Source organism: Rhodobacter sp. 4.3.4, assembly GCF_058724655.1.
Genome location: NZ_CM178967.1, coordinates 1412648 through 1468164 on the forward strand (window position 1 = coordinate 1412648; position 55517 = coordinate 1468164).

At 67.0% G+C, this 55517-nt stretch carries 56 protein-coding genes and 1 other RNA gene (1 of these 57 cut by a window edge); 53 read left to right on the forward strand and 4 right to left on the reverse strand.

The genetic code is table 11. From position 1 onward, the window contains the following. The 41 genes from AC4PTB_RS06790 to AC4PTB_RS06990 all read left to right on the forward strand — a co-directional run. Positions 1 to 222: the 3' portion of a hypothetical protein gene (locus AC4PTB_RS06790; protein WP_444460356.1), read on the forward strand. Its footprint begins 144 nt before the window's first position; the window shows 222 of its 366 coding nt (coding positions 145-366); its start codon lies off the left edge, out of view; its stop codon occupies positions 220 to 222. Further along, positions 209 to 751 carry a host-nuclease inhibitor Gam family protein gene (locus AC4PTB_RS06795; RefSeq protein ID WP_492192292.1) on the forward strand — a complete coding sequence of 181 codons (543 nt, stop codon included), beginning with the start codon at positions 209 to 211 and terminating at the stop codon, positions 749 to 751. The genes AC4PTB_RS06790 and AC4PTB_RS06795 overlap by 14 nt, the downstream gene beginning before the upstream one ends. Beyond that, positions 751 to 984: a hypothetical protein gene (locus AC4PTB_RS06800; protein WP_492192293.1), complete on the forward strand. Its 234-nt coding sequence runs from the start codon at positions 751 to 753 to the stop codon at positions 982 to 984. The genes AC4PTB_RS06795 and AC4PTB_RS06800 overlap by 1 nt, the downstream gene beginning before the upstream one ends. A gap of 90 nt (positions 985 to 1074) precedes the next feature. Then, a complete protein-coding gene (locus tag AC4PTB_RS06805; RefSeq protein WP_492192294.1) occupies positions 1075 to 1356 on the forward strand; it encodes an HU family DNA-binding protein in 282 nt (93 codons plus the stop codon). Continuing rightward, positions 1356 to 1425: hammerhead ribozyme type II (locus AC4PTB_RS06810), an RNA gene on the forward strand. The genes AC4PTB_RS06805 and AC4PTB_RS06810 overlap by 1 nt, the downstream gene beginning before the upstream one ends. A 6-nt stretch (positions 1426 to 1431) precedes the next feature. Beyond that, positions 1432 to 2376, forward strand: coding sequence for a hypothetical protein (locus AC4PTB_RS06815; protein WP_492192295.1), 945 nt, complete (start codon positions 1432 to 1434; stop codon positions 2374 to 2376). Continuing rightward, the gene (locus AC4PTB_RS06820; RefSeq protein ID WP_492192296.1) at positions 2373 to 2585 is read left to right on the forward strand and encodes a hypothetical protein; all 213 of its coding nucleotides are present in this window, start codon (positions 2373 to 2375) and stop codon (positions 2583 to 2585) included. The genes AC4PTB_RS06815 and AC4PTB_RS06820 overlap by 4 nt, the downstream gene beginning before the upstream one ends. Beyond that, positions 2582 to 3028, forward strand: coding sequence for a regulatory protein GemA (locus tag AC4PTB_RS06825; RefSeq protein WP_492192297.1), 447 nt, complete (start codon positions 2582 to 2584; stop codon positions 3026 to 3028). The genes AC4PTB_RS06820 and AC4PTB_RS06825 overlap by 4 nt, the downstream gene beginning before the upstream one ends. A gap of 100 nt (positions 3029 to 3128) precedes the next feature. Further along, positions 3129 to 3344: a hypothetical protein gene (locus AC4PTB_RS06830; protein ID WP_492190598.1), complete on the forward strand. Its 216-nt coding sequence runs from the start codon at positions 3129 to 3131 to the stop codon at positions 3342 to 3344. A 99-nt stretch (positions 3345 to 3443) separates the two neighbouring features. Continuing rightward, complete coding sequence (locus AC4PTB_RS06835) at positions 3444 to 3812, forward strand: hypothetical protein (protein ID WP_492190599.1); 369 nt, start codon at positions 3444 to 3446, stop codon at positions 3810 to 3812. Further along, positions 3809 to 4813 (forward strand): lysozyme, encoded by a 1005-nt coding sequence (locus tag AC4PTB_RS06840; RefSeq protein WP_492192298.1) that lies wholly within the window; start codon positions 3809 to 3811, stop codon positions 4811 to 4813. The genes AC4PTB_RS06835 and AC4PTB_RS06840 overlap by 4 nt, the downstream gene beginning before the upstream one ends. Further along, on the forward strand, positions 4813 to 5325 hold the full coding sequence (locus tag AC4PTB_RS06845) for a 3TM-type holin (protein ID WP_492192299.1): 513 nt from the start codon (positions 4813 to 4815) through the stop codon (positions 5323 to 5325). Before AC4PTB_RS06840 ends, AC4PTB_RS06845 begins: the two co-directional genes overlap by 1 nt. Next, positions 5322 to 5588, forward strand: a complete 267-nt coding sequence (locus tag AC4PTB_RS06850) for a hemolysin XhlA family protein (RefSeq protein ID WP_444460344.1) — start codon at positions 5322 to 5324, stop codon at positions 5586 to 5588. Before AC4PTB_RS06845 ends, AC4PTB_RS06850 begins: the two co-directional genes overlap by 4 nt. Continuing rightward, on the forward strand, positions 5575 to 6078 hold the full coding sequence (locus tag AC4PTB_RS06855) for a DUF1804 family protein (RefSeq protein ID WP_136907100.1): 504 nt from the start codon (positions 5575 to 5577) through the stop codon (positions 6076 to 6078). Before AC4PTB_RS06850 ends, AC4PTB_RS06855 begins: the two co-directional genes overlap by 14 nt. Further along, positions 6075 to 7733, forward strand: a complete 1659-nt coding sequence (gene terL, locus AC4PTB_RS06860) for a phage terminase large subunit (RefSeq protein WP_492190602.1) — start codon at positions 6075 to 6077, stop codon at positions 7731 to 7733. The genes AC4PTB_RS06855 and terL overlap by 4 nt, the downstream gene beginning before the upstream one ends. A gap of 235 nt (positions 7734 to 7968) precedes the next feature. Further along, positions 7969 to 8193, forward strand: coding sequence for a hypothetical protein (locus AC4PTB_RS06865; protein ID WP_492190603.1), 225 nt, complete (start codon positions 7969 to 7971; stop codon positions 8191 to 8193). After that, complete coding sequence (locus tag AC4PTB_RS06870) at positions 8190 to 9566, forward strand: DUF935 domain-containing protein (RefSeq protein ID WP_492190604.1); 1377 nt, start codon at positions 8190 to 8192, stop codon at positions 9564 to 9566. Before AC4PTB_RS06865 ends, AC4PTB_RS06870 begins: the two co-directional genes overlap by 4 nt. 95 nt (positions 9567 to 9661) lie before the next feature. Then, positions 9662 to 11143: a PBECR2 nuclease fold domain-containing protein gene (locus AC4PTB_RS06875; protein ID WP_492190605.1), complete on the forward strand. Its 1482-nt coding sequence runs from the start codon at positions 9662 to 9664 to the stop codon at positions 11141 to 11143. Positions 11144 to 11235: 92 nt separating this feature from the next. After that, on the forward strand, positions 11236 to 11790 hold the full coding sequence (locus tag AC4PTB_RS06880) for a phage virion morphogenesis protein (protein WP_492190606.1): 555 nt from the start codon (positions 11236 to 11238) through the stop codon (positions 11788 to 11790). 267 nt (positions 11791 to 12057) lie between these two features. Beyond that, the gene (locus tag AC4PTB_RS06885; protein WP_492190607.1) at positions 12058 to 13173 is read left to right on the forward strand and encodes a hypothetical protein; all 1116 of its coding nucleotides are present in this window, start codon (positions 12058 to 12060) and stop codon (positions 13171 to 13173) included. Positions 13174 to 13185: 12 nt separating this feature from the next. After that, complete coding sequence (locus tag AC4PTB_RS06890; protein WP_492190608.1) at positions 13186 to 13530, forward strand: hypothetical protein; 345 nt, start codon at positions 13186 to 13188, stop codon at positions 13528 to 13530. A gap of 10 nt (positions 13531 to 13540) precedes the next feature. Further along, positions 13541 to 14497 carry a major capsid protein gene (locus AC4PTB_RS06895; RefSeq protein ID WP_492190609.1) on the forward strand — a complete coding sequence of 319 codons (957 nt, stop codon included), beginning with the start codon at positions 13541 to 13543 and terminating at the stop codon, positions 14495 to 14497. 64 nt (positions 14498 to 14561) lie between these two features. After that, on the forward strand, positions 14562 to 15017 hold the full coding sequence (locus tag AC4PTB_RS06900; protein ID WP_492190610.1) for a hypothetical protein: 456 nt from the start codon (positions 14562 to 14564) through the stop codon (positions 15015 to 15017). A 69-nt stretch (positions 15018 to 15086) separates the two neighbouring features. After that, the gene (locus AC4PTB_RS06905; RefSeq protein WP_492190611.1) at positions 15087 to 15389 is read left to right on the forward strand and encodes a Gp49 family protein; all 303 of its coding nucleotides are present in this window, start codon (positions 15087 to 15089) and stop codon (positions 15387 to 15389) included. Then, positions 15389 to 15814: a gp436 family protein gene (locus tag AC4PTB_RS06910; protein ID WP_492190612.1), complete on the forward strand. Its 426-nt coding sequence runs from the start codon at positions 15389 to 15391 to the stop codon at positions 15812 to 15814. Before AC4PTB_RS06905 ends, AC4PTB_RS06910 begins: the two co-directional genes overlap by 1 nt. Beyond that, complete coding sequence (locus AC4PTB_RS06915) at positions 15814 to 16245, forward strand: phage tail terminator protein (protein ID WP_492190613.1); 432 nt, start codon at positions 15814 to 15816, stop codon at positions 16243 to 16245. The genes AC4PTB_RS06910 and AC4PTB_RS06915 overlap by 1 nt, the downstream gene beginning before the upstream one ends. A gap of 2 nt (positions 16246 to 16247) precedes the next feature. Then, the gene (locus tag AC4PTB_RS06920) at positions 16248 to 16448 is read left to right on the forward strand and encodes a hypothetical protein (protein WP_492190614.1); all 201 of its coding nucleotides are present in this window, start codon (positions 16248 to 16250) and stop codon (positions 16446 to 16448) included. Positions 16449 to 16450: 2 nt separating this feature from the next. After that, positions 16451 to 17377: a phage tail tube protein gene (locus AC4PTB_RS06925; protein WP_492190615.1), complete on the forward strand. Its 927-nt coding sequence runs from the start codon at positions 16451 to 16453 to the stop codon at positions 17375 to 17377. 10 nt (positions 17378 to 17387) lie between these two features. Beyond that, a complete protein-coding gene (locus AC4PTB_RS06930) occupies positions 17388 to 17765 on the forward strand; it encodes a hypothetical protein (RefSeq protein ID WP_492190616.1) in 378 nt (125 codons plus the stop codon). 62 nt (positions 17766 to 17827) lie between these two features. Beyond that, positions 17828 to 18115, forward strand: a complete 288-nt coding sequence (locus AC4PTB_RS06935) for a DUF1799 domain-containing protein (protein WP_492190617.1) — start codon at positions 17828 to 17830, stop codon at positions 18113 to 18115. A 73-nt stretch (positions 18116 to 18188) separates the two neighbouring features. Then, positions 18189 to 21206 carry a phage tail tip lysozyme gene (locus tag AC4PTB_RS06940; RefSeq protein ID WP_492192300.1) on the forward strand — a complete coding sequence of 1006 codons (3018 nt, stop codon included), beginning with the start codon at positions 18189 to 18191 and terminating at the stop codon, positions 21204 to 21206. Further along, positions 21203 to 21625, forward strand: a complete 423-nt coding sequence (locus tag AC4PTB_RS06945) for a hypothetical protein (protein ID WP_492190619.1) — start codon at positions 21203 to 21205, stop codon at positions 21623 to 21625. The genes AC4PTB_RS06940 and AC4PTB_RS06945 overlap by 4 nt, the downstream gene beginning before the upstream one ends. Then, positions 21622 to 22149: a hypothetical protein gene (locus tag AC4PTB_RS06950; RefSeq protein WP_492192301.1), complete on the forward strand. Its 528-nt coding sequence runs from the start codon at positions 21622 to 21624 to the stop codon at positions 22147 to 22149. The genes AC4PTB_RS06945 and AC4PTB_RS06950 overlap by 4 nt, the downstream gene beginning before the upstream one ends. A 2-nt stretch (positions 22150 to 22151) precedes the next feature. Then, complete coding sequence (locus AC4PTB_RS06955) at positions 22152 to 22592, forward strand: NlpC/P60 family protein (RefSeq protein WP_492192302.1); 441 nt, start codon at positions 22152 to 22154, stop codon at positions 22590 to 22592. Beyond that, positions 22589 to 25927 (forward strand): TipJ family phage tail tip protein, encoded by a 3339-nt coding sequence (gpJ, locus tag AC4PTB_RS06960; RefSeq protein ID WP_492192303.1) that lies wholly within the window; start codon positions 22589 to 22591, stop codon positions 25925 to 25927. Before AC4PTB_RS06955 ends, gpJ begins: the two co-directional genes overlap by 4 nt. Further along, a complete protein-coding gene (locus tag AC4PTB_RS06965) occupies positions 25927 to 26946 on the forward strand; it encodes a pyocin knob domain-containing protein (protein WP_492190623.1) in 1020 nt (339 codons plus the stop codon). The genes gpJ and AC4PTB_RS06965 overlap by 1 nt, the downstream gene beginning before the upstream one ends. Positions 26947 to 26948: 2 nt before the next feature. After that, complete coding sequence (locus AC4PTB_RS06970) at positions 26949 to 27362, forward strand: DUF4376 domain-containing protein (protein WP_492190624.1); 414 nt, start codon at positions 26949 to 26951, stop codon at positions 27360 to 27362. Positions 27363 to 27371: 9 nt separating this feature from the next. Beyond that, positions 27372 to 29438: a hypothetical protein gene (locus AC4PTB_RS06975; protein WP_492190625.1), complete on the forward strand. Its 2067-nt coding sequence runs from the start codon at positions 27372 to 27374 to the stop codon at positions 29436 to 29438. A 204-nt stretch (positions 29439 to 29642) separates the two neighbouring features. After that, complete coding sequence (locus tag AC4PTB_RS06980; protein ID WP_492192304.1) at positions 29643 to 31835, forward strand: methyl-accepting chemotaxis protein; 2193 nt, start codon at positions 29643 to 29645, stop codon at positions 31833 to 31835. 153 nt (positions 31836 to 31988) lie between these two features. Continuing rightward, positions 31989 to 32783, forward strand: coding sequence for a threonine/serine exporter family protein (locus AC4PTB_RS06985; protein ID WP_492192305.1), 795 nt, complete (start codon positions 31989 to 31991; stop codon positions 32781 to 32783). Positions 32784 to 32785: 2 nt separating this feature from the next. After that, on the forward strand, positions 32786 to 33253 hold the full coding sequence (locus AC4PTB_RS06990) for a threonine/serine exporter family protein (protein WP_492192306.1): 468 nt from the start codon (positions 32786 to 32788) through the stop codon (positions 33251 to 33253). A 12-nt stretch (positions 33254 to 33265) separates the two neighbouring features. Here AC4PTB_RS06990 and AC4PTB_RS06995 read toward each other — a convergent pair whose 3' ends face one another. The 4 genes from AC4PTB_RS06995 to AC4PTB_RS07010 form a co-directional block, all read right to left on the reverse strand. Next, positions 33266 to 34030: a hypothetical protein gene (locus AC4PTB_RS06995; RefSeq protein ID WP_492192307.1), complete on the reverse strand. Its 765-nt coding sequence runs from the start codon at positions 34028 to 34030 to the stop codon at positions 33266 to 33268. Between the two features lie 332 nt (positions 34031 to 34362). Continuing rightward, positions 34363 to 35259: a bifunctional 5,10-methylenetetrahydrofolate dehydrogenase/5,10-methenyltetrahydrofolate cyclohydrolase gene (locus tag AC4PTB_RS07000; protein ID WP_492192308.1), complete on the reverse strand. Its 897-nt coding sequence runs from the start codon at positions 35257 to 35259 to the stop codon at positions 34363 to 34365. A 93-nt stretch (positions 35260 to 35352) separates the two neighbouring features. Further along, entirely contained in the window at positions 35353 to 39069 is a 3717-nt protein-coding gene (locus AC4PTB_RS07005) for an AAA family ATPase (RefSeq protein ID WP_492192309.1), read from the reverse strand. Positions 39070 to 39073: 4 nt separating this feature from the next. Further along, complete coding sequence (locus AC4PTB_RS07010; RefSeq protein WP_492192310.1) at positions 39074 to 40291, reverse strand: exonuclease SbcCD subunit D C-terminal domain-containing protein; 1218 nt, start codon at positions 40289 to 40291, stop codon at positions 39074 to 39076. 295 nt (positions 40292 to 40586) lie between these two features. Here AC4PTB_RS07010 and AC4PTB_RS07015 point away from each other — a divergent pair, with 295 nt between their 5' ends. From AC4PTB_RS07015 to AC4PTB_RS07070, 12 genes are all read left to right on the forward strand, one after another. Next, a complete protein-coding gene (locus AC4PTB_RS07015; protein WP_492192311.1) occupies positions 40587 to 43475 on the forward strand; it encodes a monovalent cation/H+ antiporter subunit A in 2889 nt (962 codons plus the stop codon). Then, entirely contained in the window at positions 43475 to 43819 is a 345-nt protein-coding gene (locus tag AC4PTB_RS07020) for a Na+/H+ antiporter subunit C (RefSeq protein ID WP_492192312.1), read from the forward strand. The genes AC4PTB_RS07015 and AC4PTB_RS07020 overlap by 1 nt, the downstream gene beginning before the upstream one ends. After that, complete coding sequence (locus AC4PTB_RS07025; protein ID WP_492192313.1) at positions 43816 to 45426, forward strand: monovalent cation/H+ antiporter subunit D; 1611 nt, start codon at positions 43816 to 43818, stop codon at positions 45424 to 45426. The genes AC4PTB_RS07020 and AC4PTB_RS07025 overlap by 4 nt, the downstream gene beginning before the upstream one ends. After that, positions 45423 to 45911, forward strand: coding sequence for a Na+/H+ antiporter subunit E (locus tag AC4PTB_RS07030; RefSeq protein ID WP_492192314.1), 489 nt, complete (start codon positions 45423 to 45425; stop codon positions 45909 to 45911). The genes AC4PTB_RS07025 and AC4PTB_RS07030 overlap by 4 nt, the downstream gene beginning before the upstream one ends. Then, positions 45908 to 46186 carry a K+/H+ antiporter subunit F gene (locus AC4PTB_RS07035; protein ID WP_492192315.1) on the forward strand — a complete coding sequence of 93 codons (279 nt, stop codon included), beginning with the start codon at positions 45908 to 45910 and terminating at the stop codon, positions 46184 to 46186. Before AC4PTB_RS07030 ends, AC4PTB_RS07035 begins: the two co-directional genes overlap by 4 nt. Then, positions 46183 to 46533 (forward strand): monovalent cation/H(+) antiporter subunit G, encoded by a 351-nt coding sequence (gene mnhG, locus AC4PTB_RS07040; RefSeq protein ID WP_492192316.1) that lies wholly within the window; start codon positions 46183 to 46185, stop codon positions 46531 to 46533. The genes AC4PTB_RS07035 and mnhG overlap by 4 nt, the downstream gene beginning before the upstream one ends. 312 nt (positions 46534 to 46845) lie before the next feature. Continuing rightward, a complete protein-coding gene (gene acs, locus AC4PTB_RS07045) occupies positions 46846 to 48816 on the forward strand; it encodes an acetate--CoA ligase (RefSeq protein ID WP_492192317.1) in 1971 nt (656 codons plus the stop codon). A 233-nt stretch (positions 48817 to 49049) separates the two neighbouring features. Beyond that, positions 49050 to 49358, forward strand: coding sequence for a DUF485 domain-containing protein (locus AC4PTB_RS07050; protein ID WP_492192318.1), 309 nt, complete (start codon positions 49050 to 49052; stop codon positions 49356 to 49358). After that, positions 49355 to 51091 (forward strand): cation acetate symporter, encoded by a 1737-nt coding sequence (locus AC4PTB_RS07055; RefSeq protein ID WP_492192319.1) that lies wholly within the window; start codon positions 49355 to 49357, stop codon positions 51089 to 51091. Before AC4PTB_RS07050 ends, AC4PTB_RS07055 begins: the two co-directional genes overlap by 4 nt. A gap of 54 nt (positions 51092 to 51145) precedes the next feature. Next, positions 51146 to 52972 (forward strand): DUF294 nucleotidyltransferase-like domain-containing protein, encoded by a 1827-nt coding sequence (locus tag AC4PTB_RS07060; protein WP_492192320.1) that lies wholly within the window; start codon positions 51146 to 51148, stop codon positions 52970 to 52972. Between the two features lie 29 nt (positions 52973 to 53001). Continuing rightward, positions 53002 to 53397, forward strand: coding sequence for a response regulator transcription factor (locus AC4PTB_RS07065; RefSeq protein WP_492192321.1), 396 nt, complete (start codon positions 53002 to 53004; stop codon positions 53395 to 53397). Then, positions 53397 to 55499 (forward strand): exonuclease domain-containing protein, encoded by a 2103-nt coding sequence (locus tag AC4PTB_RS07070; RefSeq protein WP_492192322.1) that lies wholly within the window; start codon positions 53397 to 53399, stop codon positions 55497 to 55499. The genes AC4PTB_RS07065 and AC4PTB_RS07070 overlap by 1 nt, the downstream gene beginning before the upstream one ends. The last annotated feature ends 18 nt before the right edge of the window (positions 55500 to 55517 follow it).

Here is a 55517-nt window from a genome sequence, read left to right on the forward strand (position 1 = left end):
GCGAAGAGCCTCGATCTGGTGACGCGCAAGCATTGCCAGGCCGTGATGCAGCGCTACCGCGACCAGATGATGTGCCCGCACCTGCGCCGCGGCATCTCGGCCGAGGACTGCCGGGCCTTCGCCACCGCGCCGATGTCCACCTCGAACCCCGAAAAGCTGAAGCACTGGGGCGCCTGCCGGGCCTGCCCCATCAACCCGACGAAAGGAAATGACGGTGTCTAACAGGCCCAAGAAGACCAAGGCCAAGGCGAGCGCTTTGCCGATCCCGCAAGACGACAGCGAGGCGCGCAGCGCCATTCGCGAGATCGGCGATCTGAACCGGCAGATTGCCCGCGCCGAAGCAGATCTGAATGACGAAATCGCGGCCCTGCAGGAAAAATACGGGACGCTGGTCGAGCCGCTGCGTGCTGAGATCGAGGCGAAGACCGAAGGCCTGAAGATGTTCTGCGAGGTGAATCGCGACCGGCTCACGCGGGGCAACAAGGTCAAGTTCGCGCGCTTCACGACGGGCGAGATCAGCTGGAAGCTTCGCCCCGCGAAAGTGACGATCCGCAAGGTGGAAGAGGTGATCGCCACGATCAAGACGCTGGGTCTGGCCGCGCAGTTCATTCGCACCAAGGAAGAGCTGAACAAGGAAGCGATGCTGGCCAACCGCCCGCTCGCCAAGACGATCGCCGGGGTCACGATCGGCAGCGACGGCGAAGATTTCATCGTCGAGCCGTTCGAGACCGAACTGCCGGAGGGGGTGTGATGCGCGCGGACCAAGATAGCGGGAAGGTGCTGCAGGCGGTGATCGTCGGCTTGGACGGTGCGCCCGACGAGAGCTTGCTGAACGTGTTTCATGGCTATGGCGGCAGCGTCAAGTTTTCCAGCGGCACATACACGGCACGGCTGTGCCGGATCACCGCGAGCTGCACCGAAGGCGAACGCGCCGCCGTCAAGGCGTGGCTGCGCAAAGCAAAAGAGATCGATCGCCATCACTGACAACGCATTTACCGGCCGACCACCCGGCCGGGCCTACCCCGCCACTCGCGGACCCACCCAGAAGACCAACGAAATGAACAGGAGGCCCCCATGGGCAAGACACAGACTTTCTCGAAATCCGAGCTGGTCATCGAGATCGCCGCCAAGACCGGCTTCGCGCAGGTCAACGTCAAGGAGGTCATCGACGCCACCTTGGCAAAAATCATCGCAAAGACCGAAGCCGGGTCGAAGGTGACCATCATGGGCTTCGGCTCTTTTGAGCAGCGTCAGAAAAAGGCGCGCCTCGGCCGCAACCCCGCCACCGGTGAGACGGTCGAGATCCCGGCCAGCGCGCATCTCGCGTTCAAGCCCGCGAAGCCGAAGAAATCCTGACGCGAAACGACCCCGGGCAACCGGGGCGTCGTTCCGGCGTGGTGGCCGGGGCCTGATGAGCAGCCGGAGGATGGCATGTATACGCTGAATGACATGAAAGACGGGAGCGTCGAGCTCCTCGTGATGCAGCCGAAGCGGGTCGCTGTTTTCTACAGCCCCGAACTGGCGTCGATCGTCGCGGACCGGCTGAACGCCGATCTCCTTGGGGCCGGGCTTGCCAAATTTGAGAATGCGTGGGGGAGCCTTGATGTCCTGCTCTCCACTTTCCCCGCTGCTGAAGATGATGGCGAAAGCGATGTCGTCGAAGCGGACGAGGATGTTCGCGGCACGACCGGCCAGGTCGAAGAGCATCCGGCCGCCGCGGGCGATTTCGACACGGAATTCGAGCCGCGGTCCACGGCTGACGCCGACAAGCTGCTCGAAGCCATCGTGGCGTCGAAATCCGGTGATATCGCCCCCTTCATTCCCGAGGGTTCCGACCTTGCTTTCGAAGAGGTCGCGCGGACCGTCGAAGCCGCCGTCAACGAAGTGACCGCGCCGCGGGGCGAGCCGATCGATGCCGACTGGGCCGATGCCTTTCTGGCCGTCGAAGGCGGGTCGGATATGGCCGAGGTTGCCGCGACGCTGGGCGTGACCATGCCGAAGCTGCGTGGCCGCTATGTGGCCTGGAAGGGGGCGAAGAAAAAGGCCTCTGTTCCCGTTGCTGCGTTCAATGCCCCCACCGCCAAGCTGCCCGAAGTGCCCGCGCAGAAGGACGAGCCGAAGCAGCTCTGGTGGCGCGAGCTGACAGAGTTCCTGGGCAAGCTCGGCTATCGCGGCGGATGGTCGGCGCAGCTGGATCTGGCGCTGGTCGAAGGTCTGGCGAGCGGCAAGCAGATGGCCGTCGTGGCTGACGAGATCGGCAAGGAGGTCGGCGAGGCCAAGGCGCGCTTCATCGCGCTGACGCCGAACGGCGTGACGATCGAGCGGCAGACCCAGCTGCTGCAGGTGCTGCGCGCCCGGGCCGGTGTCCTGAAATGATCTCGACCGACTTCGGGGTGCATATCAACCCGCAGTTTGTTGCGGCGATGGAGTGGGTCTGCGGACCCACTCCCAAGCCCAGCGGCTTTCGGGCGCTGCGGGTGATGATGTGCACGGGGGCCGTGTTTCACATCGAGGCGGCTCCGATGAACTTCGGGGCCGAAGAGATCGAGCTGACGATCCTTAAAGCGCATGCGGGGCTGTCATGAATCTGAATGCCGTGATCAATATCGCCAAGGGCAAGCTGGACATGGCCGAGGACGATTACCGGGCCATGCTGGAGCGGGTGACCGGTCAGGCCTCGCTGAAGCTGATGACGGACCGTCAGAAAACCGCCGTTCTTGACGAGCTGAAGCGCATGGGTTTCCAGAAGACCGGCGGCAAGCGCGCCCCCGCCGCCCGCCGCGATGTCCGGTACTGCCATGTACTTTGGGGCCTGTTGCACAAGGCAGGCGTGGCCAAGGTGGCGGGCGCGAAGGGGCTGAACGCCTTCATCCGGTCGCGCTACGGCGCCGCCTGGGGCGCGGTGCCGATCGACATAGACCGGATGACCGACGCCAAGCAGATCAGCACCGTGATCGAGGCCCTGCAGGCCTGGTGCAAGCGCCACAACATCCCCACCGAATTGCCCAGAGAGGGAGATCAGAAATGAAGACCTTCGTGCTCGACTATCTGCGCGCCCATTACTGGCTGACCGTCGCCGCGCCGGGAGCGATGATCGTGGTCACCGCCGTTGCGTTCTGGGGGCTGAAATGACCGCGAAGATTGATGTTCCGCTGGTTGGAGACGCCGACATCGAAAATATGAGCTGCGCCGAGCATGCTGACGAAGCGATAAAGCTTCTCACTGTGGCGCTGATCTACGTCGAAGATGGTGCCCCGTCCACTGCGCTGGTGAGAACGGAAAAAGCCGTCGAGCACTTGAAAAAGATGGTTGCCATCCGCGCGGCTTCATTGGGGAAGCTCTGATGTGGCCGGGGAGAAAATTGCCTCTCACTCTCTGTCAGGGAACCGGACTAAAATAGTCCTGCCCCTGACGCTTCCCCCTCACGCGCCCCGGAGATTGCCATGACCATCGCCCCTGACGTGCCCGAATCGCTTGTCGATGTCGCCGAAACCTTTGGGCTTGGCGTTGCCCTCAGTCTCATGCAACATTTCGGGGGGCAGGAAGTTGAGTTTCCGCGCCGTAAGCCCTCGGCCGAGCTGGTGAAGGTCCTGGGCGAGGGTGTCGCGGCGAAGCTGTGCCATTTCCTGTCCGGGCAACGGCTCTATGTGCCTCACGGCCGCAGCCGCATGCGCCGTCTTGATGTGCAGCGGCTGGCGGATACCGGGCGCGGGCGACGCGAGATCGCCGCCACGCTGGGCATCTCGCAGCGCCATGTCAGGCGGCTGGCGAACAGGCCACCTGATCAGCTGCCCCTTTTCCCCGACGATTGACCGCCCCCGGACCTGTGTCCGGGGGTTTTGCTTTCGCGCGCGTGGCAAGGCTGGGAAAACGCGAGGCAGCCATGAAAACCAGCGAAAAAGGCATCGAGACGCTTGAGCTCGAGGAAGGTAATGTCCTGCGGGCCTATCGGTGCCCCGTGGGGAAATGGACCATCGGCATGGGCCTGACCGCCGCCTCGGGCGTCGTCAATCCGAAAGCTGGCATGGTGATCACCGCCCAGCAATCGCGCGATCTGACGAAAAAGGCGCTCGCCGCCAAGTATGAACCCCGTGTCGCCCTGGTGATGACCGGGGCCAGGCAGCACGAATTCGATGCTGCGGTGCTATTCCATTGGAACACCGGCGCAATCCAGAAGGCCTCGTGGGTGCCGCTCTGGGCGCGCAAGGCGGGAAAATCGGCGATCGCCGCGAAATTCAAGCTTTGGAACAAGGGCGGCGGCAAGGTTCTGCCGGGCCTCGTCGCGCGCCGCGACCGCGAACTGCGCATCCTGTTTGAGGGCGTCTACCCGGTGAGCGCAGAAACCAAGCGGCCCTCGGTCAGTGTCGCGCGCTGGGTGCTGCAGCTCGATTTCGCGGAGAAGCTGACCGCGATGACCGCCTTTGGCAAGCTCGGCTACAAGGTCGGTCTCGATTCCGCAGCCATTCCCGCGGCCGAGATCCGTCGCTTCCAGAACGACCACGGGTTGACCGCGGACGGCAAAATCGGTCGCGCCACCCTGTCCACGCTGCAGCGGCGCATCGATGCCGCCGAGAAGGCCAAACCTGTCGCCGTGGCGAGTGTCAGCGCCACGGCCACCGGCGTCAGCGCCACGGTCCCGACCGGCACCTCGGACATCACCGACTGGATCGCCGCCCAGCCCTGGGCGATTGGCGTCGCGGCCGGGGCGGTCGGGCTGTGGGGCCTGTGGCTCGCCTGGCAATACCGCGACGTGATCGCCGCGAAAATCCAAGGCCGCGCGCCGCGCCTGGCCGCTGCCCTGAGGAGCATCTGATGTCCGCCCTTGTTGCCCTGGCCGGATCGGCCGGTCTGAAAGTTGTCGAGAAGATCGTCGCCCGTAAATTCGGCGACGGCGCCGGTCAGCTTGCTGGCGAAATCCTCGGCGCGGTCGCCGATCAGGTCGGTGTGCCGGTCGATCAGCTTGATCAGGCGGCCGAGGATCAGCCCGCGGCCGTCACGCAGGCGCTGCGCACGGTCGAGGAGCGCAGCCCGGAGCTGATTGCGCTTTACGCCTCCGGGCTGGAGCTGCAGCGCGCGCAGCTGGCGGCCGAGGCCTCGGAACCGCTCTGGATGCGCGCCTGGCGCCCTGCGGGTATGTATCTGCTGGCCGCGCTCTGGCTCTGGTCGGTGATCGTGCTGCATATCGTCAATGCCGCTGCAGGCACGGCGATGCCGCAGATGCCGATCGACCAGCTGCTGACGCTCTCGGGGATCTACATGGGTCTTTACATGGGCGGGCACACGGCCAAGGACATGGTCGCGAAATGGGCGGGGGCGCAGAAATGACCGCGCTGCCCAGCCATCCCGCCGTGCCGACGCATCTGTCCGAGTCGGTCGAACGTGCCCACAAGCGCATCGACGCGCATGAGGAGCGGATCCGCAAGATCGAGATCGATGGTGCGACAATGACCGAATGGCGCCAAAGCACCACCGAAACGCTCAAGTCGATCAGGTCTGGCATCAGCTGGCTCATCACCCTGATCCTGGGCGGCCTTTTGGCCGCCGTCATCAAGTTCGTCATCTCGGGAGGCCTCAATGGCGCGCAATAACGAGGATGTGCGCCGCAAGGCCCGTTCCGACTATGTCTTTCGGCGCTTCACCGCCGCCACCATCGCCGCCGCCTATGGCATTTCGGAAGCGACCGTCGGGCGCTGGAAAAAGGCCGCCAAAGAACAGGGCGACGACTGGGAGAAGGCCCGCACCGCCCATGTGATCGCCGGCGAAGGCGTCGAGGCCGTGGTTTCGACCGTGGTCGAAGACTTCATGATGCAGGCGCAGGAGATCCTGGAAGAGATCAAGTCCGGCGAGCACTCGACCAAGGAAAAGGTCGCAATGCTCGTCTCGCTTTCGGACGCGATGACGAAGATGGCCGCCAGCGCCAAGAAGTTTGCGCCGAAGATCTCGGAGCTGGGCGTGGCGCAGCATGTCATGCGCGAGATGCTGGATTTCGTGCGCGAGAACTTCCCGCAGCACTCGGCCGCGATCCTTGAGATCATCGAGCCCTTCAGCGAGCGGCTGGCCGAGATCTATACGTCATGACCCGGCGGCCGAAGCTGAAGGCCGCCGTCAGCTCGAAGGACTTCCGCGAGAAGATCGCGGAAATGGCGAGCGAATTTGCCCGCCATATCGAACTGAGCGTCGAGGCCTTCGCGCCCGATCCGGCCGCCAGGAAAGAGCGTCTGCGTCGGGTGGCCGAGGCTGACGGCTTCCAGTTCTTCATGGAAACCTACTTGCCCCACTATGTGAAGGGCGAGCACAGCCTGTTTCACCAGCACATCTTCGCCCGGGTGCCGGAGATCCTCGCGTCGGAAAAGGGCGTGCGGGATCTCTTCGTCGCGCCGCGCGGGGCCTCGAAATCGACGCACCTGTCGCTGGGTTTTGCCCTCTACTGCATCATGCGCGGGCTCAAGCGCTACATCATCGAGGTCTGCGACGTCTATGAACAGGCGGCGCTGCTGATCGAGGCGATCAAGGCCGAACTTGAGAACAACGTGCGACTGCAGAACGACTTTCCTGACGCCTGCGGCCAAGGGCGGTTGTGGCGAGAGGGCGAGATCGTCACGCGCAACAACATCCGCGTCGAAGGTCTGGGCGCGGCGAAAAAGATCAGGGGCCGACGTCATGGCCCGTATCGGCCCGATCTGCTGTTTCTCGACGACATCGAAAACGACGAACAGGTGCGCAGCCCCGAGCAGCGCACCAAGCTTTGGAACTGGATCTATCGCGCCGCGCTGAAGGTCGGCCCGCCCGATGGCAGCATGGATGTGATCTGGGTCGGCACGGTGCTGCACTTCGACGCCGTGATCGTGCGCGCCGCGAAGGCGCCCGGCTGGCGCGTGACCGAGTTCCAGGCGGTGGTGAAGTTCCCAGATCGCATGGACCTCTGGGACCAGTTCGAAGAGGTCTATCACAACGACGGCGCGGACGCGGCCAAGGCGTTCTATGAGGCGCGCAAGGCCGATATGGATCAGGGCGCGGTGGTCAACTGGCCGTCGGTGCAGTCGCTGCTGTTCCTGATGCTGGAGCGCGCGGCCGACAAAGCCGCCTTCCAGACCGAATATCAGAACCAGCCGATCAGCGAGGGCAACCCGTTTGGCGATCTGACCTATTGGGTGCAGCCGCTGCGGGAGTGGATCTTCTTCGGGTCGATCGACCCGAGCCTGGGCAAGGCGGGCAAAGGCCGCGACCCGTCAGCAATTCTGATCGGCGGCTTCGATCGCCTGGCCGGGAAGCTCGACGTGGTCGAGGCCTCGATCCGCAAGCGCCTCCCCGATCTGATCATCGCCGACACGATCGCGTTGCAACGGGAATATCGCGCGCTGATGTGGTTCGTCGAAACGGTGCAGTTTCAGGAATTCCTGCGCACCGAGCTGATGACGCGGGCCGCCCGGGAGGGTGTTGGCATTTCGGCAGTGCCGATCACGCCATCGGCCGACAAGGATTTGCGCATCGAGCGCCTGCAGCCCCCGGTGGCCGCGGGCCTGATCCGGTTCAGCACGGCGCATCGCACGCTGATCGACCAGCTGCAGCAATGGCCGAACGGCGATCATGACGACGGTCCGGACGCGCTCGACATGCTTTGGCAGAACACCCTGTTCTACGCCGCCAAGGGCGGCGGCGGTGGGGAAATGCTGACGTCCGGGGCGTCCTCGAGCGGCGGGATGCTGGGCGGCTATCGGTTGAGGAGAGGGTGATGGGAAGTCACCTGGTCGAATGTTGCATCGATGGATGCTCGCGATCCAGCCGCCGCCCAGACCAGGGCGAGTGGATTTGTGGGCGGCACTGGCATCGCATCCCTTTGGAAACGCGACGTGCGATCCAAACGGCGAGCGCCAAAGACAAGCCTCAAGCCGCAATCGACCGTCTGTGGTCGCGGTGCAAGCGCCTAGCGAGCATCCCGGCAGAGCTCGATATCCTCTGGAGGCAGAGATGATCCGCATTGACCGGGACCGACATATCAACCCCGCCTTTGTCGCGTCGATGGAGTGGGATCACCGGCACTACATGAACGGGAGCGAGAGCGTCCCGATCATCACCATGTGGGATGGCACGGTTCACAGGGTGAAGCACCAGCCTTGGTATTTAGACTGCCCCGACGCCACGAAGATCGAGCGCGAGATCCTTGCCGCCATGAAAAAAGGGGAAGCCCCATGAGCCGCCGTCACCGCAAGATCCGCATGGCCGACTTCGCCGAACAGCCCCGCAAGAACCTGCCCGCCGCGGCCACGGCGCTGATCGCCAATGCCCGGAACGACATCACCATCCCGTTTTTCAGCGGGGTGCTGCAGAATTCCGACGACACGCTGCTGAGCCAGGGCGGCGGCAAGGGGCTGAAGATCTATGACGAGATCGAGCGCGACACCCATGCCGGGGCCATGCTCGAAAAGCGCAAGGGGGCGCTGATCTCGCGCGAGTGGAAGGTCGAGGCCGGGGGCGACCGCCCGATCGACAAGGCCGCGGCCGAGCTGGCCCGCGAAATGATCGGGGCGCTGCCCTTTGACCAGGTCTGCAAGGGCCTGCTCGACGCAACTCTGAAGGGCTATGCGGTCAGCGAAGTGGTCTGGGGCCGCGACGGCAACCGGATTAAACCGGTCAAGATCAAGTCGATTGACCAGCGCCGCTTTGTCTTCGACACCGAGTGGCGGCCGCGGCTGCTGACCTGGACGGCGATGTCGGAAGGGATCGAGCTGCCCGAGCGCAAGTTCATCGTGCACCGGGTCGGCGTGAAGGGCGAAAACCCCTATGGGTTGGGGCTGGGCAGCCGACTGTTCTGGCCGGTGCTGTTCAAGCGCGAGGGCATCACCTTCTGGCTGCACTTCCTGGAGAAGTTCGCCGGGCCGACGATCGTGGGCAAAAGCCCGATCGGATCGCTGCCCGAGGAGCAGCGCAAGCTGCTGACCACGCTGCAGGGCGCCGTCACCTCTTCGGCGATTGTCGTGCCGATGGGCACGGATGCAGAGTTCCTGGAGGCGAGCCGGTCGGGCAGCGTGACCTATGAGCAGTTCCTGAACTACTGGGACCGGCAGATCTCGATCGCCACCACCGGCGAGACGCTGACGACGCAGGTCGGCGAGTCCGGCGGCAACCGCGCGCTGGGCGAAGTGCATATGGAAATGCTGGATATGCTGGCCGACGGCGATGGCGATCTGCTTTCGGGCACGCTGACCGAGCAGCTCCTGCAGTGGATCGTCGATTACAACCTGCCCGGGGCGGCCGTGCCGAAGATCTGGCGCGAACGGCCGAAGAACGCCCAAGCCGCCGCCGCGACGAAGAAAAGCCAGGCGGACGCGGCCGAGGCCACAGCCAAGGCGATCCGCACCGTCGTTTCCGAGGCGGCGCGGTTCGAAGATGACGAGGTGGCCCGGGAATACATCCTGTCGTTCGACGTCACCCAAGGCCTGAGCGACAAGACGATCGATGCGCTGGTCGAGGCGCGGCGCGCCTTCGGAACCGCGCCCGCCGCGCCCGATCCGTTCGTCACAGACGATCCGACCTTCGCCGCAGCCTGGCTCAAAAAAAAAGCCTGACGCATCGGCACGTCTGCTTCGCTGAGCCGGGCGGGCCGGTCGAGCGGATCACCGATCAGGCCATCGCTGCTGCCGAGCGCCATTTCACCAAGCGCGTGACCGCCGTGCGCAAGGCGATCGAGACGGCCGAGGATTTCGACGCAGCCGCCAGGGCCGTGCTGGAGATCGGCGCGACCTGGACGCCCGATGCGCTGACCGCGCTCTTTTCCCAGGCGATGCAGCTGGCCGCGTTGGAGGGGCGCGAGGCGGTCTTCGCGGATTGGGAGGACGTCAGCTTTGCCGAGGTCGATCTGACCCGTCAGGAGTTCCGCGAACAGATCGATTTCCTGACGCAAAAGCGGGGCAAGCCGACCGCCGCCTGGACGGATGCGATGCACGGCGATCACGACCGCGCCTTTGTCGTGGCCGGGGTCACCGACATGGCGATGCTGGAAGAGTTCCAGCAGGCGATCATCGAGGGCGCGCGCACTTACGACATCAAGGCCTTCGCGGCCGAGTTCGACCGTCTCGTCGAGAAATACGGCTGGTCCTACAACGGCGGGCGCGAATGGCGTATCCGCACCATTTTCGAGACGAACATCCGCACGAGCTACATGGCCGGTCGGCTTCGGCAGATGCGAGATCCGGATGTGGTCAAGGTGCGGCCCTATTGGCAATACCGCCACGGCGAAACCCGGGTGCCGCTGAACCCGCGGCCGGAGCACACCTCCTGGCACGACCTGGTGCTGTTCTGGAACGATCCGTGGTGGGATACGCATTTCCCTCCGAACGATTGGGTCTGCAGCTGCGGGGTGCGGACGCTCTCGCGCGGCGATTTGCGGCGCATGGGCAAGGACGGCCCGGACAAGGCACCTGAGACTTCGATGGTCAAGCACATCGACAGGGCCACTGGTGCGGTGATCGAGCTTCCCGAGGGGATCGGCTACGGCTGGGATTACATGCCGGGCGATCTGTGGGAGCGCGGCCTTGTGCCGTCGGCGCTCCTCAATGACGGGGGTGCGATCTTGACCGGCGATTTGAAAGGGCATCATGTCGTGTCGATCGACAGAGCGGAGCCGATGGCGGATCTGATTGCGGCATCGGTACCATTCACGGCAGAGCGCATGCCTGAAGGTCTTCCCGAGCCGGATTATCTGAGGGCATTCCTTGAGCCATTTGGTGCCGACATCGGGAAAGCTGCGCTTTGGGAAGACCAATCAGGAGCGAAGATCGTCATTTCCGAGCAGGTCTTCCTTGAACACTCTGGAGCGTCGAAGCTGATGAAACGCGGCCGCGGTGAATATGCGGCGCTCTTGGCCGAAGCGATCATGAACCCGGATGAAATCTGGATGGGCGTGCGCGCGGTGCCAGTTGACGCGGTCTCCGGGTACTTCCCAGCTTATGAGGAGCTGATGGTCACGCGGCGCTACATCAAAGTCGATCAGAAGACTTCGCTGCAAGTGCTGTTTGAGGTCGGGCGCAAGGCGTGGGGAGCAGTCACCGGTTACGCATCCTTCAACCGTGCCAAGCCGGACTACAGCCACATCGACAAGCAAAGGGTCGGAAAGCTGCTCTGGAAACGAAAACGGCCCGGGTGATCGGGCCGCAGCACCGAAGCGGCTAGAAGGGCAGTCACCGCCGCACCGCTTCGACCCCTGAAGTATAGCCGAAACCAAGGGAGATTTCAACGATGACGGGCATCAGCATCTCGGTTGAGCTGCAGGAGGCCACCGCGCGCCAGGCGCTGCGGGATCTGCTGGCGCGGATGGAAAACCCCCGCGGGTTCTACAAGGGCGTGGGCGAACTCCTGCTGGCCTCGACCAGCCGACGGTTTGAGGCCGAAACAGGTCCTGATGGCAAGCCGTGGGCGCCCCTCAAGCCCTCTACAATTCGGGCTCGGACCAAGAACAAGCAGCTGCCGCTCAAGATCCTGCGCTCCAATTCGAAGGGTAAGGCGGGATCATCTCTCGCCGGGTCGATCAACTACATCGCGACGGATGATGAGGCGCGCGTCGGATCCCCGGTGATCTACGCCGCAATCCACCAGCTGGGCGGCACGATCAAGAAGCAGGCGGGCAGCCGCTACATGTTCGGGCGGCGCTTTGCCAAGCGCGACAAGGAGGGTGGCGCGGACGTGGCGATCAAGGCGCACACGATCACCATTCCGGCCCGGCCTTATATCGGGATCTCGGCGGCGGATCAGGAGGGGATCCTGGAGCAGGCGCAGGACTGGCTTGAGGGCTGAGGTGGCCGCGACGCGGATTGCGCCGCTGATGGCTCAGGTCGTTGCGCGGCCCCGGATGCCCGTCAGAAGCCATCCCCCCCCGTTAGCCCCCCGTTAGGATTGCTCTGCGCGCCAATCCGAAGCGACCCGGGCGAAGACCATTGCGTGAGCGGCACCGCCGCGCCTATGATCGGATCGAAACGCCGCCAAGCGCCACCCCCGGACTTGTGTCCGGGGGTTTTGCATTTGGGCCTGTGCGAAGGGTTGTCCGTCACCAAGGACGGACCCATGACCGAGACCAGCACCGCCCCCCTCACCGCGCGCATCGAGGTTTTTCGCCCCGGCACCTTCACGCCGATGCAGGGCGAGCCGATCACCTATTCCGCGGGCGATCTGCGGGCGATCGCCGACGCCTATGACCCCGAAACCGCCCCCGCGCCGATTGTCGTCGGGCATCCGGACACCGACGCCCCGGCCTATGGCTGGATCAAGTCGTTCCATTACGACGCCGGGACCGAGCGCCTGATGGCGGATCTGGACCAGATCGAGCCGCAGTTTGCGGATCTCGTGAAGGGCGGGCGGTTCCGCAAAGTTTCGATGGCGTTCTTTTCGCCCGGTCAGCCGCACAACCCGGTGCCCGGCACCTGGTACCCCAAGCATGTCGGTTTCCTCGGCGCCGCGGCCCCGGCGGTTCCCGGGCTGCGCAATGCGAGCTTTGCCGGTGCCGCCGATACGGTCTTCACCGCAGCCTTCGGCGAGCGGGGCTTCGAAGAAACCGCCTCGATCCTGCGCACCGTTCGCGACTTCCTCATCGAGAAGTTCGGTCTCGAAGACGCTGACAAGGCGCTGCCCGCCTATCGGATCGAATGGCTGAGCGAGATGGAAATCCACCCCAAGCCCGAACCGATGTTCTCGGGCGATCAACCCAACCCCAAGAAGGAGCCCGCTGTGACCCAGCCCGACCCGGCCTTCGCCGCGCGCGAAGCCGACATCGCCGCGCGCGAGGCGGCGCTTGCCGCCCGCGAAGCCGCCGCCCGTCACGATGAAAACGTCGCCTTTGCCGAGGGGCTGATCACCGATGGCCGGCTCTTGCCCGCGGTCAAGGATCAGACCGTCGCCGTCCTCGATGCGCTGCCCCTGGGCGCGACCGTCGCCTTTGCCGAGGGCGGCGCGAAGGTCGATCTGGCCAAGGCGCTGCGCGACATCCTGTCGGCCCAGCCGAAGGTGGTTACCTTCGGCGAGACCGATCTGGGCAAAGACCCCGCCACCACCGTGCCCGTCCAGTTCGCGGCCGATGGCAAGGCCGTCGATGCCGAAGGGCTCGCCCGCCATGAAAAAGCGCTGGCCTATATGCGCGCCCACCCCGGCACGGAATACCTGGCCGCTGTTTCCGCCGTGTCCTGACAGGAGGTCAACATGATCCGCTCCTACCACAGCATCCTGACGCTCACCGCCTCGGTGACGGCCCTCTGTTCCGCCGGTGATCTGATCGGTTACGACGATGCGCCGATCACCGTTGCCAACACGCCGGTCAAAGGCGTTGCGCAATATCCGGCCACCGAAATTGGCATGCCGATTGGCGTGACGTCCCTCGGCGTTGAAACCGTCTTGGCGAAAGCGACCATCGCGAAGGGCGATCCGCTCTGTTCCGCGGCCGGTGGTGGTGTCCGCAAGGCTGTCGTCGGCACCGACACCGCCATCTTCGCCAACGCTCTGACGGCTGCGGCCGCGGGCGAGCTTGTCCAAATCATGATCCGCTGAGGAGATTACCATGGCCCCGCCCGTCAACGTTCGTACTGCCGCAGTCGTCGATCCGATCCTTTCGACCTATGCGCGCGGCTATCGCAATTCCGAGTTCATCTCGCACCTGCTGTTTCCCAGGGTGACGATCCCCAACCGTTCGATGCGCGTCCTGAAGTTCGGCAAGGAAGCCTTCCGGATGCTGAACACCCGCCGGGCCCCGGGCGCCGACAAGAAGCGCGTGCAATACGGCTATGCCTCGGATCCGGTCGCGCTGGTGCAGGACGCGCTCGAAGGCGTGGTGCCGGTCGAACATCAGCAGGAAGCCGAAGCCATCCCGGGTGTCGATCTGGGCTCTGGCGCCGTCAACATGGTGCTCAACGTCATCGATCTGGGTCACGAATACGCCGCCGCTCAGCTGGCGCGCACCGCGGCCAATTACGACGCGAACCACAAGCTGGCACTGACCGGCACCGCGCGCTGGACGTCGGATCTGTCGAATCCGAAAGCGGATATCGATGCCGCGAAGGAAGCGATTCGGCGCTCGATCGGGCGCTATCCGAACACGATCACCCTGGGCCCGACGGCGGCAAACGCGGCGAAGAAGCATCCCAAGGTCAAGGAACAGTTCAAGTACACCTCCAAGGACAGCGTCACCCTGGACATGCTGGCGAGCTATTTCGAAGTGAAGCGCGTCCTGCTCGGCGCGGCGGTCTGGCTGCCCGAGAATGCGACCGACGACACGATGGCCAGCGATGTCTGGGGCGATGACGCGATCCTCGCCTATGTCCCGGAGACCGGCGACAACTTCCAGGTGCCCGCCTACGGCTACACCTACGAGCTGATGGGCTACCCGCAGGTCAAGCGGCCCTACTACGAAGAGAGTTGCGAGAGCTGGATCTATCCGACCACGGTCGAACGGCGGCCCTATCTGGTCGGTGCCGAAGGCGGTTTCCTGCTGCAGAACGCTGGCGCGCCCGCGGCCTGATCGGCGGTCGGTTTCAGGAGCGGGCGGTGCGCCGCCCGCTTTCTCGAACCGACAGGAGCCGTTGATGAAAGACGAAGTCGAAGTGGTGCTGGCCGGCCCCGCGAAGATCCGCGATGCGGTGAAGCGTCCCGGTGACAAGGTCCGCGTGACCGATGCCGAGCGCGAGCAACTGCGCGCGGCCGGTGTGCTGGCAGAGGATAAAGCCGCGCTGATCGAAAATGCTGACGTTGCGGCAGACCTGAATGCCTTGGTCGTCGATTGGCAGGCGCGTGCGCTCTCGGCCGAGGCGCAGCTGAAGGTGCTCGAAGCGCGGGTGATCGAGCTTCAGGGCGGGCCGCTGCCGGTGGCTGAAGACCAGAATGACCCCCCGCTGAGCGGCACCGAAGACAGCCTCGATCCCGTCCAAGCGGGCGACCAGGCCGAGGTGCAACACGCCGATGATGGCGCGGTGCCGGTCGAAGAAGATCCCGAAGCCGCCAAGAGCACGCCGAAAGCGGGCCGCAGCAAGGCGAAGGGCTGAGGGGCCCTCGCCCGCGCCGGGGGCGGTCACGCATCGCCCCCGGCAACTCAAGTGCGTCAGGAGTAAGTCATGGACGAAGACGTTCTCGAAAAAAAGCTGCAGCAAAAAGGCTGCGACGCCCCGCGGCTGTCGCCGTCCGACATCGATGCTGCCATCGACCAGGTGGACTACCATCAGTTCCCGGGAACCACTCTCACCGTTGCCTGCATTCAGCTGCGCAATGGGTATTGCGTGACCGGAGAAAGCGCTGCGGCGGCGCCCGAGAACTTCGACGCTGAGATCGGCCGCCAGATTGCCTTTCACAATGCCCGCGAGAAAATCTGGGCTCTGGAAGGCTATCGGCTCAAGCAGCAGATGTTTGAGGCGCGCTGATGTCCTACGCCACGCTCGATGACCTGATCGACCGCGCGGGCGAGGCCGAGCTGCGCCAGATCGCCGATCGCGACCGCGACGGTGTGATCGACGCCGATATCGTCGCGTCCGCGCTGGCCACCGCCGATGCCGCGATCGACGGCTATGTCGGTGCGAAATACGCCCTGCCGCTGCCCTCGGTGCCGTCGATCGTGCGCGGCTGGGCCGTCAGCATCGCCCGCTACACGCTGCATCGCAATGGTGCCCCCGATCATGTTGGCCAAGACTACAAGGATGCGATCCTCGCCCTGAAGGATGTCTCGCGCGGGCTGATCACCCTGCCGGTCGCTACGGGCGAGACCCCGGCCACCGTGTCGGGCGGCACCGTCATGGCGGCGCATCCCGAAAAGGTCTTCACGCCCTCCCGTCTGGCAGGGTGGCGCTGATGCTTTCCGACATCCTGAGCCATCTAACCGCCCAACTCAGCGATCCCCGCTGGGCCGGTGTCGATGTCGCCGAGGATATCGATGCGCTGGCCGACCGTGCCGGTCAGGTCGAAAGCGGCACTGCGATCATCATGCCGTGGACTGAGACCGCGCGCCCGCAGGCCCTGATGGGGGGCGGCTTCCGGCAAAAGGTCGATGTGCAATTCGTCGTCGGCACGGTGGTCCGCCTTTACGACGACATGATGGGCGCCGAGCGCGCGATGGCCTTCGACGCCTATCGCTCCGACATCGAAGCCGCACTGGCGGGCGTCGTGATCCCCGGCTTCTTCGAGCCTTGCGAGCTGGTCGGCGGCGAGACGAGCCCGATCAGCACGGGCGTCAGCATTTACGCACAGACCTGGGCCACCGCCCGTTTCCTGACAGGAGCATGACCATGATGCAGCCCACCGCAGGCGGCAGCTATCTGCGCGACCCCGAGACCGGCGCGCTGAGCCGCAATACGGATACCGAGGCCCTTGAGGCCGACGCGACGCCCCCGTCGGCGGCGGAAGAGGTGCCGGGCGACCTCTCGACTGAAACCGTCGCCGACACGAACACCGCCGCCACCGCGGCCCCGACCCGGAAAGGACGCTGATCATGGCATCCCGCCGTTGGCCGACGCTGGCCATGCTTCACAAGATCGAAACGAACCAGGGCGTCGATGCGACCCCCGCGGCCGCGAATGCGCTGATCGCGACGAACATCACCTTCACGCCGCTGGAGGCGACCGAGGTTTCGCGCGATCTGATGCTGCCTTACATGGGCAATCAGGGTGCGATCCTGACGGCGATGTATGGCAAGCTCGACTTCGAGATCGAGATCGCCGGGGCCGGTGCTGCGGGCACCGTGCCGAAATACGGCTCGATCCTGCGGGTCTGCGGGCTGGCCGAGGCAATCACCGCCGCCACCAAGGTCGAGTACACCATCGTTGAAGCCGCCCAGGAGAGCGGGACGCTCTATTTCAACAGCGATGGTGTCCAGCACATTTTCGTCGGCGGCCGCGCCAACGTCTCGATGAACTTCGTCCCGAAACAAATCCCGAAGTTCAAGTTCAGCTTTATGGGCATGCTTGGGGCCGTCGCCGATGTCGCCCTTCCTGCCGTGACCATGACCGGCTGGACGACGCCGGTGCCGGTCTCGAAGGCGAACGACACCTTCTCGCTGCATGGCTACACCGGCGGTGCCGAGAGCCTGTCGCTTGACCTGGGCAACACCGTCACGCCCAGGTTCCTGATCGGCGAGGAGGAGATGAAGATCACTGATCGCAAGGCGACCGGTACCGCAGTTGTTGTGGCCGATACGATCGCGACCAAGGACTGGTTCAGCATCGCGAAGACCTCGACCCGCGCCGCGATGTCGATCGTCCACGGCAAGACCGCTGGCAACATCGTCGAGATCACCGCGCCCGGCGTCGAAATCGGCAAGCCCTCGCAGGGCCAGACCGACAATGTCGCGAACTACAGCCTGCCGCTGCGTCTGTGCCCGGTCTTGGGCCGCGACGAAATGAAGATCATCGTGCGCTGAGGAGGCCGCCATGCCGAAATTCGTGATGACCGACAAGCACCTCTACTGGTGGCCGGTGACCGTGCGCGTGCCTGATCCGGACAATGCGGGCACGTTCGTCGAGCAGAGCTTCGAGATGCAGTTCGAGGCGCAACCGCGCGAAGTCCTGCTGGCGTGTCAGGAACGGCATGCCGCCGCGACGACGGATCGCGAGCGCATCGAGGCCGACAAGGACCAGATGCGGATGTGCTGCCGCTCCTGGCGGGGCATCGTCGATGAGCGCGGCGCCGATGTGCCGTTCTCGACCGAGCGTCTCGACGCGCTGGTCGGGCTGTCGTGGGGGCGTGCGGCGATCATGACCGCGCTGGCCGAGGCGAACTTCGGCCAGGAGGCGAAACGGGGAAACTGACGGCCGTCGCGCGCGCCTGGATCTGCGCGCGGCTGGGCCGGGTCGATCCGAGTCGTCCTGTCGTGGCGACCCCCGACCTTGCGGCGCAGTTTGCTGCGATGGGGGCCAAGATCGAGGCCCCCGTCACCGAGGATGTGATCGAGATCTGGCAGTGCCACGCGCGGACGGTCGCGGCCTTTTTCGACATCCAGACCCAGTGGCAGGTGACCGAGGTGCATGGCGCGCTGTGGTTGGGCCTCGACTACGCCGGTGTCGATGTCGCGCTGCGGCGGGGTGGATACGACGACGTGGATTTTGCGGATCTGCAGCTGATGGAGCGGGCTGCGATCGACGCTTTCGTGGGAAGATGAGATGAGCGGGCCTTTCGTCTATGAGCTGATCTTTCGCGGCAACGCGACGAGCGCGACGGCGGCCGCCAAGGAAGTGCTGGCCGCGACCGATGCGCTGGCCGCCGAGACGCAAGGTGCGGCCGCCGTGACGGGGCAGGATACGGCCGCGACAGCGCAAAACGCGACTGCCAAGCGTGAGGCCGCGCGGGCGTCGCGCGAGGCCGCCGCCGCGGCCGAGGCGGAGGCCCGGGCGCGCGAAGCCCTGCGCAAGGCGACCACGTCGATCGGCGGCTTCTCCGCCACGTTGCCCACGCCGGTTCCGACCCCGGCCCCGGTGCCTGCGCCCCCGATCATGCCGCCGGTCGTTCCGCCCGTTCCGAGCCAGGTTCCGGCGGCTGGATCAGGTGCAGCCGCGGCTTATTCGGCGAACCTGATGGCCCAGTGGAACGACATCGCGATGATGGCGATGGCCGGCCAGAACCCGATGATGCTGATGATGCAGCAGGGCACGCAGGTCACGCAAACCTTCACCGGGTTGCGCGCCTCCGGCCTGAGCGTCGGGACAGCGCTGCGGGCCTCCTTCATGGGGATGCTGAACCCGATGAACCTGGCCACTTTGGCCGTTATCGGCTTCGGCACGGCAGCCGTGCAATGGTTCATGCAGTCTGGCGAGCAAGCCAAATCGCTCGATGAGGCGCTCGGCGATCTGGAGAAATCGACTTCTGCCGTCGATCGCGCGCTGAAAGAGGCGCGAAAGGGAACCTCCGAGCTCAGCGGTGATTTCGGAAGCGAGGCGAAGGCGGCCCGGGAGCTGAACCTGGCATTGCTGGGGCTTGCGCAGATGCAAGCCGCCCAGGACGTCAAGAAGTCGATCATGGCGGTTTCCGAAGCGCTAGCGGGGATGCAATCGTGGCTTAACTTCGGGGTCATCGACAGCCGCACGCTGGAAAAGCAGTTCAACCTGACTGCGATGAGCGCTGCGGAGGTTGGCGCAGCAATCCAGAAATACCAGTTCGCAGAGACGAACGAGGACCGTATCGCCGCGGCGCAAGGTATCGCGGAAGCGCTGGAGCGTGCCCAATATGGCTCTGAAGGGGCGACCGATGCCGCTATCCTGTTCGGGCAGGAGGTCGGCAAGACCGCATTGCTCGCGCAAATCCTCAAAGGCCAGACGGAAGAGCGGGCGGCTCTGGAAAAAGAGCTGGCGAAGACTGACATTGGGGCGCCGTACAAGAGCGGTGTTGAAAGGGGCAAAGAACTCCTGGGCATCCTGACCGATCTTCGGAACGTGATGAAGGAGACGCGCGGTCCCTACGATCTGGCCGAAGATCTCGAAATGACGCAGAGGATCGCCAAGGCCACTGCGGAATATGGTGCCGACAGCCTAGAGGTGAAGCGCCTGCAGATCGAGGCGGAGCGTCAGGATTTCGAACGGCAACTTCGGGATATGACGCAGTTGACCGAGGCCCACAAGCAAGAGCTGCGCGATCTGTGGGAAACGAGCAAGGGATTGTCCAGCGCCGATCCCTTCGGCCTCGTGGCGGCGGGTCGTGATCTCTATCGCTCCCAAGCGCAGACGGTGGGTCAGCTGCAGCTTGAGCTGAGTCTTGTCGGGCAAAGCGAGGCCGTGCGGCGCCGGGTCCTTGCGATTTATCAGGCCGAGATGGACATCCGCACCGCGGGGATCGATCGCGAGAGCGACCGCGCACGGCAGATCATGCAGCAAGCCGAACTGTCGGCCGATCTGCAGGCGCAGCTCGATCGCGTCAGCGATGCCTGGGACACGGTGCAGAAGGCTGGCGAAAACGCGATCGACGGGATCTTCGATGCGCTGAAGGAAGGTGACCTCGGCGGGGCTTTCGAGAACCTGGCGTCCGAAATCGGCGCGATGTTCGAAGAACTGGCGATCACTAACCCGATCAAGAATGCCATCTTTGGCAGCGACTATGCCACCATGCTCGATGTCGGCGGTCTGTCAGGCATCTGGGACCGGATGACCGGCAAGGCGGGGCCTATCGACGGTTCGAAGCTGGCCGCTACGGCTGCGGCGCAGACCGTCGCCAGCATGAACGTGACCGCAGCCACGGTGATCCTCGGCGGGGCTGGCGCTGCGCACCTGGCGGCGATGTCCAGCTCCAATTTTGCTGGCGCGGGCGGGCTGCAGGGCTCGGACGATGTGCAAAAGCAGGTCTGGAGCTTCTTCGCCGGTAAGGGTCTCCAGCCGCATCAGGTGGCGGCGATCATGGGCAATATCGCGGGCGAAAGTGGTTTTGACCCGCGTGCCCCCGGAGACGTCAAGAATGGCGTGGCGACCAGCTACGGGCTGTTCCAGCACCATGGCCCGCGCGCAGATGGTCTGATGGCATCCCTTGGCGGGCGTCAGAACCTGGGCAATGTTCAGGGGCAGCTTGATTACGTCTGGAAGGAACTGAACACCACCCATTCCGGTGCACTGGCCGCCTTGAAGGCGGCGCCGGATGTGTCGAGCGCAACCAATGCCTGGATGCGTCAGTTCGAGCGCCCCTCCGATGAGGCGATGCAAAAGAGCTGGGCAATCCGGCTGGGCGCCGCCGAACAGGCAATGGCGAAATTCGGCACCACGACGACACTTGCGACCGGCCAGCTGGGGACCATGGGCGGAGGGTTCGACAAGTTCGGCCAGGCGCTTGGCAGCGCCGTGCAGGGCGGCGGCGGGGGTGGTTTCTGGTCCACCCTGTTTTCCGGGATCATGAGCGGTCTCGGAATTCCCGGCTTTGCGGGCGGCGGCAACCACGCTGGCGGGCTGCGCATCGTCGGAGAGAACGGCCCCGAGCTCGAATATACCGGGCCGAGCACGATCGTTCCTGCCGACCTGACGCGGCGCATCCTCGGTGCCGGGGCACCGGCCAATCATGCTGTGGCGCCGATCATCCAGATGCAGCCCGTGCTGGTCAACAACAGTTCCACGGCCCTTAAAATGGAGGTGCAGGAGGTGACCGACAGTCGCGGTCAGCGGCAGCAGAAATATGTGCTCTCCGACGCCGTGGCGGCGGGCATCGCGGCGCCGGGGGGCAAGGCGCGGCGCACCATGCGCCAGGTCTACGCGGTCACTGAGGCGGGGCGGCTGCGATGAGCTATCCCGTCTGGCCCACGACGCTGCCCCGGCCCGAACGATCAGGCTATCAGCTGCAACCGCAGGATGCCCGGCGCAAGCGCGGCTTTGAGAGCGGTCCGCCCGGCTATCGGCGGCGGTTTTCAGCGGTGGCGAAGATGGTCTCGCTGTCGGTGGTCCTGAATTCGTATCAGCGCGAGATCTTCGACACGTTTTACGAGGTCAGCTGCGCCGAGGGCGCGGTGCTGTTCTGGCTACCCGATCCGACCCGGGACGGCTGGCCTGTGCTGGGCGCCACCGGGGCGCCATTGCTTGGCGCGGGCGGTGTGCCGCTCGTGGCCTCGGCGCGCTGGCTCTGCGCATGGGGCGATGCGCCGCCGATCGAGACCCTGCAGGGCATCGAGTTCCGCAAGCAGTTTCAAGTGGTGGTGATGCCATGAGCCGTCGTGTTTCCCTCAATGCCCGTCAGGCGCAGATCGATCCGGTTTCGGCCGAGATCGAGGTGGTGCTGATCGAGATCACCCACCCGGATCTCGACGCACCGATCCGGCTGTCGACCGACAACACCGAGCGGCTGAGCGAGGAACCGCTGCTCTACGGCACCCGCTCCACCTGGCGCGGGGCTGACCCCGCCACCGATCCCTATCTCTGGATCGTCGCCTCGGCGGTGCTGCCCGACGATGCCGAGGACGCCCCGGCGCAGGCGCAGATCGTGCTGGATAATCTCGACGCGCGGATGGTGGAGCTGCTGCGCTCGTTCGTGGGCCAACCGGTGGTGGCGTTGGCGGTGGTGGAGGCCTCCACGCCGGATGTCGTGGAGGCCGAGTGGCAGGATCTGCGGCTGACCAATGCCGACGGCACCTCGGCCGAGATCACGCTGTCGCTCTCGCGTGATGAGATCGAGCTGGAACCGTTCCCGAGCGGACGGATGACGAGACAGCGTTTCCCTGGGCTGTGGAGGTGAGGATGAGCTGGTCGAACCGCTACGTAGGCATTCCGAACCTCGATCATGGCCGCTCGGCCGATGGCGCGGACTGCTGGGGGCTGGCCTGCGTGATCTACCGCGAGGAGCTGGGCATCACGCTGCCCGACTATCTGGGCTATGGCTCGATCGAGGAGCATGGCGAGATTGCCGCGCTGATCGAGGGCGCCAAAACGTCGCCGCTCTGGGTGCCGGTGACCGGCCCGGCGCTCGCCTTTGATCTGGCGGTCTTCCGGCGCGGCCGCCTGTCCACCCACCTTGGCATCGTGATCCGCCACGGGCTGATGATCCACATAGGCCAGACCCATGCCGTGCTGGAGGACTATCGCCGCGGCCCCTGGGCGCACCGTTTCACCGGTCATTGGCGGCATCATTCAAGGGTCGTTGAAATGCCCGTGCAGATCATTTCGGAGGCCGCGCGATGAGTGATCTGCGCCCGATCAACGCAACAATCCATGTGCTGGCTGCCCCGCAGTTCGACCCAGGCCGCGGGCGGATCACGCTCGATGTGCCGCATGGCCTGACCGTGGCCGAGATCGTCGCCCGGGCGCTGCCCGCGGCCACAGAGGCCGATCTGGGGCGCACCCGCGTTGCGCTGGTGACCGATGCTGGCAGCCAGATCGTGCCGCGCGATCTATGGCATCTGGCCCGGCCGCGCCCCGGGGTGCGCGTGGTGATCCGGATCACGCCCGGCAAGGGGGCGCTGCGCTCGATCCTGTCGATCGTCGTCTCGATCGCGGCCGTGGCGCTGACGGGCTGGCTATTCCCGTCTCTGGCGGTCGGCTCGTTCGGCTGGTCGCTCGCGGTCGCGGGTCTGACGATCATCGGGCAACTGCTGGTCAATGCTTTGATCCCGCCGGTCAAACCTGACACCGAGCGCAAGAACGTCTATGCGATCAACGGCTGGAAGAACCGCTACGAGCCGGGCGGCGCGGTGCCGGTGGTGCTGGGCACGATGCGCTATGCCCCGCCGATGGCCATCACCCCCCACACAGAAATCGTCGGCGATGCGCAGTATGTGCGTGCCGCATTTCTCATCGGCGAAGGAGAGGTGGCGATCGACGACATGCGGCTGGGCGAAACCTCGCTCTCCGAATATGACGAGGTCGAGACCGAGATCCGCTACGGGGTGGCGGGCGAATTGCCGCTGAGCATCACGCCCCGCCAGGTGGTCGAGGAATCGATTGGCGTCGAGCTGACCCGCCCGCTGCCGCGCAACGACGCGGGCGAGGTGATCAGCGGTCAGGCGTCGATCGAGACGCCAGTGGTGCGCACCACCGGACCAGACGCCGCCAGCGCCGCGATCATCCTGGCCTGGGAGGGCGGGCTCTATCGGCTCGATGACAACGGGCGCCGACAATCGACCACCATCTCGGTGCGCATCGAACAGCGTCTGGTCGAGGCCGAGACATGGCAGACGGTCGAGACGCTGACCATCACGGCGGCCAAGGCCGAGACTTTTTTTCGCCAGCATGGCTGGAGCTTCCCGACGCGCGGCCGCTGGCAGGTGCGGCTGACAATGCTGAGCGACGAGAGCACCGACACCCGGGTCATACAGCGCACGTCGTGGGCCGCGCTGCAGACAATCCGACCCGAATATCCGCTGGCCTACCCCCGGCCGCTGGCGCTGGTGGCTCTGCGAATCAAGGCCACGCATCAGCTCAATGGCACGGTGGACAATTTCAACTGCCTGGTGAGCCGGATCAGCCGCGACTGGGATGCTGCCACGGGCACCTGGGTACGTCGCAGCTCGGAAAACCCGGCCGCGGCGCTCATCGAGGTGCTGTCGCATCCCTCCAATCCGAAAGCCGTCGCGGATGCGGGTCTCGATCTCGACCTGCTGGCCGACTGGGCCGCGTGGTGCTCGGCCGAGGGACTGACCTATAACGCTGTCCTTGAGGATCAGGGCACCACGCTGCGCGACGTGCTGACCGAGATTGCGGCGGCGGGCCGGGCGACGCCGCGCCATGACGGGGTGCGCTGGGGCGTCGTCATTGACCGGCCGCTGGTCAACACGCTGATCGTCGATCACATCAACCCGCGCAATTCGTGGGGGTTTAAGTGGTCGCGCGCCTACATCGATCCGCCCCACGCCTTCACGGTGAAATTCCGCGACGCGGGCAACGATTACAAGGAGACCGAGCGCGTCGTCCGCTGGCCCGGCTACGAGGGCGAGATCACCCTGACCGAGCAGCTGAGCCTGCCCGGCAAAGTGCATCCCGATGAGGTTTGGCGCGAGGCGCGGCGCCGCCAGTTGGAGACGATCCACCGCCCCGACACTTACGAGGTCACCCAGGACGGCGCCGTGCGCACCGCCACCCGCGGCGATGCCGTCGCGCTCAGCCATGATGTGCTGAGCCGCGTGCAGGTCGCGGCCCGGGTCAAGGCGGTCAAGGGCGTGTTGATCGAGATAGATGACATGGTCGAGATGGTGGCGGGCGAGACCTATGCGGTGCGATTTCGGGTGTTCGAAAGGGCCAACGATACGATTGGCGTCTCTGTCGTGCGCAGCGTCAGGAATGCGGGGGGCGGAACGCAGATCCTGACGCTGACCGGGGTCGGGCCGATTCCGCTGGTGGGCGATCTGGTTCATTTCGGACCCGCGGCGGTCGAGAGCTACACCCAGATCGTGACTCGGATCGAGGCGACCGAGGACATGTGCGCGATCGTGCGCACCGTCGATGCGGCACCGCAGATCGACACCATCCTGGCCGCCACCGAGATCCCGGCCTGGTCGCCACGGGTCGGTGCCGAGATCGACGAAAACCTCTTGCAGCCCTCGGCGCCGCGGTTCGCGGGTCTGACATCTGGCACCGCCGCCACCGGTCTTGCCAATCGGATCTCCGTCGCGCTGGAGCCGGGGTCTGGCCTGGTGACCACGGCGGCCTATGTGCTCGACCATCGTCTCGCCTCGGGCACCGCCTGGACCTCACAGACCATCCCGGCCGCCAATGCGGGGGGCACGATCGACAGTTATTCCGTCGGTCAGGTGGTGCAGCTGCGCGCCAGGAGCCGCAGTGCGACCGGGGTGCTGGGCCCCTATTCGGCGACGGTGACGATCACCGTGGGCATGGCCAATGCCGGGCTGCCGCAGGCACTGCCTGCGGCGGGCATCTCGGTGACCGCGCTCTTGGGCGGCGCGCTGGTCCAGTTCGCCACCGGCGCCGACGCCAACACGACGCGGGTGCAGGTCTATCGCTCGACCTCGGCCACGCTTGACCGCGAGACCGATGCCGTGGGTGCCCCGATCCCGGTCAGCACCGGGCAAAGCTATTCGACGACACTGGGCGACGCCACGCGCACCAACCTGATCGCAGGCGGGACGATGGATGGCGGAGCCTGGACCTTGGGCACCGGCTGGACGATCACCGGCGGCAAGGCCCATCACGCTGCCGGGGGAGCCGGGGCGCTCTCGCAGCCGCTGGCGACGACGGCGGGCAAAATCTACCGCGTCGGGCTGACCGTCTCCGGTCGCACCGGCGGCACGGTGCAGCCCTGCCTCAGCGGTGGCTCGGATCGCCCCGGCACGGTGATCGCGGCCAATGGCCTCGCCCGCGACCGCATCCAGGCGGTCACCGGCAATGCCACCATCGAGCTGCGCGCGAGCGCAGATTTCGCGGGGGCGGTGGATGATGTCGTGGCCTATCTCGAAACCGGTGCCTGCCTGAGCGCGGGCACCCATCACGTCTGGCTCGAGCCGCAAAACGCCAATGGCGCGCCCGGCCCGCTGTCCGGCCCCTACACGCTGGAGATCATCTGATGAGCGGCGATCGCACCACCCAACTGCCATTGGTTAATCTGGCCGACGAGGTCATCGTCAACCGCACTGGCACCACGGCCCGGATCCCGGTCAAATCGCTGGCCACGCAATTCACTCAGGAGGCCTCGGTCTCGCCCACGATCGCTTCGATCGCCACCCTTGGCACGGCGGCGGGTCGGATGCTCTATTCGACAGCGCCGGATACCTGGGCCGAAGCGGTGATCACCGCTGCAGGCCGGGCGCTGCTGGATGATGCAGACGCAGCGGCGCAGCGCGCGACGCTGGGCCTCGGCGCAGTCACCGCCACCGGCGAGGTGGTTGCGGATCTGGACACGATCACCGCCTCGGGCTGGTCCAGATTTGCGCCCGAGGCCGCAAACGCGCCCATCGCGGACAATGCGGGCTATGTGCTGACCATCACCTCCGGCAGTGTCGGCGTGCAGATGGCCTGGGGGCATCTGGGTAGCGCGGCCGATACATTTGCATGGATACGCTGGAGGGGGTCGAGCGGTTGGAGGCCGTGGGTGCGGCTTTACGGGTCGCAAAGCGAGATTCTGGGGCTGGTAGGGGCGGGGCAGAGCGGCACCGTCGCAACCACATCGGGGTCTGTTATTGACTTTGTCAGCATTCCCGCGGGCGTCAATCGTGTCACGCTCTCCATGCAACGGGTGTCGTTGAGCGGATCGTCATACCCCAAGATCCAACTCGGGGCCGGGGCGGTCCAAAGTGTCGGCTATGATACGATCTCCGGGCTGCCCGGATACTACTCGAACGGTGCGGACGCATTCATCATCCGCGCAGGAAACGCGGCCATAGCGCTCACCGGAGCGATCACGTTCAACCATCTCGGCGGCAACATTTGGGTTGGGAGTGGCGTGATGCAGACGAACGAGCCTGGCACGCAGATTGTGGCCGGGAAGGTCGCCCTGACCGGAACGCTTGACCGGATCAGGCTCCGGTCTGCGAACGGGACTGACACGTTCGATGAGGGGTCCATCAACATCTCCTGGGAGCGATAACCATGCGGCTGCGCGAGATTAATGTTCAGAGCGGCGCGGAAACCGAGCGGGACGCCGTCGCCTCTGAAATCACGACACACCCCATGACGGTGGCGGAGATGCTCAGTCAGCTCAAATCGGCGCGCGACGCGGCCATTGCCCGCGGCATCGAGGTCAACGGCTTGCGCGTGCAGACCGACGATCTGAGCCAGAGCCGCCTCACCGCCGCGGCGCTGGCCGCCCAGCTCGACCCGGGGGCAACCGTGCGCTGGAAGCTCGCGGGCGGGGAATTTGTTGATCTGGCCGCGGCGCAGATCATCGCCCTCGCGCTGGCGGTGCGCACCCATGTGCAGGCCTGTTTCGACCGCGAGGCCGAACTGAAATCCCTGATTGAGGCGGCTGAAGACCCCGGCTCGATCAATTTCACAACCTTCTGAGGAGCCGACATGTCAGTTTTGGAATTCATCGTGCAGTCAACGGGAAAATCGCGCGAAGTGACCGACGCGACACCACTGCCCGTCTCCCCCGGCAACGTGAAGTCGAAGTTCCGGGAGGCGTTCGAGGATTTTGATTCCGTCGCCGTCTGGGCGCAAACGCTGTCCGCGGGGGATATCGTGGCGGTCGACGGGAACACGGTCGCGTCGAGCTATCTTGTCATCTCGAAAGACCCGCTCTCAGCGGGCGTCACGACTGTCGAAACACTCGCCTCCTTCCAGATGCCCTATGAGCTTGCAGTCGGCCTTTCGATGTCGCAACGCACGCTTGGGCAGGAATTTGCCCTTGAAATGGTCTCGACCGATGCGCCGCTCGCCGCGCCGGCGGATCTGGCGATTGCCTCGATCCAGCAAGCCACAACGACGCTCACCGTCACCACGGAGACCGCGCACGGGCTCAAGCCCGGCATGCGCATCGGCATCCGCGACGTGGCGCAGAACAGTGCGCTGAACTATCCCGCTCTCGTTGTCGCCACGGCGCCGAGCGAGACGCAGTTCACAGCGACTGCCGGTCCGGGGGGGAACATCCCGAGCGTGACTTCCGGGCCGTTCGCATCGGGCTTCGTTTTCTTCCGTTCTGCGCTCGGCTACGCGACCGACGGCGCCTCGGTCATCTTCGAAAACGCCTCGGCCACCAACGGCTCCTTCTATGTCCGGTCGCAATCCGGGGACGTTCTCCCCAGCGGCGCCTTGGCGGGGAACCATTCGACGACGCTCGGCAGCACCGCATCGGTGCAGGCGATCAACGCGGCTCTGGCCTACGCTTTCCAGCCGACCACGGAATTCCGGCTTTCGGCGTTCGTGGATGGACTGCAATGGACTGACGGCGCGATCGATGCGGTGACCGGGCTCAGCCACCGGCTGCGTCGGTCTCAGGTGGTTCCAGACCACAACAAGAGCTACAAGCTTCGCCTGCGCGCGACGAACAATCCGAGTCGGACCCAGCCGGTGGCGCAGATCGTCTCGGCGACCAAAACCGGCACGACCACCGCCACCGTGGTCACCGATGTGCCGCACGGGCTCACGACCGGCGATGTTATCGTGTGCTACGGCAACCGGGATGCCACCAACTTCGCCAACCTCACCGCGGCGACCACCGTTGCTTCGGTGGTCAACGCAACCATGTTCACCGTGGTTTGGGGCTCGGCCGTCACCGCGACCGGCTATGGCGGCTATGTCGCGCGCGTGAACGGGGGCAACCTGATGTCGGCGCTCGGCGCGGTGGCGCAGGTGGCCCAGAGCGTGAGCCGGACCGACAATGTCGTCGCGCTCGTGGGCAGCGCCGCTTGGGCTGGGCTGCTGATCGGCGACTATGTGAACCTGATCGGTTGCCGCAGCGCGGTGGATGGCAGCACCATCGGTATCGACGGAGCGTATCGGGTGCGGGACATCCAAACCACGACGCTCTACCTCGACCCCATCGGTTCCACGCCGACCGGGGCGAACATCGGCTCGGTCAACTGCGGCGGTGGCGTGATCAAGCGCACCGATATGCGCGTGAGCTTCGCGCGCATTCTCGACTTCGACCGCCAACGCGTCGAGTTCATGCCGCGCCCGGCAAACGACCTGACGGCCGCGCTGCCGGTTGCGATTGCGAACACGCCGAGTGTCGCGCTGGCAGCCAGCACTAACTTGGCCGCCGATGTCGGCGTTCAGTTCGTCTCGGGTCGGGGCTCCGCGCTTGCTGTCGCGCGCCTTCTGTCCGCTGCGTCGACGACAAACGCCACCTCGGTCAAGGCCTCTGCTGGCAAGGTCGCTAAGATCGTCGGGTACAACGCCGCTGCCGCGGTGCGCTACCTCAAGCTCTACAACAAGGCGAGCGCCCCCACGGTAGGGACGGATACTCCGGTTGCGACGATTGCGCTGCCCCCGAACGCCGCCTTCGATTTCGACCTGGGCGCTGTCGGCCTGATTTTCGCAACCGGCATCGCCTACGCGCTCACCACCGGATCCGCCGACGCCGATACCGCTGCCCTGACCGCAGGCGACATCCTCGGCCTCAACATCTTCTACGTCTGACAGGAAGCACCATGTCGTTCCAATTCTCTACCGCGGTCCGGAGCGCGGTAGAGATCGCATGTAACGTGGCGGCTGAGTTGCGCTAGAGACGAATGCAGATGACGGATCGGGCGGAGTGACCGCGTAGCGTCAGGACGGACGGGCGGGAAAAAGTTTTCCTGCCAAAGCTGGTTCAGTTTCCTGCCAAAGCTGATCGCGCGCTACATGGAGGATCTGGTCGACCGCGATTTCGCCCGGCTCAGCGATGCGCTGGCCTTGCGGGTCGAGGTGAATGTGCTGCGCGGCGCGGCGCTGGCGATGGTGCCGGGGCTGGATGTCGCCGGTCAGGCGATCGTGCGCGACAGCGTCGCCGCGGGCGAAGCCCGGATGCAGGACAAGATCGTCGCCATCGAGGCTACAGGTCCGCTCGCGCCCCTGCGCGCCGATCTGGCGCTTCTGGCCGGTCTGGCGCGCGATCTGGCGCAGCCCGGCAGCCACGAAAATCCGCAATTGCGCCAGCAGATTCAAAGCCTTGCGACCAAGGTCGATCTGGGTCTTGGCGCCGCTGTCGATGATCTGGCCTTCGCGCTGACGCTGGATGCGATCGAGGCGGGCAAGGCCAATGCGACGACGATCGACACGCTTTTGACCCGCGACGTGGCGCCGATGATCGAGGCGGCGCGGATCGAGGCGCGGGCGCGCGATCTGGTCGCCTCGGCGCTGCGGCTGGCGCTGAGCCGCAGTCTGGAAAGCTATGACCGCGAAAGTGCCGCGCTGGAGGCCGCGCGGGCAGTGGTGGCGGGGCAGATGGCGCAGCTGCCGCCGGATCTGGCGCCCCTGCTGCGCGATCTTCTGGACCGGACCGATCCGGCGAAGGGGTTGGCGCAGGCGCATCTGCGCATGATCAAGGCGCGGGCCGCCGCCGGGACCGCTTTTGACGCCGCCAATGCGGCGATGGATACGATCAGCGCCGGGGCGGCCACGGCGGCGGAAACGGTGCTGGGCCGGATCGACGGCACCAGCGGCGCGGTGCATGACCGCACCTCCGGGGCGATCGGCAGCCTGCTGGCGCTGGCGGGGCTGAGCGCGGTCTTCGGGCTGCTGGCGCCGCTTCTGGCCTGGCTTGGCATCGTGCGGCCGCTGCGGCGGGTGACGCAGGCGACGGCGCGGCTGGCGGCGGGCGATACCGGCGCGGTGGACGGGCTGCGGCCGGGGGCGGGCGAGATCGGCGCGCTGTCCGGGGCGCTGACAGTGTTTCGCGACGCGCTGAACGACCGTGCCCGCCGCGCGCGCGAGGACATGGACCGGGCCGAGGCGGCGGCGGCGGCCGAGCGGGCGGCGCAACAAGCGGCGCTGGCGGCGGCCGAGGCCGAGCGAGAGCGCGACCGGCAGGAGCAGGCCCGGCAGGAGGCCGAGCGGCAGGAGCGGCGGCGGCTGCGCGACGCGGCCGAGGCCGAACGCGCGGCGCAGCTGCAGGAGCAGCAGCTGGTGGTGTCGCGGCTGGCCGAGGCGCTGCGGGCGATCTCGGCGGGCGATCTGACAGCGCGGATCGAGACCGCCTTTCCCGCGGCCTACGAGGGGCTGCGCAGCGATTTCAACCATGCGGTGACGCGGATGGCCGAGCTTCTGAGCGAGATCGTCCGGGCCAGCGGCGCGGTGCAATCGGAGGCGGATCAGCTGGACGCGGCGGCGGGCGAGCTTGGCCGACGCACGGAAACGCAGGCGGCCTCGCTCGAAGAAACCGCCTCGGCGATGAACCAGATGGCGGCCTCGGTCGCGCGGGCGTTGCAGGGCGCGCGCGAGGCGGCGCAGGCGGTGGGCGAGACCCGCGAAACCACCGCCGCCGGGCGCGAGGTGGTGCGCCGCACGCTGCAGGCGATGACCGACATCGCGCAAAGTTCGGACCAGATCTCGCGCATCACCCATGTCATCGACGACATCGCCTTCCAGACCAATCTTCTGGCGCTGAATGCCGGGGTCGAGGCGGCGCGGGCGGGCGAGGCCGGGCGCGGCTTTGCCGTTGTCGCGTCAGAGGTGCGGGGGCTGGCGCAGCGCTCGGCCGAGGCCGCGCAGCAGATCGCCGGGCTGATCGCGACCTCAGTGCAGCAGGTCGGCGCGGGGGTGGAGCTGGCCAGCGGCTCGGATGCGGCCCTGGGCCGGATCGCCGATCTGGTCACCCGGCTCGACGCCCTGCTGGCCGCGATCGAGACCGGCGCGGGCGAGCAATCGGCGGGGATATCGGAGATCACCGCGGCGGTGAACCAGCTCGATCAGGTCACCCAGCACAATGCGGCGATGTTCGAGGAAAACGCCGCCGCGACCCAGGCGCTGCTGGGCGAGGCGCAAAGGCTGCGGGCGCTGACAGGGGTGTTCCGCATCGGGGACGGCGCGGCGCAGCCTTGGCGCCAGGCTGGCTGAAGGGCGCCAGTCCGGCGCTATTTGCGCAAGATTATCAGGATCTTGCCCTTGTCATCCGGGGGCGCGGGCATAGCTGATATGCAGGTCCGTTTCGATGGTTGCCCCGCCTTGTCCGGGCTGCTACGCGGGGCCGGTTGCAAGAAGGGGAACCGCATGGAAAGCCGGGACGATCCGGTGGTCATCCGCCACCGTGAGCTGGAACGTTATGCCAATGCCGCGCTCAAGGCGGGCAGGATCATGATGGAAAGCGGCGCCTCGGTCAGCGTCGTGCACCGCGGCATCACGATGATCGCGCGCGGCTTCGGCGTCGAGACGATCGGGATGCGCTCGGGCTATACCTCGATCGCGATGACCGTGCATGTGGCGGATCAGACGATCACGCGGATGCTGCAGGTCGGGCGGCTGGGGGTGAACCACCGGCTGGATCTGGCGGTGCGCCAGCTTTGTGCGCGCGCCGAAAAGGGCGGCATGAGCGTCGAGGAGGTCGAGGCCGAGCTGGCGCGGCTGGTGCGCGAGACGCCGCGCCATCCGGCCTGGTTTACCGCGGTGGCGGTGGGGCTGGCCTGCGCCTCCTTCGGGCGGCTTCTGGGCGTCGACTGGCTGGCCTTCGGTCCGGTCTGGCTGGCGGGGGCGATCGGGCAATATCTGCGCCATCACCTGCTGCATCGCGGCGTCAACATCTTCATCGTTGCCGGGGCGATCGCCTTCCTGTCGGCGACGCTGGGCGGGCTTGGCGCGATCGCGCTGCAAAGCGCCACGGTGCAGCTGGCGATGATGGCCTCGATCCTGCTTCTGGTGCCGGGCGTGCCCTCGACCAATGCGCAGACCGACATCATGGACGGCTATCCGACGATCGGCAGCGCCCGCGCGGTCTGGGTGCTGATGATCATGCTTTTCGCCGCGACCGGCGTCTGGTTTGCCGAGGAACTTCTGGGGACGAGGGGGTGATCATGTGGGATTTCCTGCCGCATCTGCTGCATCAGGCGCTGTTTGGCGCCACCGCCGCCGCGGGCTTTGGCGTTCTGTTCAACTTCGGCCTGCGGGCGCTGCCCTGGTGCGCCGCGGCCGGGGCGCTGGCGCTGATGGTCCGCACCGGCGGGCTTGATTTTGGCTGGAGTCTCGAGGGCGCGACGTTTGCCGCCGCGATCATCACCTCCTGCGCGGTCTCGGCGCTGCGCGGCCAGCTTGGCCCGGCCTGCAACGCGGTGGCGCTGGCTGGCTGCATCCCGATGGTGCCGGGCGCCTTTTTCGGCGAGGCGCTTTTGGGCTTCTTTGCCCTGACCGCGCCGCATCCGGCCGATGCGGTCGAGATTTTCGTCTCCGCGGCCGAGCATATCATCCGCGTCATCTTCACCCTTGCGGCGATCGGCGCGGGGCTGGCGATCCCGGCGCAGCTGCTGAAAAACCAGGATTTCTGAGCCCGGACGGGCTCAGTTCATTCCTTCGCAGACCAGTCGGCCGGGCGGAGCCGCAAAGACCAGCGTATCGCGCTGCGTCCCGGTGCCGGTTTCGGTCTCCAGCCGCAATCCGGCAAGGGGCAGATTGAGATATCGCCCGCGCAGCGGCACGTCGATCTGCTGCCAGGCGCCGCTTTGACGGCTGCGCACCGGCTGGCCCGGCGGCGGATTTCCGTCGGGCCAGGCAAGGCCGCCCAGCCCTTCTGTCGCCAAGACCTGCCCGCGCCGCAGCTGCCGGGCAAAGGCCTGATACTCCGGCCCGGGGCGGCAGGTCTCGATCCCGCGCAAAAACCCGTCCAGCACCGGCGCGGGGGCGGGCGGATCGGTCGGGCCGGGGGCAAAGCGCACAATCGCCCCCTCGTCCGTGGCCAGAACCAGCCGACCCTCGCGGTCGCGCGCCAAAAAGGCGGCCGGGCGATCCTGAAACCGCGGCGGACATTCCGGGTCGTTGCCGCGTTCCACCACCGCCAGGCCGATGCCGGGAAACAGCAGCTCGTAGCGCTGATAGGCACAGCGCTCTCCCGCGGCGGCGGGGGCGGCGGGGCGGTGGCTGATGGCGCAATCGCCCGCAAAAAGCGTCTCGCCCCCGGCTGCGGTCAGGCTGCAGGGGCCGGTGTAATCGCGCGCGCCGCCCGGCTCTGCCGCCAGCGCCGCCGTGGCAAGGCCCAAGCCGACCAGCGCCGCCAGAGCGGGGCCGGTCCAGCCAAGGACGCCATGAGAAGGGTGAAACCACGTCACTGCAGGATCCTGACCGGCCAGATCGTGGCAGCATCGCGGGCGAAGGTGAAGACGGTGCTAAAAGGACGCCGAATTTCCGGCGCATTTGAGCTTTCGCCTGATCCGGGATTGCGGGCCGGGATTGCGGCGGTGCGCGCGATCCCTTTGGGGCGCGCACCGCCGGGTGAAGGGGGAGCGTGAGGGCACCCTCCCTTCGGGTGTCTTGATTGACCGGAAAATCAAGTCTCGCTAGCGAGCTGTCGCGCACGGGTCTGGGTCAAATGCGACGCTTTTGATATAAAAAGCGTCTTTTATGCGGGGTGACTGTCACATCTCTGTGATGTTTGCCGCGGTCATGCCCGGTCCAGCCAGCCCGCCGCCACCTGTCGGCGATGTGCGGTCAGCGCGTTGCGCATCAGCATCGCCACCGTCACCGGCCCGACGCCGCCCGGAACCGGGGTGATCCAGCCTGCCACCTCGCGCACGGCCTCGGTGTCGACATCGCCCAAAATCCGCACCTTGCCTGCCGCATCGGTGACCTGATTGATCCCGATGTCGATCACCGCCGCACCGGGCTTGATCATCTCCGGCCCGATCAGATGCGCCTTGCCGACGGCCACGATCACCACATCGGCCCGGCGCGCATGCATCGCGACCGAACGCGTCATGTGGTGACACACCGTCACCGTCGCCCCCTCGGCCATCAGCAGGAAGGCGACGGGCTTGCCGACGATTTCCGAATGGCCGATCATCACCACTTCAAGCCCGGGCATCGGCAGCCCGGTCGCCCGCACCATCTCCACCGCCGCCGCCGCGGTGCAGGGCGCCAGCGCAATGTCATTGTAAACGATATTGCCGATCGAGGCGGGGTTCATCCCCTCGACATCCTTCAAGGGATGGATCGCCGATTGCAAGGATCGCACATGGATATGCGCGGGCACCGGGCGTTGCAGGATGATCCCCAGCACCGAAGGGTCGTCGTTCAGCGCCGCGATCTTGCGCTTGCAGGCTTCCTGCGTCGCCTCTGCGGGCCAGACCAGCTGTTCAAAGGGCAGACCGGCGGTTGCGGCGGCGCGGGCCTGATTGCGGACATAGACCTCGATCTCGGGCGAGGGGCCGATCGAGATCGACACCAGCCGCCCGACCGGATGGGTCTGCGCCGCCACCTCCAGCTCGGCGCGGATCTGGGCCAGAAGGCGCTGCTGCACCGCCTTGCCATCGATGATCCGGTGATCGCATCTGTCGGCCATGGCGGGTCTCTCCTTGCTGCGCGGCTGCGCCGATCCTTGCACGGCGCCACCGCCGCCCGCGTTCCGGCGCCGACGCATCGGCGGAAAAAAGCGTCAGATCCCGGGGCCTTCGACGCGCAGGCTGGAGCGGCCGCCGCCCTCCTTGCGCACGGCGATGCGGGTGGCGATGCGCGCCTGCATCGCCTCGACATGGCTGATCACGCCCACTTGCCGCCCCTGCGATTGCAACGTCTCGAGCGCGTCGATCGCCAGATCAAGGCTGCCCGCATCCAGCGCCCCAAACCCCTCGTCGATGAACAGCGTGCCCGCAAAAGTGCCCTTGCCGCCCATCTGCGAGAGCGCGAGCGCGAGCGCCAGCGAGACCAGAAACCGCTCGCCGCCCGAGAGGCTGCGGGTGGCGCGGGCGGTATCGCCCATGTCGCGGTCCTCGACCTGCAGGCTCAGCTCGGCGGCGCGGCGCAGCCGGTAGCGCGGGTTCAGATCGGCCAGATGGCGGTTCGCATGCGCGACCAGCACATCGAGCGTGATCGCCTGGGCGATGCGCGCAAACCGGTCGCCCGAGCGCGCGCCGATCGCCTTGTTCACCGCCTCCCAGACCTCCAGCTCCGCCCGCGCGGCCTCGGTTTCCGCCGCCAGATCGGCCAGCGCCGCGCGCGTTCGCGCATCGCGTTCAAGCTCGGCCGAAAGCCGCCCGATCTCTTGCGCGCATTGCGCGCTCTCGGCCTCAAGCGCCGCCAGCCGGGCTGAGAGCGTGTCGGGGTCTTCTGCGGGAAGTCCTTGTTCCTCAATCTCTTGCAGGTCGTTCTTGCGCGCCGCAAGGGCCGAGCGTGCCGCCGTCACCGCATCGTCAAGCCCGCGCAGCCCGGCGCGCAGGCTTTCGGCGGTGCCGGGCGGCAGGGCGATCAGCGCGGCAAGCTCCGTCCCGGTCATCCCGGCAGCCGCCAGCGCGGCGGCCAGCTGCGCCTCGGCCACGTCCTGCGCTTCGGCGGCCTCCTGCATGGCGCGGGCGGTTTCCGCCGCGCGGGCCTCGGCGGCGGCAAGCTCCGCTTGCGCCGCGGCAAGGGCGGTTGCGGCCTGCTGTTGCGCCTGTTGCGCCGCCAGCCGGCGCTCGTTGAAGCGGCTGCGATGCGCGGTGGTGGGCTGCCCGTCCAGAAGCGGCGCCCGCTCGGCGCGCAGGGCCGCCAGCGCCCCATTGCGGTCCCGCGCCACCTGCGCCGCGGCTGCGGCCTGCGCCTGCGCCGTCTCGGCATCGCGTCGCGCCGCGGCCAGCTGCGGGGCGAGTGCGCTCAGCGCCTGCTGCGCCGCCTGCAGCGCCGCCCGCGCCGCGCCGACGGCCAGGACCGTCGCGGAAAGCCGCTCGGCAAGCCCCGGCGCGGCCGGGTCGTGCTCGCCCGCAAGCGCCAGCGCCGGGGCCAGCGCATGTGCCAGCCGGTCGCGCCGGGCCGCGGCCTCGGTCCGGCGGGCCTCGGCCAAAGCGGCCTCCTGCGCGGTTTCGGCCTGCTGCAAGGCCAGCCGCTCGCGCGTGGCGCGATGCGCCAAAAGCGCGCGGCGCAGCCGCTCGCGGTCGCGGTCGATCTCGGTCAGGCGGGCGCGCAGCGTGCCGATCTGCGCCTGTGCCGCGGTTTCGGCCTGTTGCAGCGCGTGGATCTGCGCTTGTGCCGCGGCAAGTCCCCGGCCCTCGGGCGTGTCGGGCAGCGCCGGGCAGAGCGGTTGCGCGCCAAGACGTGCATGCCCCTCGGCCCAAAGGGTCCGGGCGGCATCGGCACGGGTTTGGGCGCGGCGCTGATCCTCGGCCGCCTGTTTGGCGCGGGCATCGGCCCGGGCGCGGGCGCCCTGCGCGGCGGTGAGCGCGTCGCGCGCCGCCTGTGCCGCGCCGCGCGCGGCGGATTGATCGGCGCGCAGCCGTTCGGCCAGATGTGCCAGCCCCGCCTCGGCCGGGCTTGGATGCTCAAGCGCGCCGCAAACCGGGCAGGGGCTGCCCGGGGTCAGGCGCGCGCGCAGGCTGCGGGCGGCGTCGGAAAGCGCCAGATCGGCCTGTTCGAGCGGCGCCGCAAGCGTGGCCATCTGCGTCTCGGCGCGCGCAAGATCCTGTCTTGCCGTGCTTTCCTGCGCCTCTGCCACGGCGGCTTCCGCCGCGGCCGCGGTGGCCGCCGTCTGTGCCGCCGCGCCCAAAGCCGCGGCTTCGGCGCCATCGCGCAGCGCCCGCGCCAGCTCGGCCAGATCGGTTTCGATCCGCGCCAGAGCGCCGCTGCGGGCGGGGGGATGCGCGGCTTCAAGCGGCGCAAGCGTCTGTTGCAGCGCCGCGGCGGTTTGCGCCAAAGCGCCGTCGGCTTCCTGATCGCGGGCCTCGGCGGCGGCGGCGGTCTTTGCCTCGTGCGCCAGCGCCTGCGCCCGGTCGCGCGCCGCCTGCGCGGCCTGCGCCGCCGCGGTCCCCGCCGCGCGGGCCGCCTGATGATCGGCCAGATCGCGGCGCAGCTGCGGCCAGTCATCGGCCAGAGCCGCGACCCGGGAAAGCCCCGCCAGCTCCGTTTCGGCACGGCGCAGCTCCGCGCCCGCGCGCGCCTCGGCGGCGGCAAGATCGGCAAGCGCCCCGGCGGCGGTGGTCGCCGCCTGTTGCGCCGTCAGGGCTTGCGCCTGCGCCGCTTCCGCCTCGGCCGCGGCGGTGGCGATCTGCGCGTCCAGCGCCGCGGCATGGTCCCAGATCCGGCCAAATGTCTTGAAATCTGCTTCCGTTTCGAGAACCGCCGCCTGCGCCCGGGCGGCTGCCTCGGTCCGTTGCGCCAGGGCCGCCGCCGCCGCGGTGTGGGCCGCCGTGGCCGCTTCGGCCGCTGTCTGCGCCTGCGCCAGACGGCTGCGTGCCTCGGCCGCCGCCTGCCAGGGCAGCTGCAGCGGTGCCGCCCGCTCCAGCCGCGCCAGCTGCGCCCGGGCCGGGCCCGCTTCGGCCTGCCGCGCCTCTGCCCCGGCCAGCGCGGCGGTGGCGGTCTGCAGCTGCGCCTGCGCTTCGGCATGGCGGCGGTGACGGGCCAGCGCCTCGGTCAGACCCGCCCGCCCGGCCGCCGCCGCCGCCGCCGCCGCGGTTTTGCGGGCGATCTCCTCGGTCAGCGCCGCGCGGGTCTCGTCATCGAGCAGCCGATGCTCGGCCGCGCGGGCCAGAAGCTGCGCATGCGCCGCCCGCGCCGTCTCGGTCCGCTCATAGACCCGGATCGAGACCGCCCGGTAAAGCCCTGTTCCTGTGACCTTTTCCAAAAGCGCCGCGCGCTCGCCGGTGTCGGCGCGCAAAAATGCGTCGAAATCGCCCTGCGCCAGAAGGACGGTGCGGCGGAATTCGTCGTAGGACAGGCCGGTCAGCGCCGCGACCTGTTCGCTGACCGCCTGGGTCTGCGCGGCAAGCAGCTGCCCGTCTTCGGCCCGTGAAAGGCTGCGCGCCACCGATTGCAGCTTGCCCTCGACCCGGTCGCGCGCCCGCCGCGCCTGCCAGCGCGCGATGTAGTCCGCGCCGTCGCGGCCGGTGAATCGCACCTCGGCCCAGCCCGTCGCTGCGCCGCGCCGCAAGATCGCGCGGCTGTCGGCGGCGCTGATCTCCTCGCCCGCGGCATCGGGGACCTTGTCGGACCGCGCCCCCGCCGAGAGCCGCGGCGCCTCGCCGTAAAGCGCCAGGCACATCGCGTCGAGGATCGAGGATTTGCCCGCCCCGGTTTCCCCGGTGATCGCGAAAAGCCCGGCGCCCGCCAGCGGCGCGGTGGTGAAATCGATGCGGAAGGGCGCCGCGAGGCTGGCAATGTTCTGCCCGGAAATCGACAGGATGCGCATGGGTTCAGACCTCGGACAGCGCGTCGCGGAAGGCGCCAAGGTGGCGGGGTTCGGGATCGCAGCCGTGCAGATCGCGGAAGGCCATGGCGAACAGCGCCTCGGGCGTGGTCCGGCTCAGATCCTGTGGCGGCGGGGCGGTGGGCGTGGCGGTCTCGGGGCGGGTGATCGTCAGCCCGGCCAGCCGCAAGGGCAGCGCCTCGAGCGCGGCTTCAAGCGCCGCGGTGATCTCGGTCACCGGGCGGTCGGCACTCAGCGCAAGATAAAGGAAGGGGCCTTCAGCTCGCGCGGGGGCGCCCGGCGGCAGCGCTTCGAGCGCGGCGAGGATCTCGGGCAGGGGGGCGGTGCCGCGCGCGGGCAGGCGCAGCACCGGCACCGGGCGCGGCAGCGGGATATGGCGCGGCACCGCCCCGGTGTCCAGATCAAGCAGCGTCACGCCATGGTCATAGCCGATCTCGCTGGCGGACAGCGGAAAGGGCGAGCCGGAGTAGCGCACCCGCCCGCCGTCCAGCGATTGCGGCTTGTGCAGATGGCCCAGCGCGACATAGGCGAGCGCGGGCGGAAAGACATCGGGCGGCACGGCATGATCGCCGCCGATCAGGATGCGCCGTTCGGCGCCCGCGCTTTCCAGCCCGCCCGCGCAGGTCAGATGCGCCATCGCGAGCAGCGGCACATCGCCCGTGATCGCCTGCGCGCGCGCGACCGTCTCGGCCAGAAGCGCGCGCAGCGCCCCCGTCACCGCGCCCCCGGAGCCCGCTTCGGCGCCCAGACGCAGCCCCGGCAGATCGGCCTGACGCAGGAAGGGCAGCGCCAGAACCTGCGCGCGGATCTGCCCGGACGCGTCGCGCAGCGCGATCAGATGGCGGCCAAGGTCCACCCCCCCGGGGCCGCGGCGCAGCGTGCCCAGCACATGCACCCCCAGTTCGCGCAGCACCGCCTCGGGCGCTTCCAGCCGCTGCGCCGGGTCGTGATTGCCCGATGTCAGCACGATCTGCAGCTGCGGATTGGCCCGGAGATAGCCCGCAAGCGCGCCGTAAAGCAGCCGCTGCGCCTCGCCCGAGGGGTTGAGCCCGTCAAACACATCCCCCGCGACCAGCAGCGCATCCACCTGTTCGCGCAGCAGGATTTCGCCCAGATGCGCAAGGAAGGCGCGGTGCTCGGCCTCGCGCGACCAGCCGTTCAGGGTCTGTCCGATATGCCAGTCGGCACTGTGCAGGATACGCATCTTGGGCTTTCGCGGGCGCGGTCGGGGAAGGGGCCGGGCAGGCCGGACCGACGCCAGATTAGACCGCCGCGCCGCCAAGGGCCACCCGAAACGATCCCGCAGGTTGCAGGGCAAACGCGACGGATCGTCGTGAAGCTGAAATGGTTAAGATTTCGTAAAAACCCCTTTGTGAATAAGGGATTCCTTGCAATACTTCGCCCTCAGAACCCACTGCGGCCTGTTTGGTCGGTCGTGAGGGCGGTTTCGGGGGCGGCCCCTTCATTTTTTCAGACCGGGAAAGGACAGCTGCGGGCGCATGATCGAAGGAAACCTGCTGCTGATCCTTGTGGCGCTGCCCTTCGCGGCGGCCTTGGCAACAAGCACGATGTCGCCGCGGGCGCATGATGCGGCGGCCTGGGTTTCGGGACTGTTTCTGGCGGCCGGGGGCGTCGTGCTGGCGCTGTTGTACGAGCCGGTCGGTGCGGGGCTGGTGGTGCGCGGCCGGATCGACTGGGTGCCCGCGCTGGGGCTGGAGCTGAGCTTCCGGATGGACGGCTTTGTCTGGCTGTTCCTCTCGCTGATCTTCGGCATCGGCATCCTGGTGCTGATCTATGCGCGCTACTACCTGTCGAAAACCGATCCGGTGCCGCGGTTTTACGCCTTTCTGATGGCTTTTGCCGGGGCCATGGTCGGCATGGTCCTGTCGGGCAACATCCTGATGCTGGTGGTGTTCTGGGAGCTGACCTCGATCCTGTCCTTCCTCTTGATCGGCTATTGGCATCAGGTTCAGGCGGCGCGCGAGGGGGCGCGGATGGCCCTGGTCGTCACCGCGGCGGGGGGGCTGTGCCTGCTGCTGGCGATGATCCTTCTGGGGCAGATCGTCGGCAGCTATGATCTGGACCGGGTGCTGGCGGCGGGCGATCTGGTGCGGGCGCATCCGCTTTATCCGCTCGTGCTGGGTCTGTTCCTGCTGGGCTGCTTCACAAAATCGGCGCAGATGCCGTTCCATTTCTGGCTGCCCGGCGCGATGGCGGCACCGACGCCGGTCTCGGCCTTCCTGCATTCGGCGACGATGGTGAAGGCGGGGGTGTTCCTGCTGGTGCGCTTCGCGCCGGTGCTGGGGCAGACCGACCTGTGGTTCCATCTGGTCACCGGCACCGGCATGGCAACCCTGGTCCTGGGCGCGTTCTTTGCGATGTTCCGACATGATCTCAAGGGGTTGTTGGCCTATTCCACGATCAGCCACCTGGGGCTGATCACTGCCCTTGCGGGCATCGGCAGTACCGGCGCCATTCTGGCCGCGATCTTTCACATCCTCAATCACGCCGTCTTCAAGGCCTCGCTGTTCATGGCGGCGGGGATCATCGACCACGAGACCGGCACCCGCGACATGCGCCGTCTGGGCGGGCTGCGGCACGCGATGCCGGTGACGGCAAGCCTTGCCATCGTCGCCTCGGCCGCGATGGCGGGGGTGCCGCTGCTCAACGGCTTTTTGTCCAAGGAGATGTTCTTCGCCGTCGCGGCGGACTGGAATAACGGCAGCTGGCTGGACAATACGCTGCCCTATTGGGCGGTGCTGGCCGGGGCCTTTTCCGTCGCCTATTCGCTGCGCTTCATCCTCAGCGTCTTCTTTGGCCCCGTCGCCACCGATCTGCCGCGCAGCCCGCACGAGCCGCCCGCGCTGATGCGCGGCCCGGTCGAGGCGCTGGTGCTGATCTGCCTGCTCGTCGGCATCCTGCCCGGGCTGACGCTGGGCCCGGTGCTGCATCTGGCGGCGGTCTCGGTGCTGGGGCCGGATCTGCCCTATACCGACATCGCGGTTTGGCACGGGTTCACGCTGCCGCTCGCGATGAGTTCGGTCGCGTTGGTGGCGGGCATCGTGCTTTATGCGGTCTTCGGGCGGCAGATCGCGCGCGGGCCCGAGGGGCCGCCGCTTCTGCACCGGCTGCGGGCGCAGAAAGTGTTCGAGCGGGGGATGTTCCTGGCGACCTGGGTCTTGCCGCGGCTGGGGTTGCGTCTCTTCGGGACGGAGCGGCTGCAACCGCAGCTGCGGCTGATCGTGCTGCTGGCGCTGGCGGCGGGGGCGGTGCCGCTCTGGGGCGTGCTGGTGCCCGCGCCGGGGGCGCTGTCGGTGCCGCTCAACCCGGCCTTCGCGGCGATGTGGGGGGCGGGGGCGGCCTGTGCGCTGGGCGCGGCGGCGCTGGCGAAATACCACCGCTTCGCCGCCGTCATCCTGCTGGGGGGCGCGGGGGCGGTGACCTGCCTGACCTTCGCCTGGCTTTCCGCCCCCGATCTGGCGGTGACGCAGCTGCTGGTCGAAATCGTCACCACCGTCCTGTTGCTGCTGGGCCTGCGCTGGCTGCCGAAACGGAGCGAGAAAATCGCCGCCGACCGGCTTTTGCCCGCGCGGCTGCGCCGGGCGGGCGATTTCGTCATCGCGGGCACGGTGGGCATCGGCCTGGCCGCCGTTGCCTATGTGATGATGACCTGGCCGCTGATCCCCAATGTGGGCGACTGGTTCCTGCGCAACGCCTATGACGAGGGCGGCGGCACCAATGTCGTCAACGTGATCCTGGTCGATTTCCGCGCCTTCGACACCTTTGGCGAAATCACCGTTCTGGCGATTGTCGGCATCACCGTCTTTGCGCTCTTGCGCCGCTTCCGCCCCGCCCCCGAAAGCACCACCCGCAGCGAGGACGAGGCCGGGCTGCGCGATCCGACGCTGGCGCATGCGCTTTTGGTGCCCTCGGTGATCATGCGCTGGTTGTTCCCGGTGCTGATCGTGCTGGCGGCGATCCTGTTCTTCCGCGGTCACGACCTGCCGGGGGGCGGTTTCTCTGCCGGGGTGACGGTGTCGATCGCGATTTTGCTGCAATATCTGGGCCATGACCTGCGCTGGGTCGAGGCGCGGCTGACCGTGCTGCCGGTGCGCTGGATGGGGCTGGGGCTGTTGATCGCGGGGGGCACGGGGCTGGGTGCCTTTGTCTTCGGTCATCCGTTCCTGACCGCGCATGCGCGCTATGTCGAGCTGCCGCTGATCGGGCAGGTTCCGGCGGCGACGGCGCTGATCTTCGATGCCGGGGTCTTTGCGCTGGTTCTGGGCGTGACCGTGCTGATGCTGATTGCGCTCGCGCACCAGTCGCTGCGCATCGCCCGGCTGCGCGCGCGTGATCGGCTGGCGCAAAAGGAACGGGAGGCCGGGTGATGGAAATCGTGCTCTCTGCCGCGATCGGAATTCTGGCCGCCTCGGGGGTCTGGCTGCTGTTGCGCCCGCGCAGCTTTCAGGTGATCGTCGGGTTGTGCCTTCTGTCCTATGCGGTCAATCTGTTCATCTTCGCGATGGGGCGGCTGATGGTGGGGGTGCCGCCGATCATGCCGCGCGGCGGGTTCATCGATCCCACCGCCTATACCGATCCGCTGCCGCAGGCGCTGGTCTTGACGGCAATCGTCATCGGCTTTGCCGCGACGGCGCTGTTTCTGGTCGTGCTGATCGCGGCGCGGGGGCTGACCGGCAATGACCATGTTGATGGCAAGGAGCCCGAGGCATGACCCCCGCGCCCGAACATCTGATCATCGCGCCGATCCTTATCCCGTTCTTTGCCGGGGCGGTGATGCTGATCTACGACGACCGGCAGCGCCGCGCGAAACTGACGGTCAGCCTTGTTGCGGCCGTCGCGACGCTGCTTTGCGCGCTCGAGCTTTTGTCGCGCGCCAAGACGCTGGGGCCGGGCAGCGCCGAGCTGGGGCTTTACCGGCTGGGCGACTGGGGCGCGCCCTGGGGCATCGTTCTGGTGAACGACCGGCTTTCGGCGCTGATGCTGGTGCTGACCGGGCTGCTCGCCCTGCCTGCGCTGGTCTATGCGGCGGCGGGCTGGCACCGGCAGGGGCCGCATTTCCACAGCCTGTTCCAGTTCCTGCTGATGGGGCTGAATGGCGCCTTCCTGACCGGCGATCTGTTCAACCTCTTCGTCTTTTTCGAGCTGCTGCTGGCCGCCTCCTACGGGCTGTTGCTGCATGGCGGCGGACAGCTGCGGGTGCGGGCGGGGCTGCATTACATCGCCGTCAACCTGACCGGATCGGCGCTGCTCCTGATCGGGATCAGCCTGATCTATGGCGCCACCGGCACGCTGAACATGGCGCATCTGGCCGGCCTTGTGCCCGATCTGCCCGAGGGGCGGCGGGCGCTGTTTCAAGCCGGGGCGGCGCTGATGGGGCTGGCCTTCCTGATCAAGGCCGGGATCTGGCCTTTGTCCTTCTGGCTGCCCACCGCCTATATGGCCAGCGCCGCGCCGGTGGCGGCGATCTTCGCGATCATGACCAAGGTCGGCGTCTATGTGATCCTGCGGCTGGCGTTTTTGCTGTTTGGCGCGGGCGCGGGGGCCTCGGCGGGCTTTGGCGCCCCGGTGCTGATCGCGGGCGGCATGGCGACGATCCTGTTTGGCGTCATCGGCATTCTGGCGGCGCAGGGGCTGGGCCGGATCGCGGCGCATCTGGTGCTGGTCTCCTCGGGCACGATCCTGACCGCGGCGGGTTTCGTGCTGGCGGGGGCGGACAGCGCGATCCTGGCGGCGGCGCTGTTCTACCTGCTCAACTCGACGCTGGCCACCGGCGCGCTGTTCCTGCTGATCGAACTGATGAGCCGCGAGGAGGGGGGCATTGCCGGGATTCTGGCACTGACCGCCGAGGCCTATGGTCTTGACGAGCACGAGGAAGAGGCCGCCCCCGGGGCGGGGCTGGCGATCCCGGGCACGCTCTCGGTGCTGGGCCTGTCCTTTGGCGCCTGTGCGCTGGCGCTGGCGGGGATGCCGCCGCTGGCGGGGTTTCTGGGCAAGCTCGGGCTTTTGCAGGGGCTGCTGGCGGCGGGCCCGGCAAGCGCTGCGCTGCATTGGGTCTTCGTGGCGCTGCTTCTGGGCGCGGGGCTGGCGACGCTGATCGGTCTGGTGCGGGTCGGCGTGCAAAGCTTCTGGGCCGCCGAGACGCCGCCGCCGCGGGTGCTGGCGCTGGAAATCGCCCCGGTGATGGCGCTGATCGGGCTTTTGGTGCTGCTCTCGATCGAGGCGGCCCCGGCGCTGGGCTACATGCAGCAGACCGCCCGCGCGCTGGTGCAGCCGCCGCCCGTGGTCGCGACCGCGCCCGCAACCGGAGAGGCGTCATGACCCGGCTTTTCCCCCATCCGCTGCTGACGCTGGCCCTGACGCTGATGTGGCTCATGCTGACGCGGTTTTCGCTGGGCCATCTGCTGCTGGGCGGGGCGGTGGCGATCCTCGCCGGTCTGGCCTTTGCCCGGCTGGAACCGCAGCCGAAGCGGCTGCGCGCGATCTGGCCGCTGATCCGTCTGGCCGCGGTGGTCTCGGTCGATATCCTGCGCTCGAACTGGGCGGTGGCGCGGCGGATGCTGCACGATGGCGGGCGTCGGCCGCGCCGTTCGGGCTTCGTCGCGATCCCGCTTCGGCTGCGCGATCCGGTCGGGCTGGCGCTGCTCGCCCTTGTCGTAGCCGCCTCGCCGGGCACCGCCTGGATCGAATATGACCCCGGAACCGGGGTGCTGCTGCTGCATGTCTTCGAGCTGCACGACGCAGAGACCCTGCGCGACGAGATCCGCGCCCGTTACGAAACCCGGCTGCTGGAGGCTTTCGGATGACCACCCTGCTTGCGTTTGCGCTGAGCTATGCCCAGATCGCCCTGGCGCTGGCGGCCTGTCTGGCGGCGCTGCGGATCCTGCTGGGTCCGCGCGCGCAGGATCGGGTGCTGGCGCTTGAGGCGCTTTATATCGCGACGATGCTGCTCTTCATCGTGACCGGGATGCGCCTGGGCACGCCCTTCCTGTTCGAGGCGGCGCTGGTGATCGCGGTGGCGGGCTTTGTCGGCACCGTCTCGGCGGCGAAATTCCTGCTGCGCGGCGAGGTGATCGAATGAACGCGCCCGAAACCATGCCCTGGTGGATCGCGGTTCCGGTTGCGGCCTTCCTGCTGCTGGGATCGACGCTGACGCTGCTTGGCGCCATCGGCCTTGTGCGGCTGAAAAGCTTTTACGACCGGCTGCATGCGCCCGCGCTGGGCACCAGCTGGGGGGCGGCGGCGATCCTGATCGCCTCGCTTCTGTCCTGGTCCTGGCTGCAGGATCGGGTCTTCATCCACGAGCTGGTGATCGGCATCTGCGTGATGGTGACGACGCCGGTGACGATGATGCTGCTGGGCCGCGCCGCGCTGCACCGCGACCGCCAGGAGGCGCCGCCCCCCGCCGCCGAGACGGCGCAGGACTAGGGCGCTCTCGCCTCCGGCGCCGCCCTGGCGGGGTGGATTTGCAACTTTTGCGTGCATTTTGGGCAGGCCTGCGCCGCGGCGGGGTCGGGCTTGCGGTCGCTGTGGCACCGGCGCAGCGGCCGTGGCCGTTGAATCGCCTTGATATTTAATTTACAAAACGGATCATGAACCTGAAAACTAATTTACATTATTGTGCTGTCAAAAAAAGGGTTTACGAGAAGATACACAATCAGTTTACAATGGTCCTCGGGAGAGGTGCTGCGGATGTGCTGTGGCATCTGGCGACCCTGGTCGCCGAGAGAGGAGGAATTCATGGGAGTTCAAGGACAACCGGCGGTCGCGCCTGCGCTTCGGGAGGTTCCGGCTGGGTTTGAGACGGCGCATGCGGATGGCGCGAAATATCTGGAGATGTATCGGGACTCGATCGAGAACCCGGATGCGTTCTGGGGCCGCGAGGGCAAGCGGCTCGACTGGATCACCCCCTATACCAAGGTCAAGAATACCGATTTCACCTTCGGCAAGGTCTCGATCAAATGGTTCGAGGATGGCGTGCTGAACGCCTCGGTCAATTGCATCGACCGCCACCTGCGCGACCGCGCGCTGCAAACGGCGATCATCTTCGAACCCGATGATCCGGCCGAACCGGCCAAGCACATCACCTACAAAGAGCTGTCCGAAAAGGTGAACCGGATGGCGAATGTGCTGCTTTCGCAGGGCATCATGCGCGGCGACCGGGTGGTGATCTACCTGCCGATGATCCCGGAAGCCGCCTATGCGATGCTTGCCTGCGCCCGGATCGGCGCCATCCATTCGATTGTTTTCGCGGGCTTTTCGCCCGATGCGCTGGCGAACCGGATCAATGATTGCGGTGCCAAGCTCGTCATCACCGCCGATACCGCGCCGCGCGGTGGCCGCCGCACGCCGCTGAAAGCCAATACCGATGCCGCGCTGCTGCACTGCTCCGACAAGGTGCGCTGCCTGGTGGTCAAGCACACCGGCGATCAGATCAGCTGGGTGCATGGCCGCGATGTCGACCTTTTGTACCTGATGGAGCACGTCAGCCCGGAATGCCCGCCGCGGCCGATGAATGCGGAAGATCCGCTCTTCATCCTTTACACCTCGGGCTCGACCGGCAAGCCGAAGGGCGTCGTGCACACCACCGGCGGCTACCTCGTCTATGCCGCGATGACGCATCAGTATACGTTCGACTACAAGGACGGCGATGTGTTCTGGTGCACCGCCGATGTGGGCTGGGTGACCGGGCACAGCTACATCATCTATGGGCCGCTGGCCAACGGCGCGACGACGGTGATGTTCGAGGGCGTGCCGACCTTCCCCGATCCGGGCCGGTTCTGGGCGGTGTGCGAAAAGCACAAGGTCAATCAGTTCTACACCGCGCCGACGGCGATCCGCGCGCTGATGGGTCAGGGCCCGGAATGGGTTGAGAAATATGACCTTTCCTCGCTGCGCGTCCTTGGCTCGGTGGGCGAGCCGATCAACCCCGAGGCCTGGGTCTGGTACGACAAATATGTCGGAAAAGGGAAATGTCCGATCGTCGACACCTTCTGGCAGACCGAGACCGGCGGGCACATGATCACGCCCTTGCCCGGCGCGACGCCGACGAAACCCGGCTCGGCGACGAACCCGTTCTTTGGGGTCAAGCCGGTGGTTCTGGACCCGCAGACGGCGGTGCGGATCGGCGAGGTGGAATGCGAGGGGGTGCTGTGCATTTCCGACAGCTGGCCCGGTCAGATGCGCACGGTCTGGGGCGATCACGACCGCTTCCAGGAGACCTATTTCGGCCAGTATCGCGGCTATTACTTCACCGGCGACGGCTGCCGGCGCGACAAGGACGGCTATTACTGGATCACCGGCCGGGTTGATGACGTGATCAACGTCTCGGGGCACCGGATGGGCACGGCCGAGGTGGAATCGGCGCTGGTGGCGCATCCGCAAGTGGCCGAGGCCGCGGTGGTGGGCTATCCGCATGACATCAAGGGCCAGGGCATCTACGCCTATGTGACCCTGATGAACGGGATCGACCCCAGCGAGGATCTGCGCAAGGATCTGGTGAAATGGGTGCGCACCGAGATCGGGCCGATCGCGTCCCCCGATCTGATCCAATGGGCGCCGGGTCTGCCGAAGACGCGCTCGGGCAAGATCATGCGCCGGATCCTGCGCAAGATCGCCGAGAACGACTACGGGAGCTTGGGCGACATCTCGACGCTGGCCGATCCCGCCGTGGTGCAGGAGCTGATCGACAACCGGATGAACCGGGGGTGACCCGAAGGCGGGGGGCGCCGCCCCCCCGCTTGCCTGCGGCCATCCCCCCCGGGGGATAGTCGCCCAAGGGGAACGGGCCAAAGCCCATGCTTTTTCCTGGGGCAAATACGCCACGGGGGTGCGGGGGTGTGAACCCCCCGCCGCGCCGGCCGGATCAAAGTCCGCGGCTGCGGCAAATGACAAACCGGTCCGCACAAGCCGGATCGGAAAGACTTCAACGAGGAGGAAACCACATGCAAGACACGATGCTGGAACGCATCGCCAGAAGCCCGGCCTACCACACGCTGAAAACACGGCGCTTGCGGTTTGGCTGGCTGCTCACCATCGCGATGCTGCTGGTCTATTACGGCTTCATCACCGTCATCGCCTTCCGCAAGGACCTGCTGGCCGTGCCGATGGGCGAGGGGGTGATGACCTGGGGGATCCCGGTCGGCTTCGGGGTGATCCTGTTCACCATCGTGGTGACGGCGATCTATGTCTTCCGCGCCAACAGCGAATATGACGAGCTGACCGCCCAGGTGAAGCGCGAGGTGCTGAAATGAGCCCGCGCACCTTCTTCACCCGCCTTGCGGCGGTCTCTGCGCTGAGCCTGACGCCCGGCCTTGCCCTTGCGGCGGGCGCGATCGAGGGCGCGGTGCAAAAGCAGCCCACGAACTGGACCGCCATCGCGATGTTCGGCTTTTTCGTGGTCGCGACGCTGTTCATCACGAAATGGGCGGCCGGGCGGACGAAATCGGCGGCCGATTTCTACACCGCGGGCGGCGGCATCACCGGCTTCCAGAACGGTCTGGCGATCGCGGGCGATTACATGTCGGCGGCGTCCTTCCTGGGGATTTCGGCGGCGGTGATGCTGCAGGGCTATGACGGGCTGATCTATTCGATCGGCTTCCTGGTCGGCTGGCCGATCCTGACCTTCCTGATGGCCGAGCGGCTGCGCAACCTTGGCAAGTTCACCTTTGCCGATGTGGCGGCCTTCCGCTTCGCGCAGACGCCGGTGCGGGTCTTTGCCGCGATGTCGACGCTGGTCGTGGTGGCCTTTTACCTGATCGCCCAGATGGTGGGCGCGGGTCAGCTGATCAAGCTGCTGTTCGGGCTGGAATATCTTTACGCTGTGATCGTCGTCGGCGTGCTGATGATGGTCTATGTGCTGTTTGGCGGCATGACCGCGACGACCTGGGTGCAGATCATCAAGGCCTGTCTGCTTCTGGGCGGGGCCAGCTTCATGGCGCTGATGGTGATGGTGCATTACGGCTTCAGCCTGGAAAGCCTGTTTGCGGAATCCGTCAAGGTGAAGACCGATCTGGCGCTGGCGGCGGGCAAGACGCCCGAGGAAGCCGCGGCGGCGGGGATCTCGATCATGGGGCCGGGCACTTTCGTGAAAGACCCGATCTCGGCGATTTCCTTCGGCATGGCACTGATGTTCGGTACCGCCGGTCTGCCGCATATCCTGATGCGCTTCTTCACCGTGCCTTCGGCCAAGGAAGCGCGCAAGTCGGTGATGTGGGCGACGGTGTGGATCGGCTATTTCTACATGCTGACCTTCATCATCGGCTTTGGCGCCATCGTCTATGTGCTGACCAACCCGGGTCTGGTCAGCTATGATGCCAAGGGCGCGCTGACGCTGGTGGGCGGCAACAACATGGCGGCGATCCATCTGGCGCAGGCGGTGGGCGGCAACATCTTCCTCGGCTTCATCTCGGCGGTGGCCTTTGCCACGATCCTGGCCGTGGTTGCCGGTCTGACGCTCTCGGGCGCCTCGGCGGTGTCGCACGACCTTTATTCGACCGTGTTCAAGAACGGCAAGGCCGACAGCGCCGCCGAGCTGCGGGTCTCGCGCATCACCACGATCTGCCTTGGCATCGTCGCGGTGGTTCTGGGTCTGGCCTTCGAGAAGCAGAACATCGCCTTCATGGTGTCGCTGGCCTTCGCCATCGCCGCTTCGGCGAACTTCCCGGTGCTGTTCATGTCGCTTCTGTGGAAGGGCATGACGACGCGCGGCGCGGTGATCGGCGGTTCCCTCGGGCTGATCAGCTCGGTGGCGCTGACCGTGATCTCGCCCTCGGTCTGGGAGGCCACGCTTGGCTTTGAAAAGGGCTCGGCGCCGTTCCCCTATACTTCGCCCGCGCTCTTCTCGATGGTGCTGGGCTTTGCGGGGATCTGGCTGTTCTCGATCACCGACAAGAGCCGCCGCGGCGATCAGGACCGGGACGGCTATCTGGCGCAGGAGATCCGCTCGGAAACCGGCATCGGCGCCGCCGAAGCCTCGGCGCATTGACCGGCGGCGGGCGGGGGTCTCCCCGCCCGCTTCCCCGCCTTCACAGGAGAGATCATGGAACCCGACCGTCAGGCCATCCTTGCCTTTCTGGAAACCGTCCATCCCTATGATACCCTGCCGCGTGACGAGCTGGCCGAGGTGGCCCGTTCCTTTCGCCGCATGGAATTTCGCGCCCAGGCGCTGATCTATGTCCATCAGACGCCTTTGGGCGGGCTTTACCTGATCAAGCAGGGCGCGGTGGAAATCACCGACGGCAATGGCGGGCTGGTCTCGCTTCTGGGTCCGCGCAATTCCTTTGGCGAGCGCGGTCTTCTGCGCGACGGGCTGGCCGCGACCCAGGCGCGGGCGACGGCGCAGACGGTCTGCCTGGTGCTGCCCACCCCCAGCTTCAAGCGGCTGATCGAGACCTATCCGGCGTTCGAGCGCTTCTTCAACAGGAAGCGCGGCGAGAAGGTCTCGACCGAGATCGCGACGCAGAAAGTGGCCGATCTGATCGCGCGCAAGCCGCTTGCCTGCGCGCCCGACACCCCCGCGATCGCGGCGGCGCAGCAGATGCGCGCGGCGCATGTTTCCTCGCTCGGCGTCGTCGCGGGCGACGGGACGCTTCTGGGCATCGTCACCCAGCGCGATCTGTCGAACAAGATCCTGGCCGAGGGGCAAGCGCCCGAAACCCCGGTCTCGGCGGTGATGACGGCGGATCCGGTCAGCCTGCCGCCCACCGCGCTCGGCTCCGACATCCTGCATATCATGCTGGAGCGGCGCATCGGCCATCTGCCGATCACCGAGGCGGGGCGCTTCGTCGGCATGATCACCCAGACCGATCTGACGCGGTTTCAGGCGGTCTCGGCAGCGGTGCTCATTCGCGACGTGGTCTCGGCCGAGACCCTGGCCGAGATGGCCGCCGTCACCGCGCGGATCCCGCAGCTGCTGGTGCAGCTTGTCGGCGCGCATCACGCCCATGACGTGGTGACGCGGCTGATCACCGACATCGCCGATGCGGTGACGCGCAGGCTTCTGGTGATGGCCGAACGCGATCTTGGGCCGCCGCCGGTGCCCTATCTGTGGCTGGCCTGCGGCTCGCAGGGGCGTCAGGAACAGACCGGCGTTTCGGATCAGGACAATTGCCTGATCCTTGATGATGCGGCAAAGCCCGAAGACATGGACTATTTCCGCGCTTTGGCGAAGATCGTCTGCGACGGGCTTGATGCCTGCGGCTATGTCCATTGCCCGGGCGAGATGATGGCCACGGCCGCGCGCTGGTGCCAGCCGCTGCAGGTCTGGCGGCGCTATTTCCACGACTGGATCGACGTGCCGAACCCCGAGGCGCAGATGCTGGCCTCGGTGATGTTCGATCTGCGCCCGATCGGCGGCAATGGCGCCGATCTCTTCACCGCGCTGCAGGAGGAAACCCTGCGGCTGGCCTCGCAAAGCCCGATCTTCATTGCCCATATGCTGTCGAACGCGCTCAAGCACACGCCGCCCTTGGGCCTGTTGCGCGGCTTTGCCACGATCCGCTCGGGCGAGCATCGCAACCATATCGATCTGAAGATGAACGGGGTGGTGCCGGTGATCGATCTGGCGCGGGTGCAGGCGCTGCGCGGGCGGCTCGGCCTTGCCAATACCCGCGCCCGGCTGAAGGCCGCCGAGGAGGCGGGGATGATCGCCCCCGGCGAGGCGCGCGATCTGATCGAGGCCTATGACCTGATCGCGATGACGCGGCTGGAAAATCAGGCGCGGCTGATCAAATCCGGGCGGGCGGCGGATAATTTCCTTGCGCCCTCGGACATGAGCGATTTTGAACGCGCGCATCTGCGCGACGCTTTCGTGGTGGTGCGCACGATGCAATCGGCGATAGGTCACGGCAGGGCCGTGCCCGGCTGAGAGGGTAGGGGCAGAGGGGGGACGCCGGGATGACCGGGGAAAGCGCTGGCAAGCGCCGCGTGCTGATCGTCGAGGACGAGGACAATATCGCCATCGCGCTGGATTATCTTCTGGGCCGCGAGGGGCTGGATCATGCGCGGCTGGCCACCGGGCAGGGCGCGGTCGCGCGCATCCGCGCCGAGCGCCCCGATCTGGTGCTGCTCGACGTGATGCTGCCCGAGGTCTCGGGCTACGAGATCTGCCAGCAGATCCGCGCCGATGCCGCGCTTGCCACGGTGCGGATCGTGATGATGACGGCGCGCGGCTCGGCGCTGGAGCGGCGCAAGGCGCTGGCGCTCGGCGCTGATGGTTTCATTGCAAAACCCTTCGAGCTGAAGGAGTTGCGCGACGAATTGCACCGGCTTCTGGACCCGGAGGGCGCCTGATGCGGCTGGCCCGGCTCAGCCTGCGCATCCGCGTTTTCCTGTTCTTCGCCGCGCTGGCGATGGGCAATCTTGTGGCGCTGGTCGCGGGGCTGGTCTTCGGTTTCGAAAAGCTTGACCGGCCCGAGGCGCTGTCGGGCTTCGTGATCGGCGGCACCGTGGCGGGGCTGGTGATCCTGGGGCTGATCGGGGTGGTCTGGGCGCTGTTTGACGCCAATCTGGCGCGGCCGATCGAGCGGCTGGCGGGCTCGATCCGGGCGCGCACCCAGACCGCGGTCGACAGCGCGCTGGACGAAAGCGCGGGGCGCTATCTGGGCGATCTGGCCCCGGCGGCGGCGGCGATTGCGCAGCATCTGAACGAGACCCGCTCGGCGCTGACCGAGGCGGTGCAGCGCGAGACCACCCGGCTGGCGCGCGAAAAGGACCGGCTGGAGACGCTGCTGTCGGACGTGCCGGTGGGGGTGCTTTTGTGCACCGCCGATCATGCTTTGGTGTTTTACAACGGGCAGGCGGTCGATCTTCTGGGCGGGGCGCATGCGCCGGGGCTGGATCGGCGTGTCTTCGACTATCTGCACCCGGCGCCGATCCGCCATGCCCATGCGCGGCTTCTGGCGACGGCCGATCCTGATGCCGCCTCGGATCTTCTCTGTGCCACGGTGGCCGATGGCCGGACGCTTGCGGCGCGGATGCGGCTGATTTCGGAGGGGGAGGATCATCATGTGCTGCGCAATGCGGGCTATGTGCTGACGCTGCGCGATGTCTCGGCGGACATGCGCGCCCATGCCGGGCGCGAGGCGCTGATGGACGAGCTCTTTGACCGCCTGCGCCGTCCGGCTGCGGCGCTGCAATCGCTGATGGGGGTGCTGATCGCCGAGGACGGGCCGGTCGATCCGCAGGCGCGCGCGCAGCTGCGCGAAGCCGCCCGGGCCGAGGCGGGCAACCTCGCGCAGGCGATCCACACGCTTTACGAGCGTCACGAGGCGATGCGCGCCGACTGGTGGCCGTTGGCGATGATCCGCGCCTCGGATTTCGGCGCCGCGGTGCAGGCCCGTGTCGCGGCCGAGGGGCAGGGCGAGCTTTTGCCGGTGACCGCGGCCCTGATGCTGCGGCTGGAAGGCTTCGAGATGGTGGCGCTGATCGCGCATCTGGTCGCGCGTCTGGGCCCGGAGCGGGTCGAGAAGCGGCTTGAAGTGCTTGAAGAGGGGGCGGGGGCGCTGATCGCGCTGGAATGGCGCGGTGCGGCGGTGGCGATTGCCGAGCTGGAGCGCTGGCTGGCCGAGCCGCTTGAGACCGGCATGGCCGAGGTGACCGGGCGGCGGGTCCTGTCGGCGCATGCGACCGATCTTTGGCCCGAGCGCCTGCATGAGGAGCGGCACCGGCTGTGCCTGCCGCTGCGCGAGGCGCGCCGGATCGGCACCGATCCCCGTCCGGTGCCGCGGCAGGTGGTCTATGACTTCGATCTGCTGGGGCGGGGCAGCGAAAGCGCGCTGGCCGAAACGCCGCTCGACAAGCTGACCTTCGTGGTCTTCGACACCGAGACGACGGGGCTGTTTCCGACCGGGGGCGACGAGATCGTGCAGATCGCCGCGGTGCGGATCGTCAACGGGCGGCGGGTGGCGGGCGAGGTCTTTGACACGCTGGTCAATCCGGGCCGGCCGATCCCGGCAAGCTCGACCGCGATTCACGGCATCACCGAGGCGATGGTGGCGGCGGCGCCCACGATTGCCGAGGTCGGGCGGCGGTTTCACAAATTCGCCGAGGGCGCGGTTCTGGTCGCCCATAACGCCGCCTTCGATCTGGAATTCCTGCGCCGCAAGGAGCTTTTGATCGGGCGCAATTTCGATCATCCGGTGCTGGATACGGTGCTGCTTTCGGCGGTGATCTTCGGCCCCGCCGAGGGTCACAGCCTGGACGCGCTGACGCATCGGCTGGGCATCACCATCCCCGAGGCGGCGCGTCACACCGCGCTGGGCGATACGGTGGCGACGGCCGATGCCTTCCTGCGGCTGCTGCCCGCGCTCAAGGCGCGCGGCCTGACCACCTTCGGCGCCGTCCTGACCGAGATCCGCAAGCATGGCCGCCTGATGCGCGACATGAACGCCTGAGCCGGGGCGCGCGCCCCG

Excerpts from the sequence above, each read along its gene's own strand:
- AC4PTB_RS06815 (WP_492192295.1), top strand. The coding sequence starts at position 1,432 with ATGTATACGCTGAATGACATGAAAGACGGGAGCGTCGAGCTCCTCGTG.
- AC4PTB_RS06835 (WP_492190599.1), top strand. The coding sequence starts at position 3,444 with ATGACCATCGCCCCTGACGTGCCCGAATCGCTTGTCGATGTCGCCGAA.
- AC4PTB_RS06845 (WP_492192299.1), top strand. The coding sequence starts at position 4,813 with ATGTCCGCCCTTGTTGCCCTGGCCGGATCGGCCGGTCTGAAAGTTGTC.
- AC4PTB_RS06850 (WP_444460344.1), top strand. The coding sequence starts at position 5,322 with ATGACCGCGCTGCCCAGCCATCCCGCCGTGCCGACGCATCTGTCCGAG.
- AC4PTB_RS06925 (WP_492190615.1), top strand. The coding sequence starts at position 16,451 with ATGGCATCCCGCCGTTGGCCGACGCTGGCCATGCTTCACAAGATCGAA.
- AC4PTB_RS07015 (WP_492192311.1), top strand. The coding sequence starts at position 40,587 with ATGATCGAAGGAAACCTGCTGCTGATCCTTGTGGCGCTGCCCTTCGCG.
- AC4PTB_RS06945 (WP_492190619.1), top strand. The coding sequence starts at position 21,203 with ATGAGCTATCCCGTCTGGCCCACGACGCTGCCCCGGCCCGAACGATCA.
- AC4PTB_RS07065 (WP_492192321.1), top strand. The coding sequence starts at position 53,002 with ATGACCGGGGAAAGCGCTGGCAAGCGCCGCGTGCTGATCGTCGAGGAC.
- AC4PTB_RS06975 (WP_492190625.1), top strand. The coding sequence starts at position 27,372 with ATGTCAGTTTTGGAATTCATCGTGCAGTCAACGGGAAAATCGCGCGAA.
- AC4PTB_RS07055 (WP_492192319.1), top strand. The coding sequence starts at position 49,355 with ATGAGCCCGCGCACCTTCTTCACCCGCCTTGCGGCGGTCTCTGCGCTG.
- AC4PTB_RS07000 (WP_492192308.1), bottom strand. The coding sequence starts at position 35,259 with ATGGCCGACAGATGCGATCACCGGATCATCGATGGCAAGGCGGTGCAG.
- AC4PTB_RS07005 (WP_492192309.1), bottom strand. The coding sequence starts at position 39,069 with ATGCGCATCCTGTCGATTTCCGGGCAGAACATTGCCAGCCTCGCGGCG.
- AC4PTB_RS06990 (WP_492192306.1), top strand. The coding sequence starts at position 32,786 with ATGTGGGATTTCCTGCCGCATCTGCTGCATCAGGCGCTGTTTGGCGCC.
- AC4PTB_RS06800 (WP_492192293.1), top strand. The coding sequence starts at position 751 with ATGCGCGCGGACCAAGATAGCGGGAAGGTGCTGCAGGCGGTGATCGTC.
- AC4PTB_RS06795 (WP_492192292.1), top strand. The coding sequence starts at position 209 with ATGACGGTGTCTAACAGGCCCAAGAAGACCAAGGCCAAGGCGAGCGCT.
- gpJ (WP_492192303.1), top strand. The coding sequence starts at position 22,589 with ATGAGTGATCTGCGCCCGATCAACGCAACAATCCATGTGCTGGCTGCC.
- AC4PTB_RS06980 (WP_492192304.1), top strand. The coding sequence starts at position 29,643 with ATGGAGGATCTGGTCGACCGCGATTTCGCCCGGCTCAGCGATGCGCTG.
- AC4PTB_RS06920 (WP_492190614.1), top strand. The coding sequence starts at position 16,248 with ATGATGCAGCCCACCGCAGGCGGCAGCTATCTGCGCGACCCCGAGACC.
- terL (WP_492190602.1), top strand. The coding sequence starts at position 6,075 with ATGACCCGGCGGCCGAAGCTGAAGGCCGCCGTCAGCTCGAAGGACTTC.
- mnhG (WP_492192316.1), top strand. The coding sequence starts at position 46,183 with ATGAACGCGCCCGAAACCATGCCCTGGTGGATCGCGGTTCCGGTTGCG.
- AC4PTB_RS06985 (WP_492192305.1), top strand. The coding sequence starts at position 31,989 with ATGGAAAGCCGGGACGATCCGGTGGTCATCCGCCACCGTGAGCTGGAA.
- AC4PTB_RS06965 (WP_492190623.1), top strand. The coding sequence starts at position 25,927 with ATGAGCGGCGATCGCACCACCCAACTGCCATTGGTTAATCTGGCCGAC.
- AC4PTB_RS07060 (WP_492192320.1), top strand. The coding sequence starts at position 51,146 with ATGGAACCCGACCGTCAGGCCATCCTTGCCTTTCTGGAAACCGTCCAT.
- AC4PTB_RS06910 (WP_492190612.1), top strand. The coding sequence starts at position 15,389 with ATGTCCTACGCCACGCTCGATGACCTGATCGACCGCGCGGGCGAGGCC.
- AC4PTB_RS07020 (WP_492192312.1), top strand. The coding sequence starts at position 43,475 with ATGGAAATCGTGCTCTCTGCCGCGATCGGAATTCTGGCCGCCTCGGGG.
- AC4PTB_RS06870 (WP_492190604.1), top strand. The coding sequence starts at position 8,190 with ATGAGCCGCCGTCACCGCAAGATCCGCATGGCCGACTTCGCCGAACAG.
- AC4PTB_RS06930 (WP_492190616.1), top strand. The coding sequence starts at position 17,388 with ATGCCGAAATTCGTGATGACCGACAAGCACCTCTACTGGTGGCCGGTG.
- AC4PTB_RS06830 (WP_492190598.1), top strand. The coding sequence starts at position 3,129 with ATGACCGCGAAGATTGATGTTCCGCTGGTTGGAGACGCCGACATCGAA.
- AC4PTB_RS07070 (WP_492192322.1), top strand. The coding sequence starts at position 53,397 with ATGCGGCTGGCCCGGCTCAGCCTGCGCATCCGCGTTTTCCTGTTCTTC.
- AC4PTB_RS06880 (WP_492190606.1), top strand. The coding sequence starts at position 11,236 with ATGACGGGCATCAGCATCTCGGTTGAGCTGCAGGAGGCCACCGCGCGC.
- AC4PTB_RS06865 (WP_492190603.1), top strand. The coding sequence starts at position 7,969 with ATGATCCGCATTGACCGGGACCGACATATCAACCCCGCCTTTGTCGCG.
- AC4PTB_RS06915 (WP_492190613.1), top strand. The coding sequence starts at position 15,814 with ATGCTTTCCGACATCCTGAGCCATCTAACCGCCCAACTCAGCGATCCC.
- AC4PTB_RS06895 (WP_492190609.1), top strand. The coding sequence starts at position 13,541 with ATGGCCCCGCCCGTCAACGTTCGTACTGCCGCAGTCGTCGATCCGATC.
- AC4PTB_RS06905 (WP_492190611.1), top strand. The coding sequence starts at position 15,087 with ATGGACGAAGACGTTCTCGAAAAAAAGCTGCAGCAAAAAGGCTGCGAC.
- AC4PTB_RS06890 (WP_492190608.1), top strand. The coding sequence starts at position 13,186 with ATGATCCGCTCCTACCACAGCATCCTGACGCTCACCGCCTCGGTGACG.
- AC4PTB_RS07050 (WP_492192318.1), top strand. The coding sequence starts at position 49,050 with ATGCAAGACACGATGCTGGAACGCATCGCCAGAAGCCCGGCCTACCAC.
- AC4PTB_RS06900 (WP_492190610.1), top strand. The coding sequence starts at position 14,562 with ATGAAAGACGAAGTCGAAGTGGTGCTGGCCGGCCCCGCGAAGATCCGC.
- acs (WP_492192317.1), top strand. The coding sequence starts at position 46,846 with ATGGGAGTTCAAGGACAACCGGCGGTCGCGCCTGCGCTTCGGGAGGTT.
- AC4PTB_RS06950 (WP_492192301.1), top strand. The coding sequence starts at position 21,622 with ATGAGCCGTCGTGTTTCCCTCAATGCCCGTCAGGCGCAGATCGATCCG.
- AC4PTB_RS06885 (WP_492190607.1), top strand. The coding sequence starts at position 12,058 with ATGACCGAGACCAGCACCGCCCCCCTCACCGCGCGCATCGAGGTTTTT.
- AC4PTB_RS06955 (WP_492192302.1), top strand. The coding sequence starts at position 22,152 with ATGAGCTGGTCGAACCGCTACGTAGGCATTCCGAACCTCGATCATGGC.
- AC4PTB_RS06855 (WP_136907100.1), top strand. The coding sequence starts at position 5,575 with ATGGCGCGCAATAACGAGGATGTGCGCCGCAAGGCCCGTTCCGACTAT.
- AC4PTB_RS06825 (WP_492192297.1), top strand. The coding sequence starts at position 2,582 with ATGAATCTGAATGCCGTGATCAATATCGCCAAGGGCAAGCTGGACATG.
- AC4PTB_RS07035 (WP_492192315.1), top strand. The coding sequence starts at position 45,908 with ATGACCACCCTGCTTGCGTTTGCGCTGAGCTATGCCCAGATCGCCCTG.
- AC4PTB_RS06805 (WP_492192294.1), top strand. The coding sequence starts at position 1,075 with ATGGGCAAGACACAGACTTTCTCGAAATCCGAGCTGGTCATCGAGATC.
- AC4PTB_RS06970 (WP_492190624.1), top strand. The coding sequence starts at position 26,949 with ATGCGGCTGCGCGAGATTAATGTTCAGAGCGGCGCGGAAACCGAGCGG.
- AC4PTB_RS06820 (WP_492192296.1), top strand. The coding sequence starts at position 2,373 with ATGATCTCGACCGACTTCGGGGTGCATATCAACCCGCAGTTTGTTGCG.
- AC4PTB_RS07025 (WP_492192313.1), top strand. The coding sequence starts at position 43,816 with ATGACCCCCGCGCCCGAACATCTGATCATCGCGCCGATCCTTATCCCG.
- AC4PTB_RS07010 (WP_492192310.1), bottom strand. The coding sequence starts at position 40,291 with ATGCGTATCCTGCACAGTGCCGACTGGCATATCGGACAGACCCTGAAC.
- AC4PTB_RS07030 (WP_492192314.1), top strand. The coding sequence starts at position 45,423 with ATGACCCGGCTTTTCCCCCATCCGCTGCTGACGCTGGCCCTGACGCTG.